The organism is Streptomyces nidicola (assembly GCF_050106155.1).
Classification (GTDB): domain Bacteria; phylum Actinomycetota; class Actinomycetes; order Streptomycetales; family Streptomycetaceae; genus Streptomyces.
The window spans coordinates 8,552,429-8,610,099 of the sequence record NZ_JBNBPI010000001.1 but is presented as its reverse complement, the minus strand read 5'-3'; the positions used below and the strand labels follow the sequence as shown (position 1 = coordinate 8,610,099).

The window sequence follows — 57,671 nt, the reverse complement described above, 5'->3', positions numbered from 1 at the left end:
GCGAGTTCGCGGGCCGTCGCCACGATGAGGCGCTCGCGGCTCGCGCGCTCGCGCTCCTTGCGTTCCTGTACCGACATGAGCCGATCCTAGCATCGCTAGACAACCGAGCGGCAGTAGCGCTAGCGTTGCCCCATCATCTAGCGCCGCTAGGTATCTCGGGAGGGGTCACCATGCTCGACGCACTTGAGGTCTTCACCACCGTGGTTCTCGGCGTGATGGTGGGGGTGGAGTTCTCCGTCGCCTTCGTCATGAACCGGATCTTCAGCGGTCTCCCCGACGACGCCAACCAGCAGGCCCGCTCCCACGGGGGCCGGATGCTCGGCGCCTTGATGCCGTTCTGGTACTTCGGATCGCTCGTCCTCATCGCGATCTGGGCCGCCGCCACGTGGGGCGACGGCGACACGGGCCTGCTCGTCACCGCCGGGGCACTGCTCGTCGTCAGCATCGTCATGTCGATCCTGCTGCTCGTCCCGATCAACAACCGCGGCAAGACGTGGACCGCCGAGACCCGGCCCGCGGACTGGAAGGAGCAGATGAGCCGCTGGGACCGCTACCACTACGTCCGCGTCGCCGTCATCGTCGCCGCGTTCGCCGTGCTGGTCACGGCGTTGGTCTGAGTCCGTGGGGCACCGAGAACCTTCCGTTCCGCGTCGCTACGCGGCGCGGAAGCGACCGGCCGCCACTTCCTCGACCCGTCCCTGCCCCAGCAGCCGGTCCAAGTGCCGCCGCGCCGTGCGCAGTTCTACGGGCCGGATGTGCGCCCCCTCGACATGCGGCCGGTACACCAGCCGGTGGTCGGCGATCTCGTCCGGTGTGTGCGGTTCGCTCAGGAAGGCGAGCAGTTCGGCGTCCCGCTTCTCCACCACGCCGGCGTAGGCGTCGAGCCGGCGGCGGAACTCGGCCGCTCCCTCGATCACACCCTTCTGGTGGGCGGTGCCGTACCAGCGGGCGTCGATCTCCGCGCACCGCCGCATCGACGCCTCGAAGTCGACGAGACTGCTCCCCACGTCGCCGTAGTACGGGCCGAAAGAGGTGAGGTCGATGTCCGCGACGAACAGGAAGCCGTCCGGTTCGACCAGGAATCCGCTGTGGCCCGGGGTGTGCCCGGGCAGGTGGACGACGGTCACCGTCCGCCCTCCCAGGTCGAACACGGTGCCGTCCTTGAACGCCTGCGCATCCGGGCGGCCCTGCACGTGGAACTCGTCCCGCATCGCCGCGTCGACGGCGTCGACCGTGTCCGGGGGCAGTCCGAGCGCGGAGACGAGGGCCGCACGCGAACGCAGCGCGTCGAGGTCACCGCAGTGCACATGCACCGGCACGTCGTAGCGTCCGAGGCCCGCGATGTGGTCCTCATGGGCGTGACTCACGAGGACCAGGTCCGCGGGCGGCGCGTCATCGACGAGCGACAGCGAGGGGTCGACGACCAGCGAGGCACTCGTACCGCGTACGAGCAGTGAATTGGCGCCCGGGTAGGCGCCGTTGCGGGCACCGACGAGCACGGTGACCGCGCCGTACGCCGCGGGGGTGTATCCGGTGGGGCGGGGTTCCATGGTCACCGTTTCTATCGAACCGCGGCCGGGACCGCCATAAGGCATCTCCCCGCCACTCCCCGGCCCGCTCGGTCTACCCCGCAAGATATGTGGTCAGCCACGCAGGAAATACAGCACGGTCGTGGTCACGGCCGTCGCCAGCAGGACACCCCGCAGCAGCCGGGCGGAGAGGCGGCGCGCCAGGTGGGCCCCTGCGAAACCGCCCGCGACCGCGCCGACCAGCATGGCCCCCAGGAGCAGCGGAGCGGACAGCGCGTCCGAGGCCAGCAGGAAGAGCACGGTGGCGCTGAGGTACATGGCCGCGAGCTGGGTCACCCGCATCGGATTGCCGGCCGCGGCGTCGAGACCGAAGCCGATGCCCCACAGCGCCAGCATCAGGATGCCTACGGCTCCGCCGAAGTAACCGCCGTACACACCGAGGACGAACTGTCCGATCAGGGCGGCGCGCCCGCTCATGCCGACCGGGCGCCCCAGCACCCGGGTCAGCGCAGTCGAAAGGTGCCGCCCGAAGGCCAGGACCAGGGTCGCGAACGCGAGCAGCCACGGCACCGCGGCGGCGAAGGAGGCGGCCGGAAGCACCAGCAGGAGCCCCGCGCCGACGGCGCCGCCCGCCACACTGGTCGCCGTCAGCGACTTGGTGGACGTGGGCCCTACGGGGGCGAGTTCGTGTCGGTAGACCCACGCGCTGGTGACCGCGCCGGGCACGAGGGCGACGCGCGACACCGCGTTCGCGGCCACCGGTGGCAGGCCGACGGCGACGAGCGCGGGCAGCGCCACGAAGGTTCCGCCGCCTCCGACGGCGTTCAGGGCTCCGGCGGCGACACCGGCCAACAGGACGAGAAGAGGCTCTATCACCCGCAGAGCATCGCCCGCCGACGATCGACGCCACAATGCGGAATCGACGTTCCCTGCCTAAGGCTGTGCCTAAGGCTGTTCTCTGGGGTGTGCCCTACGCTGGTCCGGTGCGCTACGACCTGGACGACCTGCGGCTCTTCCTCCACATCGTCACGGAGGGCTCGATCACGGCGGGCGCCCGGCGCATGCACCTGAGCCTGCCCTCGGCGAGCGCCCGGGTGCGCTCGCTGGAACACCACGCCGGGGTGGCGCTGCTGATCCGCGGCCGCCGGGGCGTACGGCCCACTCCCGCCGGAGCGACGCTGTCCCGCCACGCACGCGACGTACTCGACAGGACCGCCCGCCTCGACAGCGCCGTCGCCAGCTACACCCGGTCCCCGAACGCCCAACTCACCCTGCTGGGCGGCGGATCCGCGATGCACCGGCTCGTACCGGCCGCCCTGGTCCCGTTCCTGCGCGCCCACCCGGACACCGACGTCACCGTGTCCGAGAGCCGCACACCACGGACCGTACGCAGGCTCGCCGACGGCGACGCGGACCTCGGGGTCGTCATCGACGACGAGGCCGGCGCCGGCGGACTGCGCACGGAACCGCTCGGTGACGACTCCCTCGTCGTGATCGGCCAGGCGGGAGGGGTCCTCGGCGGGCGGACCTCACTGACGTACAGCGAGGTCGCCGAGCATCCGCTCGTCGGCCTAGACGCGGGCTCCTCGCTGCGCCGCTGGATCGAGAAGCGGCTCGGGCCGAACGCCCCGGTGGTGCGCCACCGCACCACCGTCGCCGACCTGAACGTCCTCGTCGCCCTCGCCGCCGCGGGCGCCGGGCTCGCCGTCGTGCCGCGGCGCGCGATCGACCCCCAACACCCGCTCGACGTATGCGAGTTGCAGGATCCATGGGCCCGTCGGCGCCACCTGCTGGCCTGGGGCGCGAAGGACGGCGCCGCGTCCCCGGCGGCCGAGGCGCTGGCCGAGCACCTGCGCCGAGCGGCGCTGGAGTCATAATCCGTAGTCAGCCATCGTCATCAGGCACGGCCGCCCGGGAGGCAGCGCAGTGAGCGAGCAGTATGTGGTGGGGCTTCAGGAGGTCGACGAGACGGACCTCGCGCTCGTCGGCGGCAAGGGCGCACACCTGGGCGGGCTCGCGCGGATCGAGGGTGTCCGGGTCCCTGCCGGATTCTGCGTGACGACGAGTGCCTTCCGGCGGGTGATGGCACACGCGCCCTCGCTCGACGGGCGGCTCGAGCAGTTGTCGCGCACGGATCCGGACGACCGGGAGGCGATCCGTACGCTCAGCGCGGAGCTCCGCCGGATCGTCGAGGGGATCGGGATTCCGGAGGACCTCGCGGCCGGGATCGGCCGCGCGCTCGCGGACCTGGGCGAGGGAGCCGCCTGCGCCGTCCGCTCCAGCGCGACGGCCGAGGACCTGCCGACGGCCTCCTTCGCAGGACAGCAGGACACGTACCTGAACATCGTCGGGCCTGAGGCGGTCCTGGAGCACATCGGCCGGTGCTGGGCCTCGCTGTTCTCCGAGCGGGCCGTGACCTACCGTCAGCGGGCCGGCATCGATCACCGCACGGTCGACATGGCCGTGGTCGTCCAGCGGATGGTCCGCCCGGAATCGTCCGGCGTCCTGTTCACGGCCGACCCGGTCACGGGCGACCGCAAGGTGGCCACCGTGGACGCCGGCTTCGGCCTCGGCGAGGCCCTGGTCTCCGGCCTGGTGAACCCCGACGTCTTCCGGGTGCGGGACGGCGAGGTCGTCGAGCGGACCATCGCCGCCAAGCAGCGTGCCGTGTACGCGCTCCCGGGCGGCGGCACGGAGGAGGTGACGGTCGACGCGCGGCGGCAGAAGCAGCCGGCGCTGACCGATGCGCAAGTCGTACGGCTCGTCGCGCTCGGGCGCCGCATCGAGGCGCACTTCGGAGGGCCGCAGGACATCGAATGGTGCCTGGTGCGTGACGACACCGGCACCGACGCCGAGTTCCGGATCGTGCAGAGCCGGCCGATCACCACGCTGTTCCCGGTCCCCGAGCGCGACGACCAGGAGAATCACGTCTATCTCTCCGTCGGCCATCAGCAGATGATGACCGACGCGATGCGGCCGCTGGGCATCTCCGTATGGCAGCACACGGCGATGGCTCCGATGCACGCGGCCGGCGGCCGGCTGTTCGTCGACGCCACCCGGCGCCTGGCCGCGCCCACGAGCCGCGCGAGCCTCCTCGACCTCGTGGGCAGAGGCGACCCGCTGATCAGGGACGCCCTCGAAACCGTCCTCGATCGCGGCAACTTCGTGCCGACGCTCCCCGACCCGGCCCCTGCCACGCCTCCGACCGGTGGCGCCCCGCCCGCCCCCATCGAGACCGACCCGGCCGTCGTCACCGGACTGATCGAGCGCAGCCGGGAGTCCATCGCCGCCCTGGAGCGCGACATCCGGTCGAAGAGCGGCCCTGCCCTGTTCGACTTCCTGCTCGACGCCTTCGAGGAGCACAAGCGGGCCCTCGGTGACCGGCGGAGCATGCAGGCCATCATGGCGGGCATGGAGGCCACGTGGTGGCTCAACGACAAGCTGTACGAGTGGCTGGGCGAGAAGAACGCCGCCGACACGCTCACGCTGTCCGCCCCCGGCAACATCACATCGGAGATGGGCCTCGCCCTGCTCGACGTCGCGGATGTCATCCGCCCGCTTCCGGAGGTGCTGGCCTTCCTCCAGGACGCCGGGCGGCTCTCGGACGACACCTTCCTCGACGAGCTGACGAAGCGCGCCGGTGGACCCGAGGCGCGCGACGCCATCGAGGCCTACCTGGACCGGTACGGCATGCGCTGCGTCGGCGAGATCGACATCACGCGGCCGCGCTGGCGCGAACGCCCCACCACGCTCGTGCCGGTCATCCTCGACAACGTACGGAACTTCGAACCGGGCGCCGCGGCGCGGAGGTTCGAGGAGGGTCTGGAGAAGGCGCGGCAGAAGGAAGCGGACGTGCTGTCACGCCTGCGCGCCCTGCCCGCGGACGGGGATGGGGACGGTGACGCGAAGGCCGACGAGGCCCGGCGGATGATCGAGCGCGTCCGCACCTTCATCGGATACCGCGAGTACCCCAAGTACGGCATCATCCGCCGCTACTTCGTCTACAAGCGGGCGCTGTTGGAGGAGGCGGGACGCCTGGTGCGGGCCGGTGTGCTCGATGACATCGAGGACATCTACTACCTGACGTTCCAGGAACTCCACGACGTCGTGCGCACGAACCGGGCGGACCGCCGGCTCGTCCAGCGGCGCAGGGACAACTTCCGTACGCACCAGTCGCTCACCCCGCCGCGCGTGCTCACCTCGGACGGCGAGGCCGTGCGCGGAACGTACCGGCGCGAGGACGTGCCGGACGGCGCGCTGATCGGTCTGCCGGTGTCCGCCGGGACGGTGGAGGGGCGGGCGCGCGTCGTCCTCGACATGGCGGAGGCCGATCTGGAGGCGGGTGACATCCTGGTCACGGCGTACACGGACCCGAGTTGGTCGCCGCTGTTCGTCGCCGTCGCGGGACTTGTCACGGAGGTGGGCGGGCTGATGACGCACGGCGCGGTGATCGCCCGGGAGTACGGTCTGCCGGCGGTCGTGGGCGTGGACGGGGCCACCCGGCTCATCCCGGACGGCCGGCGGATCCGTGTGCACGGGGCGGACGGGTACGTCGAGATCCTGGAGTGACGCGGGAGCGACCGGAACCCGCGGACCATCGACCGAGACCGACACGGCCGACACGACCGACACGAAGGCACACGTGACCGAACCGCCCGAGCCCGCCACCACGTTGCGCGCGTTCATCGCCCTCGCCCCGCCCGACGACGCGAAGGACGAACTGGCGCTCGCTCTGCGCCCGGTCCACGCCGCCCACCCCCGCCTGCGGCAGAACCGCATCGAGGACTGGCACATCACACTGGCGTTCCTCGGCGAGCAGTCGACGGCGACCGTCCAGCGGCTCCGGCAGCCGCTCGCCGACCTCGCAGCCACCTACCACTCCCCCGAGCTGGCGCTGCGGGGCGGCGGCCACTTCGACGCCCGCGTGTTGTGGAGCGGTCTGGAGGGTGACCTGGACGGGCTGCATCTGCTGTCCGAAGCGGTACGGAAGCAGGTCAGGGCCTGCGGGGTCGACTTCCCGGAGCGTCCGCTGCGCCCCCACCTGACGCTGGCACGCGCCCGCCGCCACGACACGACATCCGTCCCCGAAGCGGCCGCTGCCCTCGACGCCTTCACCGGCCGCCGCTGGCGCTCCCTCCGCCTCCACCTGGTCGGCAGCACCCCCGGCGACGCCCCTGCGCCGAGGCGCTATCAGGACATCGCGGCGTGGGAACTCGCCGGCGGTGCCGAGGAGCCCACCAAGTCTTGAGGACTACGCCTTCTCGATGGCGAACAGTTCGAGGTGCCCGCACTTAGGGCAGCGCAGCGCCTCGATCCGTCGGCGGGGCCGGCCGAGCCGCTTGGCGCCGCCGAAGAGGCCCTTCTCCAGCGCGCCTTCGATCCAGCGCGCGTAGCCACGCGAGTGCTCCCCCGCGTCCTCGATGAATCCGTCTTCCAGGCCGCCGGTGCCGCAGTGGGTACAGGTGTTGTCCGTCACCGGGCCAGTCTATGAGGCGGGACCAGGCGTGTACGCCGTGGGTGGGCGGGTGTGCGGGGCGTCATCACGGCCATCACGGTCATGGCGGGTCCTCGGGAGTCCGAAGGGATCGCGTAAAGAGTGGGACATCATCCGTTCACTCCCGGCTACTTACGGTCCACGTCGGACAACCGTGCGGCGGATACGGACAGTTGGCGCCGTCGGGCATGTGGCGGCGCACGGTGGGGCACGCTGCCGTTCTCAGCACACGCGGCCGTGCGTGGGGCCGGCCGAGGGGAAGACGTGGTGGGGGCGGAGCGCCGACGCGAAGGACGGTATGAACCGCGGCGGGTGGGGAATGTGGCCGGGCCGCGCACGGAGACGGTCGGCCGCCGGGCGGAAGTGGCGGAGATCGAGCGGATCTTCCTCGGCCCCACGCTCGACGAGCCGACGCGGTTGGTGACCCTGACGGGGGTCGGCGGTGTCGGGAAGACGAGGGTGGCGCTGGAGGCCGCCGCCACGCTCCAGCCGCGTTTCCGCGACGGGGCATGGCTGGTGGAGTTCTCGCCGCTGCGCGAGCAGGGCGCGCTGCTCGCACACCTCATCGCCGAGGTGCTGCCCCTGACCGACCAGAGCAACCGCCCGATCATCGACGTCCTGGCGGAGTACCTGGCGGACCGGGAACTGCTGCTGGCCCTCGACACCTGCGAGCATCTGACCGATCACTGCGCCCTCGTCGTCGAGGCCCTGCTGAGCGCCGCGCCCGGCCTGCGGATCCTGGCGACCAGCCGCCGGATCCTGAACGTCGCGGGGGAACGGGTCCTCACGGTCGAACCACTGCGCGTGCCCGGGACAGACGACGCCCGGGCGGGACCGGCGGGGACGGCGGACGCGATGGCTCTGCTGACGCTGCGCGCCGAGGAGGCCGTGCCCGGCTTCACGGTCACCGCTGCCAATCGCCCGGAGCTCGTGCGGCTGTGCCGCCGGCTCGACGGGTTGCCGCTGGCGATCGAGCTGGCCGCGGCCCGCCTGCGCGAACTGCCCGTGCGGGAACTGACGGCCCGGCTCGACGACCGCTTCGCCGTCCTCGGCGACACCGACGGAATCGACACCGACGCCGATCCTCCCTGGCATCAGGCCCTGCGCACCGCGATCGGCTGGAGCCACCAGCTGTGCACCCCCGCCGAACGGCTCCTGTGGGCGCGGCTCTCGGTGTTCGCCGGCAGCTTCGACGGCGAAACGGTGCGCCAGGTCTGCGCGGACGGCCACCTTCCGGCTCCGCTGGTACCGGCCGTGCTCGCCGCGCTGCGGGAGAAGTCGATCCTGACGTGGCAGCCCACCGGGGGCGGCGACCGGTACCGGATGCTGGACACCATCCGTGAGTTCGGGGCGCACTGGCTGAGCGGCCTCGGCGAGGAGGAGACGCTGCGCCGCCGTCACCGCGACCACTATCTGGCCCTGGCCCGCGCGGGCGACACGGCCTGGATCGGGCCCGACCAGTTCGCCTGGTACGACCGGATGACCGCCGAACACGACGACCTCCGCGCCGCGTTGGAGCACAGCCTGACCGATTCCGAGGGGCACTGCGCGCTGGAGCTGGCGGCCTCGCTGTGGTTCTTCTGGTACGGCTGCGGGTTCGTGAAGGAGGGCCGGCACTTCCTCGATCTGGCGCTCGCCGCCGACACCTCCCCCTCCCCGGTCCGGGTCAAGGCCCTGTACGTGTGCGGTCCCGTGCTGACGTACCTGGGCGACCTCCCCGCTCTTGAGGAGCGGGCGGCCGAGTGCACGGCGCTGGCCGCGCGCTTCGGTGACACGGAGCGGCGTCGTGCGGCCGCCACCGAGCTGCGGGTATGGGTGCTGCGCGGAGACACCGAGGAGGTGCTGTCCCGGGTCGAGGCCGTGCTCGCCACCGACTGGCGCGCGCAGCCGCTCACGTTGGATCCCCTGGCCGCCCTGGTCTTCGGCACGCACACGCTCGTCTCCGTGGGCCGCTTCGAGGAGGCCGTGGCCTGGCTCGACGAGCTGAGCGTCGCCTGTCATCTGAACGGCGAGCGCTCCATGCGCGCCTGGGGCGACTTCGTCCGCTCCCAGGCCGAGCTGGCCCTGGGCCACTACGAGAAGGCCGACGCACACGCCCGGGACGCGTTGCTGGTCAAACACCGCCTGCGGGACGGTGCCGGCACCGGCATGGCTCTGGAAACACTGGCCCGCGCCGCCACGGCCATGGGCCGGCACGAGGACGCCGCATGGCTGCTCGGCCTGGCCGCGCAGCTGTGGGCGACGCTCGGCCGGGCGCAGTCGGGTGTCCCCGCGGTGGTGGCCGCCCATCAGGTGTGCGCACGCCGGACCCGCGAAGCCCTCGGGACCGACGCCTACCGCCACGCCTTCGACGCCGGCCGGACCGTCGACCTGAACACCGGCATCACCCGGGCCCTCAACACGACCGCCGCGCCGCCTTTCTAGCCCGGCGCTCGAACGGGGCACGTTAAGGCGTCGCTCCTGGACGGGGCACGTTCAGGCGTCACTCTTGGCCGGCCACGCGACGAGGCCTTCGAGGACCGGTGGCCGGTACCCGGGTCCCTTGAGCACCTTGCCGTCGTCCCGGCGCAGGACCCGGCCGTCCGCGTCGAGCTTGCTCATGTTGGAGCGGTGGACCTCGGCGAAGACGGCCGGCAGGTCGATGCCCAGCGCGTCGGCGGCGCCGTACGTGACGTACAGGACGTCGGCCAGCTCCTTAGCCAGCGCCCTGTACGCGGTGCTCGGATCGTCGCCGGCCCGCAGGGCGTTCGCGAGGTCGGTCAGGGCCTCGGCTGCTTCGCGGGCCTCTTCGTCGAGCAACGTCCGCCGGTGTTCCGCCAGTTCGGGACGCTCGGCCGCGGCCGAACCGTCGAACGTCTCGCGGAACTCGGCGACGCTGCGCATGGGGTCGTGATCCATGCGTTGACCCTAAGCGTCCCCGTCAGGAATGCACCAATACGTGGCTGAGGCCCAGCCTGCCGGTGGCCTTCAGTTTGATGCGGACGTAGCGTGCCTTCTCGTCGGTGTCGAGGAGGGTGGGGCGCAGGGCCTTGCCCGTGATGTGGGCGGTCGTGGCGTCGGAGAAGTCGGCGGTGGTCGCGAGTTGTACGTCGAAGTCGGCTGTCGTCGTCGACGCGTCGTTCCAGATCTCCACCTGCCCGATGTGCCGGACGGCGCCGAGGTCGACCTGCCACCAGGCGCCCGGCTCGGACTGTGTGCGGGTGTCGGTGGAGGTGTCGCCGTCGGTCGCGCGCGCCGCGGTGGCGGTGCCCTCCGTGGAGGACTGGGTGGCGGTCCCGGTACGGGCCAGGTCACGGCGGAGCTGTTCGACACGGCCGTGGGGGTCCGCGCCTGCCGACCCGGCCACCTTCAGCGCCTCGGCGGGCAGCCGGTCGAGCTTGGTGTGGTTGGCGGTCAGGGTCGAACCGGTGCCTCCCAGCGCGGGGGCGTCGGTGTCGGTCCAGTTGCCGGTGGCGTGGTTGTCGATGCCGTAGTCCGCCCAGTTGGATACCCACTTGTAGCCGAGCCGGGTCAGGACGTTGCGGGTGACGGTGATGTGGCTGGACTGTTCGTCGAGGTAGATGCCGTTGCCGTCGCGCTCGGTGTTCCCGTACGCGCTGCGGTTGAGGTAGTTCCCGGAGATCACGGTGCCGGGCTGGGCGCCCTGCGTGTAGATGGCGCCGCCGTCGTGCTGGTCGTAGGAGACGCGCATGGCGTCGGTGATCCGGTTGTTCGTGATGCGGTTGTCGCGCAGGACGGACTTCCGGACCTCGGGCTGGTTCCAGCCCCAGCCGACGGAGATGCCGGAGTACGGCAGGTCGTCGAGGGTGTTGTGGTCGATGACGGTGCCCGCCTCGTAGCCCGCCCAGATGCCGACGGCGTCCGTGTACTCCACGCCGGTGTGCCGGACGGTGTTGTACGACACCGTGTTGCGGGCGCCGGTGAGTTCGGCGGTCGGCCGGGGTTCCGTGTCTCCGATGTAGGCGGCGCCGGAGGACAGGTCGGTGAAGCGGGAGCGGGTGAGGGTGGAGTCCTGGGTACCTTGCTCGAAGACGACTCCGGCGCCGCCGAGCCGGGTGAAGTCTGCGTCGTCGACGACTACGTCACGGCCGCCTCGGACGGTGAGCGCGGCGGCGGGTTTGGTGTAGTGACGGCCGGCGTGGTCGACGGGGCCGGTGGCTCCGGTGAGGGTCAGTCCGGCCTGGGTGCCCGCGTAGCCCTCGTCGGTGTCGGGCTGCCGGTAGGCGGCGTACGCGAAGCCGATGCCGGTGAGGCGGACGTCGTGGGCGCCGTCGACGTTCACGAGCCCTTCCGTGACGGGGGTGACCGCCTGGAAACGGCGCGGGTCCTCGCCTTCACGCGGCAGGTACGTGACGGTCCGCGCGGACGAGTCCCACACGAACTCGCCAGGCTTGTCGAGGAGTTCGCGGGCGTTCTCGAAGAAGGACACCTTCGCGTAGCGGCTGGAGTCGACGGTGGTGGTGTCCCAGGCGGGTCCCGTGCGGTCGGTTTCGGAGGAGGAATTCGTCCAGCAGGGCTGGGCGAACGTCATGAGGTCGCCGCTGACCGAGGCGATCCGGCAGTGGTAGTTGCGCCAGCGCACCCGGATGACGGCCTCGGCGTCGGTGGGCCGCTTCCACCGGTCGATGCCGGTGCGTTCGGCGCCGGTCATTCCCGTCTTGGTGGCGTCGCACACGGAGGCGGCGCAGGAGTCACCGCGCGCGCGGACGGCCCGGGCACCGTCGACGAAGAGCTGTCGCGGCGTGACACCTTCCGGCACCGGCGCCGTCCAGGTGCCGTCGGCATTGGCGGACCAGCCGGTGATCGCGCGCCCCCCTGAGAGAACGGGCCGGGCACCGGGCGCGGCGGACCAGGTGACACCGGTGTCCTTGGCGCCGAGGTCGAGCGGGTGACTCAACGCGTAGGTGCCGCCCGCGAGTTCGACGCGAACACTTCTGCCGGTCACGTCCCGCGCGGCGTCGCGGGCACCGTCGAGCGAACAGGGTCGGGTGCTCGTGCACACGGAACCGGCGCCGTGGGGCGCGGCGTGCAAAACCGCCGTGTCGGCGGCGGTCGCGCGGGGCGCCGGCAGGAGCGTGAGTCCCATCGCCGCGGCGGACAGCAACGCCGTCATGGTGGCGCGGATGGCCGATCTCATACGGTGCCTTCCTCTCGTTCAGGTGAAGTGAGTAGTGGGCCCCTCGTCATCGCTCTGGCAATTGCGCTCCGACGCCCCGGGGCTCCGCCCCGGACCCCGCTCCTCAATCGCCGGAGGGGCTTGAAATCAGGCCATCGGCGGGTTCTTCGCCCCGAACAACCACTCCCGCAGGAACGGATCGACGCCCCGCTCCCCCGTCACCTCCACCGCGTGCCGGATGAAGTCCTCGCTGGTGACGGTCCGGTCCCTGAACCGCCGCGGCCACAACCCCATCACCCGGTCGAACGTCCGCTGCCCCACGTGGAGTCGCAGCGCGTACAGCACGAGCGCGCCGCCGTCGTAGATGTTCGTTCCGCCGAGCGCCTTGGGCAGCCCCGGCGGCCCGTCACTCGCGCGGATCGCGTCCAGCTTCTCGTACGTGGCCTGCATCTTGTCGGCCATCCGCGACCACCCCCGCTCCTCGCTGTAGAGCGCCGCGTAGTACACCGCGGGCCCCTCGTTGAGCCAGGCCTGCTGCCAGTCGTGCGGGGTGACGCTGTCGCCGAACCACTGGTGGGTCAGCTCGTGGACCATGGTGTTCTCGTACGTCGGGTGACCGGCCGCGTCGTCCTTGAACCAGTTGGTGCCCATCAGGGTGAGCGTCGTGTTCTCGAGTGCGTCGGTGTACCCGTCGTAGATGTGGACGCCGTAGACGGAGAACGGGTACGGGCCGAACTTCGCCTCCAGCCATGCGAGATGGTCCGGCGTGCGGGCGACGATCGGCGCGTAGAAGTCCTCGTGCCCCTGCGGGACGATGTGCCGCAGCGGCAGCCCGGTGTGTGAACTGCCGTACAGGTACGTGCCCTTGACGACCGCGATGCCGAGCAGCTCCGTGGGCATCCGCTCGCGCAGCGCGAAGTGCCACACGGTCGAGCCGTCGCCGCGATGGTCCTTGCCGGTCAACTCGCCGTTGGCCGCGGCGACGTAGCCCTTGGGCGCGGTGATGTGGAAGGCCCAGGTGGCCTTGTCCGACGGGGTGTCGTTGCACGGCAAAAACGTGTCCGCGCGCGAGGACTGCACGGCGGAGGCGAATCCGCCGTCCGTCCCGAAGCGCCAGCCGGTGAGCCCGGCCCGTGGTGCCTTGCCGTTGCCGTGGTAGCGGACGGTGGTCGTGAACGGGGCACCCTTGTGGATCGGCACGGCAGGGGTGACGGTCAGCTCCTGGCCGGACTTGCCGAGGGTGAGGGCGGTGCGCGCCTGCCGTCCTTCGACCGTGACGGCGTCGATGGTGTGTCCGTCCGTGTCGAGGTTGAACGCCGACAGGTCGTGGGTGGCTCGGGCGCGCAGGGTCACCGAGGCCGTGAAGTCGTAGGTGGCCGGGGTGAAGTCGAAGGTCAGGTCGTAGTGGGTGACCTGGTAGCCGCCGTTGCCGAGGGTCGGGAACAGCGGGTCGCCGACGCCGTCGGAGCCGGGTCGGGGGTCGAAGCCCACGGCGTGCGCCGGGGCGCCGAACAGGGGGACGGCGACCGCCGCTCCGGTCGCGGCGGTGAGGAACGTGCGTCTGCTGGTGCTCACTTGGCCCCCTTCCCGCCCTGCTCGGCGGCCTGCTTGAACTCGGCGCGACACTTGTCGCCACCCGCGTTGCGCCACTTCTTGACCAGGGCGTCGTACGACGAGAGCGGCTTGCGCCCGGTGACGAGGTCCTTCACGCCGTCGAGGTGGATCGTGTACAGGCTGCCGAGACCCTTGGAGTCCCAGGTGGGAGAGGTGTAGCCCCGTGTGGGGTCCTCGGCGAGCATCGGGATGAGCTTCGTGTACGCCTCGTGGGCGTAGCGGGCCGCCTCGGGGTGCGTGGCGCTGAAGAAGGCGGGGGCGGCCGAGGCCAGCTTGGTCCAGGGCACGGTGACGTCCTGCGTGCCCTGCTTGGTGAGGACGGGCGTGCCGTTCTTGTCGCGCTTGTAGTCGGTGCCCTCGACGCCGTAGTTCATGAGGGTGTACTCGAGCGAGCCGAAGGGTGCGGCGGCGAAGTCGGCGAGCCGCAGGAGCTCCTCGACCCGGCTCCGGCCCGCCTTGGTGATGTGGCAGTTCTCCAGGGAGGGGTTGTCGCTCCAGGCGACGGCGTCCTTGCCGACCGGCACCATCGGGCGGACGTCGAAGGACTTGTCGATGGCGCTCATCGCGTCGACGTACCCGGTGCCGGTGGTGAGGTACGAGGGCATGCCGTCGTACACGTACGCGGCCTTGCCGTTCTTGAACAGGTCGGTGTACTGGGCCTTCTGGGCGCCCGACATCTGTACGGTGCCGGGGTAGAAGCAGCCCGCTTTGTACAGCTTGGCGGCCGTCTCGACGGCGTGCCGGTAGGCCTCGTCCTCCAACTGGTACGTCCACTTGCCGGACTTGGTGTCGTGCGTCCAGAAGTACTGGGCGCCGGCAGACTGGGCGAGCAGGTTCATGCTGCCGCCCGTGAAGAAGTACTGCTTCTTCTTGGTGTCGGTCAGCTCCTTGGCCAGTTCGACGAGCCGCTCCAGGCTGTCGATCTCGTCGAGGCTGTCCACGCCCGCCTGCTTGAACAGGTCCGCGCGGTAGAAGCCGGCGCCGCCGCTGCCGGACCTGGCGATCGGGATGCCGTAGAGCTTGCCGCCGAAGATGGCCTTCTGCCAGGCGTACTGGGGGATCGCCGCCAGGTTGGGGTACTTCTTGACCTTGTCGCCGGCGAGGTGCGGGGTGAGGTCCGCGCAGGTGGAGGCGAGGAAGGCCGCCTTGTTGTCGACGCCGCCGGTCTCCGGGTACATGAAGATGTCGGGCAACTGGTCACCGGCGACCATCGTGGAGAACTTCGCCGGGTAGTCGTCGGCCGGCACCGCCGTGAAGTCGACCTTGGTGCCGAGCAGCTTCTCTATCTCCCGCCAGGCGGCGTTCCTACCACGTTCCGGGGGCAGCGGGGCGAAGGTCTCGGTCACCGCGGTGATCTTCTTGGCGCCCTTGAGTGGGGTGCCCTTGGTGGCCCGGGCCATCTCGGTGGGGTACTTCAGGAACGCGGCGGGCACGCCCGCGGCGGTGCCGGGCAGGTCGGCCTCGATGCCGATGTTGCGGATGGCCGTGGCCGGCAGCAGCTTGCCGCTCTTGGCCTCCGCCTTGGCGGCCGTTCCGCCGTCGCCGCACGCGGCGAGCAGGGGCGCGGCGGCGACGCCGAGCCCGGCGCCGACACCCCAGCGGAGCATGGTGCGGCGGTTCATGGTCGTGGTGCCGGGCATGCGAGGTCTCCTCAACGTGAAGGGGCACACGGAAGTCGGGGGGGGTGGCGGCGGGTGTGCGGGCTCTTGGTGGTCAGCCCTTGACGGCGCCGGTCAGGACGCCCTTGGTGAAGTAGCGCTGGAGGAACGGGTAGACGAGCAGGATCGGCACGACCGCGATCACGAGCACGGCCATCTGCACGGCCTGCTGCGGGGCTATCGCCTCACCGGCCGCGGCCGTGTCGAGGTTCTGCCCCTGGAGGATGAACGTGCGCAGCACCATCGGCAGCGGCCACTTGTCGTTGTCGCCGAGGTAGAGCAGGGCGTTGAAGTACGCGTTCCAATAGGCGACCGCGTAGAAGAGGCCGACGACGGCGATGACCGCCTTCGACAGCGGCAGCACCACGCGTATCAGGGTGCGGAAGTCGCCCGCGCCGTCGACCTTCGCGGCGTCGTACAGCTCCTCCGGCAGGTTCATGAAGAACGCCCGCATCACCACGAGGTTGAAGGCGCTGACCATGGTCGGCAGGACCAGGGCGGCGAAGGTGTTGTAGAGGCCGAGCTCCTTGACCAGCAGGAAGTTGGGGATGACGCCGGCGTTGAACAGCATCGTGAACAGGGCGGTCATGAGCAGGAAGCGGCCGCCGACGATGCCGCGCCGCGACAGGCCGTACGCCATGCCGATGGTGGCGAGCAGACTGCAGGCGGTGCCCGCGAGGGTGACCGCGATGCTCACGAACAGGGCGCGGGTGACCCGGCCCCCGGTGAAGGCGGTGCGGTAGGCGTCGAGGTTGGGGTGGTCGGGCCACAGGACGAGCCCGTTGGCGTGGATGATGTCGGTCTGCGAGGCGAAGCTCGTCCCGATCACACCGAGCAGCGGGTACGCGACGAGGGCCACGACGACGACCAGGGCGAGGCCCTTGAGCGCGAGTCCCACCTTGGTGGGGCGCTCCATCCAGGGCGGTCGGGCCCCCGAAGGACGGAGTTCGCCGGGTCCTGTGTCCGGTGCGGCGGGCGTGGTCTTGCGGCGCGTCCCCACCGCGGTCGTCTCAGCGGTCAGCACCTCTGTACACCCCTTCATGTCCGAGCCGGTGGGCGAACTTGTTGGCGCCGATGACCAGGGCCGTGCCGATGACCGCCTTCACCAGACCGACGGCGGCCGCGGTGCCCCACTGGTTGTCCTTGATGCCGTGGAAGTAGACGTACGTATCGAGCACTTCGCCGGCGCCGGGCCCGACGGCGTCGCGCTGCAACAGGATCTGTTCGAAGCCGACCGTGAGAATGTTGCCGAGGTTGAGGATCAGCAGCAGTACGAGCACCGGGGCGAGGCCGGGCAGCGTCACGTGCCAGAACCGGCGCATGCGTGCCGCGCCGTCCATGGCGGCAGCCTCGTACAGGCCACGGTCGATGTTGAGGAGCGCGGCGAGGATGATGATGGTGCCCCAGCCGGCGTCCTTCCACATGACCTGCAGCGCGAGCAGCCACGGGAACGCGTTCGGGTCGGTCATCATGTCGTAGTGCGGCAGGCCGACCGCTTCCAGCAGGTCCGGGACCACCCCCGCGCCCCCGAGGATCTGCTGGAAGATCGAGACGATGATGACCCAGCCGATGAAGTGCGGCAGGTAGACGACGCTCTGCACGAAGCGCCGCAGCTTGTCGCTGACGATGCTGCTGAGCAGCAGCGCGAGCCCGATCGGCACGGGGAAGAACAGGACCAGCTGGACGAGGGCGATCTCCAGCGTGTTCGCGGTCGCCGACCAGAAGTCGGGGTCGGCGAAGGCGCTCGCGAAGTTGGCGAAGCCGGTCCAGGCGCTGTGCATATAGCCCAGGTAGGGCTGGTAGTCCTGGAAGGCCACCATGTAGCCGAGCAGCGGCACGTAGTGGAACACCACGAAGTACAGGAAGCCGGGCAGGCAGAGCAGCAGCATCACCTTGTCGCGCTTGACGCGCTGCCACAGGGTTCTGCGGAGGGTGCGGGGCACGGCTGAGGTTGGCGCGGAAGCAGTCATGGAGCGGTCCTGTTCGGCCGGGTGACGCAAGAACTGCGTTACTGCGGCGGCAAGTTAGTAAGCGTTTAACCCTGCCGTCAATAGATTCGGGCAAGCACTGCATGGCGTCACCCCTCCAATTCGAGCACTCTGCCTGGGATTTGAGCCGCTGACCTGCCAACTCACGGACTGGGTCCGACTTTTGGGTTGACGGTCGTACGGCAGGGTCCTTAGCGTGCGGTCACCTGATAGAACACGTTTACTGTCCGGAGGCAGGGTGCGTACCACTGACGAGGTGTCGACCGGGGCCGAGGCTTCGGTCATCGGCACCACACCGCCCCCGCGGCGGCCCCGTACGGTTCTGGCGATGCACTCCTCGGTCGTCGACGACGTCTTCCCACCCGCCGTACGGGTCCGGCTCGAGGACGCGGCCGACATCCGGCCGCCGCACGTCCTGCGCGAGTTCACCAGCCCGCAGGCCCGCGCCGCGCTCGCCGAGTGCGAGGTGCTGCTCACCGGCTGGGGCTGCCCGCCCATCGACACCACCGTGCTCGACGGCGCGCCCCGGCTGCGCGCGGTCATCCACGCGGCCGGCACCGTCAAGCCCTTCCTGGGGCGGGAGGCCTACGAGCGCGGTATCGCGGTGTCGTCGGCCGCCGCCGCCAATGCCGTGCCGGTCGCCGAGTTCACCCTCGCGGCGATCATCATGGGCGCCAAGCGGGCCTTCCCGCTCGCCCATCTCTTCCGCACACGGCGCACCCACCGCACCGACGCCGACCTGGACCGGCACCACTGGCTCGGCACCCGCGGACTCACCGTCGGGGTCGTCGGCGCCTCGCACGTCGGCCGCCGGGTGGTGCGGCTGCTGCGCTCGCTCGACGTCGAGGTCCTCCTGTACGACCCGTACATCGAGGACACCGAGGCCGTCCTGCTCGGCGTCACCCGCACCGACCTCGACACCCTGCTCACCGCGAGCGACGTGGTCACCCTGCACGCGCCCGACACCGACGAGACCCGGCAACTGCTCGACGCCCGCCGCCTGGACCTGCTGCGCCCCGGCACCCTGCTGGTCAACACCGCGCGCGGGCCCCTCGTGGACACGGAGGCCCTGGTCGAGCACCTGGTCAGCGGGCGGCTCGACGCCGTGCTCGATGTGACGGACCCGGAGCCGCTGCCCGCCGACCACCCGCTGTGGGACCTGCCCAACGTCCTCATCACGCCGCACATGGCGGGCGCCCAGGGCAACGAGGTGGGGCGGCTCGGCGCGCTCGCCGTCGACGAGCTCACCCGGTACGCCCACGGCGCTCCGCTCGACCACCCCGTCCGCCTCGACGACTTGGAGCACATCGCGTGACCGGGCCCACCCCGCACGGCATAAGCTCTGGGGCGGGCGGAGCAGGAACGGCACGGCAGGAACACCAGGGGGTGGGCCGGATGGCCCGGCAACGATCGACGGCTCCCGGCGGCTCCGGTCACCGGGAGCAGCGCCGCGCGACGGTGGTCGACGTCGCCAAGCACGCCGGTGTCTCCACGGCCACCGTCTCCCGCGTGATGAACCGCAACTACCCGGTCGCCGCCGCCACCCGCGAGCGCGTCGAAGCGGCGGCGCGCGAACTGGGGTACGTGGCCAACGCCCACGCGCGCGCCCTCGCGGGCAGTTCGGGGCGCACGGTCGGCATCATCGTGAGCGAGCTGATCGACCCGTTCTACGCGTACATCGCGCGCGGTGTCGAACGCGAGGCGACCGCGGGCGACCGGCTGTGCCTGGTGTGCTGCACGCAGGGCGATCCGCAGCGCGAGCTGGCCTTCATCGAGCTGATGCACGAGCGGCGGGCGGACGCGGTGGTGCTGGTCGGCGGGAGCGTCGACGATCCCGAGTACCGCGCGGAACTCTCGCGCAGGGCCCACGAGTTGGCCGCGGACGGGGCCAAGCTCGTGCTGTGCGGGCGCCCCTCGCTCGGCGCGGGCGTACCCACGGTGGACGTGGAGTACGACAACGAGGGCGGCGCGTTCGCCATCACCGACCATCTGATCACCCGGGGGCACCGGCGGATCCTCTACCTGGGCGGGCCGCCCGCCCTGTCGACGGCGCGCGACCGGCTCGCCGGGCACCGGCGCGCGCTCGAGCTGCGCGGCATCGACCGCGTCCCCGAGCTGGAGCAGCCGGGCGCCTTCGGCCGGTCCTTCGGCTACCGGCGCATGAGCGAACTGCTGCGGGACGGGCCGGAGTTCACGGCCGTCTTCGCGGCCAATGACATCGTCGCCGCGGGGGCCGCGCAGGCGCTGGAGGAGGCCGGACTCCGCGTGCCGGACGACGTGTCGCTGGTCGGTTACGACGACATTCCGGTCGCTCAGGAACTGCGGCCGCGCCTGACGACGGTCCGTATCCCGCTGGAGGAGATGGGCCGGCAGGCCGTGCGGGTCGCGCTGAACGGCGGGGACGAGGACGACTGGCGCGCCCCCACGACCGGCGCGCTGCGTCTGGGCACGCACATCGTGGTCCGTGACTCCGTGGCGGCCCCGGCGGCGGCGCCGCGTGGCCGCGGGAGCGGCGGGAGTGGCCGGAGTGGTGGAAACAGCGGGAGCCGTCGGCAGTTCTGAGCCGCGGCCTTCACAGCACCGCACAACCGCGCCCGGCTGCGCAATCCTGCTCGGTTCAGGGCTACTTGGCGTAGTAACGAGCAGAAAATCGCTCCAGCACCTTGCCACCCGACAGCAAACGCTTACATGCTGTCGCCCAGTTCGCACGCACCACGTCCCGCTCATCCTTCCGACGTCCTTCGTCTTCTGGGGAGTCCCTGCATGCGCCCTGCCGACACGTCCCACGACCACGCCGCCACCTGCCGCCCCGACGCGCGCCCCGGGCCCGGGCGGCGCACGGTGCTCACCGCACTGGCCGGTGCCGGAGCCGCCGGCGGGCTCGCGCTCACGCTCGGCGCGGGATCCGCGCAGGCCGCCATCTCCCCGACCGTGCGGCTCACCGCCCGCCCGTCGGCCGAGGCCGAACGGCTGCGGCTCGGGCAGGCCCTGCGCGCCTCCGAGTTCCAGCCGACGGGCCGCCACGTCGCCGCGGGCACCCCGCTGCGCCTGGACGTCCAGCCCCACGACGGCGTACTGCCCACCATGTGGATCGGCCGGTGGGACTACTACGCCACCCTCACCGCTCCGCGGCGCTACCCGCTCAAAGCAGGCGCCAACACGGTCACCGACCCGCACGGCGGCCCCGTCTACTTCTCCCTGGAGGGCAACGGGGAGAGAGCCACGGTCGCGTTCAAGAGCGGCAGCACCCCCATGCCGGTGTTCACGCTCGGGAGTACCGAAGAGACCGACTTTCAGCGGCAGTTGGACACCATGACCGATGTGCCGGTCGTGGAGCTGCACGGCCCGCGCTCGATCGTGACGCTGACCCGCGAGGGCGCCTTGCTGTACCGCGACGAGAGCCACGCGGAGCTGCTGCGCCTCCTTGAGCAGATCATCGACGCGGAGTCGGCGATCAGCGGTCTCGACGGCTCCAAGCCCGTGCACCGGCCCAAGGCGGGCGGCTACCACTTCACCGAGGTGTCGGTGGTGCCGTCCGGCGTCGGCGCGTACGCCACCCACGGCTACAACGGCTTCCCGCGCGCCTACCTCGATCGGGCCACGACGGTGCAGGGACTGCGCACCCGTGGCTGGGGGCTCTACCACGAACTCGGCCATCTGCATCAGCAGTTCGCGTACAAGCCCGCAGGGATGACCGAGGTCACCGTGAACATCTACTCCCTGGCCGTGCAGCGGGCCCTCGGGCAGCCCTCCAATCTGCTGACCGCCGACCCGGCGACAGGGCTCAACCCCTTCCAGTCGGCCCGCGCCAAGTTCGACACGGATGGGCTCACGTACGAGAAGTCCTTCGGGGCGTACGAGAAGCTCGTTCCGCTGCGGCAGTTGGAGCTGGCGTTCGGCGACTCCTTCTGGCCGCGGCTTCACCGGCTGGTGCGCGAGGAGAACCCGCAGTCGGACTCCTCGGACTCCGCCGGGCGCTACCGGGACCTCGCCCTGTACGCGAGCCGCGTCGCGGAGCGCGACCTCACCGACTTCTTCCTCACCACCTGGGCCTTCCCGATCGACGCGCAGGGGCGCGCGGAGCTCGCCGCGCTCGGGCTGCCGAAGCCGTCCGTCGACCCGGCCACGCTGACCGACTGAACCGAAGGGCGAACACCGACCATGCAGCTGACCAGACGCCGCACCCTCGCCCTCATGGGCACGGGCGCCGTGGCGACGACGCTTCCCTTCGGTCTCGGCGCCGGGGCGGCCGCCGCGGCCGAGGACCCCTACGAGCCGCTGCTCGCGCGGGCGGCCCAGCAACTCACCGGCGGCGAGGTCGACCCGGACGACCCGGATGTCGCCGCCGCGCTGGCCGCCCTGGACAAGCAGGCCGCCGACTGGTGGCAGAAGCTCGACCGCTCCGCGGGACGCACGGCCCTGTGGTCCGATCTGGCGCCGGCCTCCGATCCCGGCATGTTCGGCCAGAGCTACACACGGCTGCGCACACTCGCCACGGCCTGGGCGACCCCCGGCACCTCCCTCACCGACGACACCACCGTGCGCGACGCGCTCCTCGACGCGCTGCGTTTCCTGCGCACCGCCGGATACAACGACTCGCGCTCCGAATCGGGCAACTGGTGGTTCTGGGAGATCGGCGCACCACGTGCGCTGCTCGACACCTGCGTACTGCTGCGCGCCCACCTCCCCGCCGAGGATCTGTCCGCGTACCTCAAGACCGTCGCCAAGTTCGTCCCCGACGCGGACCGGCGCACCAACTCCCCCACGCTGGCGGAGACGGGCGCCAACCGGGCGGACAAGGCCGTCATCGTCGCCCTGCGCGGCCTGCTCGCCGGCGATCCGCAGGTCGTGGCGCTGGCCCGCGACGGTCTCTCGGACGTGCGCGACGACGGCAAGAACAGCCTGTTCCAGTACGTCACTTCGGGCGACGGCTTCTACGAGGACGGCTCGTTCGTCCAGCACTCCTCGGTCGCCTACACCGGCACCTACGGCGGCGTCCTGCTCGGCAGCGCGGGCCAGCTGATCGCGCTGCTCGCCGACTCGCAGTGGTCCGTCACCGACCCGGCGGTGAAGGTGCTGTACGAGGCCGTCGAGCGCTCCTTCGTGCCCGTGCTCCTCGACGGCGTGATGATGGACGCGCTGCGCGGCCGCGCCATCTCCCGCGAACGCGCCCGCGACCACACGGACGGGGCGGCCACCGCCTCGTACATCCTCCAGCTGGCCGACGGCGCCCCGCAGTCGTACGCGGACCGCTGGCGCTCGGCGGTCAAGGGCTGGATCCTGCGCAACCGGGACACCCCGTACCTGCGGCTCGTCGGCGTCCCCGCCCTGGCCCGCGCGAAGGCCCTGCTGGCGGACACGGCCGCGCACCCCGCGGAGCGGGTCACCGGCCATCACGTGTTCGCCGACATGGACCGGGTGGTGCACCGGCGGCCCGGCTGGTCGTGCGCCCTGTCCCTGTCCTCCAAGCGCATCGCGGCGTACGAGGCGGGCAACGGCGAGAACCTGCACGGCTGGTACACCGGCGACGGCATGACGTACCTGTACGACGGCGACGACCTCGACGCCTTCGGTGACGACTTCTGGCCGACGGTGAACCCCTACCGGCTGCCGGGGACCACCGTGGACACCCGCACTCGGGCCGATCTCGGCACAGGCGCGGGCACCGGCACCTTCCGCCCGAAGAACGCGGTCGCGGGCGGCGCCGTGCTCGATGGCCAGTACGGGGCGGCGGCGATGGAGCTGATCGCCGACGGGTCGACGCTGCGCGCCAAGAAGGCGTGGTTCTTCCTCGACAACGCGGTCGTCGCGCTGGGCGCCGGCATCACCGCGAGCGACGGCCGCACCATCGAGACCGTCGTGGAGAACCGGAATCTGCACGCCGACGGCGCTCCTCTGCTCACCGTCGACGACCGCCCGCAGCCCGGTGAGCAGGGCTGGTCGGCGCGGCTCACCGACGCACGCTGGGCACACCTGGAGGGCACCGGAGGCTACGTCTTCCCGGCCGGCGGCCCGCTGCGCGCACTGCGCGAGGAACGCACCGGCACCTGGCGCTCCCTCAACACCGGTGCGGACACCGGCGGTTCCACCACCCCGGTCACCCGGCGCTACGCCACCCTCTGGTTCGATCACGGCCCCTCCCCCGAATCCGCTTCCTACGCCTACGTCCTGCTCCCCGGCGCGACGGCCGCCGCGACCGCCGCGTGGTCCCGCTCCACCCCGGTGCGCGTCCGCACGAACAACGCGACCGTCCAGGCCGTCGAATCACCCCGGCTCGGGCTGCTCGCCGCACATTTCTGGGCGGCGGGATCCGTCGACGGGCTGCGCGCGGACGGCCCGGGCACGGTCCTCGTCCGACGTCGGGACGACGGCATCACCGTCGCCGTGTCCGACCCCGGCCGCACCGGTACCACCCTGTCCGTGGAACTCCCCTTCGCCGTGCGCCGCGTGGTCCGCGCCGACGACACGGTCTCCGTCACGCCGGGCCGTCGCCCGGTGGTCACGGTGCGCGTCGCGGGCTCGCGCGGCCACACGCACACCGCCGACCTCGCGTAGAGGAGCCCGTACACCAGCCCGTACAGCAAGTCGTACAGCAGTCCTCCGCCCCGCCCGTCCCGACCGAGGAGCCGTCGAGCCACCATGCCCGCCCCGTACCTCTCCCTGCCGCCGACCGACCGCGTCCGCTCCCCGCTGACGGGGTGGACCCGGGCACACTGGGAGGCCCTCGCCGACCGGCAGTTGGCGGCGCTGACCCCCTACGCGACACCGGGGTTCGCGCAGTACCGGCTTCCCGGGCGGGGCAGCTGGTCCGGGGTGGTGCTGGACGGGCTCGAAGGGTTCGCTCGGACATTTCTGCTCGCCTCGTTCCGGATCGCGGGCGCGGGCAACGACACGACGGGGTCGGCAGACGGGACCGAAGCCCCAGCCGTTTCCCACCTGATCGAAAGGTATACGCAGGGTCTGACAACGGGCACGGACCGTGACCATGCGGAGGCCTGGCCCGAACTCACGGACTGCTCCCAGCAGATGGTGGAGGCCGCCTCGATCGCGATCGGCCTGCACGAGACCCGCCCCTGGGTCTGGGACCGGCTCGACGGCCGGGTCCAGGAACGCGTGGTCGACTGGCTCTCGGGCTTCGTGGGCGCCCGCACGTGGGACAACAACTGGCGCCTGTTCCAGGTGGTGGCGGAGCAGTTCCTGGCCTCGGTCGGCGCCCCGTACAGCCAGAGCGACATCGACGGCGGACTCGACCGGATCGAGGACTGGTACGTCGGCGACGGCTGGTACAGCGACGGCGACGGCCGCAACTTCGACTACTACGTCGGCTGGGCCCTGCATCTGTACCCGCTGCTGTGGGCGCGGATCGCGGGCCCGGACGGCGACGGTGGCCGCGCGAAGACCTACCGCGAACGACTCTCCCTGTTCCTGGAGACGTACCCGCAGCTCTTCGGCGCGGACGGCGCACCGGTGCACCAGGGGCGTTCCCTGACGTACCGCATGGCGGCGACGGCGCCCGTCTGGCTGGGCGCGCTCGCCGACTGCACGCCTCTCGCGCCGGGCCTGACACGCCGACTGGCCTCGGGCACGGCACGCCACTTCGCCGAGCGCGGTGTGCCGGACGAGCGGGGGCTCCAGCCCCTGGGCTGGTACGGCACACACCTGCCGACCACCCAGCCGTACTCGGGGCCGGCCTCACCGTACTGGTCGAGCAAGGGCTTCCTGGGGCTCCTCCTGCCCGCAGAACACCCGGTGTGGACCGACCGCGAACTGCCCCTGCCCGTGGAGCGGGACACGCAGTACACCGCCCTGCCCGCACCGGGCTGGCTGCTGCACGGCACCCCGCACGACGGCATCGTCCGCCTGGTCAACCACGGCAGTGACCACAACCCGCTCGAAGGACCGGCCGACGACGATCCGCACTACGCCAAGCTCGCCTACTCCACCGCGACCGCCCCCGAGTCCGCGCCGCACGCCTGGTCCCGCTCCGTCGACAGCCACATCGCGCTGCTCACCCCGGACGGCACACCTTCACGCCGCCGCCGCATCCACCCCCTCACCTGCGAGGGACGCCGTGCGTCCTCCCGTCACCATGCTCAACTCCCGGACAGTGACGCACAGTTCCCGATCGAGTCGACGAGTGTGCTGCACGGCCCGTGGGAGCTGCGGGTGCACCGGGTGCAGGCCCCGGCGGGCGTCACCGTCCGCGAGGGCGGGCACGCGGTCGCCGACTCCGTGCGACCGCACACCGACCAGGGTCCTGGCTGGGCGCTGACCCGCACGGAATCGGGGCTGACGAGCGCGGTCGTCGCCCTGCACGGCTGGGACACGGAGACCGGGATCGCCCGCGAGGTGGCGGCGAACGCCTTCGGCCCCCACTCGGCGACCCCGTATCTGCGCTCCCTCCCCCACCCGGGCGGCACCACCGTCCACGTCACCCTGGTGGCCCTCACGCGCGACGCGGTACACCCGCGGGCGCTGCGGGAGGCGATCGAGTGCACGGTGGACGCGGCGGGCGAGGTCACGGTCACGTTCCCGGACGGTGAGGTGGTGAGGGTGACACCTCACTCGATCCAGCGGGCGGCCGCCTCGTAGGTGTCGTCCGGGGCGCTGTTGAACGCGATGGCCGCGGCGGGCGCGTATCGCCGGACCAAGTTGACGACCAGCTCGAGGAGTTCTGCCTGTTCGTCCGAGTGCCGCAGGCCGCCGCCGACGGTGACGCACTCCCATGGATGGGCCCGCAGCGCACTCCCGACGACGGCCTCCACGTCGTCACTTCCGTCGAGGCCGATCAGACAGGTCTCCACGCCCACACCGTGTTCGGCGAACTTGGCCAGTCCCCTCTCGATGCCCGCCACCACCGGCTCGGGGTCCCACGGCCCCGGCACACGACGCGGGTCGAGCCCGATGACCAGGACGCGGGGTTCGGCGGTGAGGTCCATGTCCCGACGATACGCGTCGGGCCGCGCCCGCCCGGGTCTCAGCCCGCGGCGGCGCCCGGCCGCAGCGCGAACGCGTTCACCGCCAGCGACAGACACGCCGTCAACCGCTGCCCGTACGGCACGTGCAACGACTCGTTCGGGCCGTGGGCGTTCGCGCCCGGTCCGAGGACGCCGCAGGCCAGGAACTGAGCCTCGGGGAACTGTCGGCTCAGTCGGCCCATGAGCGGGATCGTGCCGCCCTGGCCGATGCGGGCCGCGTCCGCCCCGTCGAAGCAGGCGCGGCTCGCGGCGGACAGCGCCTCGCGGAGCCAAGAGCGCTCCGGTGGGGCGTGCCAGCCGTCGGCCAGGACCCGGTCAGGTGTGAAGCGGACGGACGCGCCGTGCGGGGGCGCCTCCTCCAGGATGCGTGCCACCTCCGCGAGCGCCTTCGCGCTGTCCACCAACGGGGGCAGTCGGAACGAGAGTTTGACGCTGGTGTGTGGGCGCAGCACATTGCCGGCCGAGGCGACCGGTGGCAGCCCGTCCGCGCCGGTGACCGCCAGGCTAGGGCGCCAGGCACGGGCGAGCAGCAGTTCCTCGGGGTCGTGCGTGACGGGTCCCGTGCGGTGGCCGGTCTCGTCCTCGTGCCAGTCGAAGCGCTGCCAGACCTGGTCGCCGAGGAGGGCCGCCGCCTCGGCGACCTGGGCGCGACGCTCGTCGGGCACCTCGCAGCGCAGCGCTTCCACCCGCAGCTCGCCCGTCCCGCTGTCCTCCACACGGTCCAGCAGGTGGCGCAGGACACGGAACGTCGACGGCACGACACCGCCCGCGTCCCCGGAGTGCGCGCCGTCGTCGAGCACGCGCACGTCGAGCGTGCCACCGCAGTGGCCGCGCAACGACGTCACCAGCCACAGCCGTTCGTAATCGCCCGCGCCGGAGTCCAGGCACACCACCAGGCCGACCTCCCCGATGCGCGGGGCCAGTTCGGCGAACCAGTGGTCGAGGTCGGGGCTGCCCGACTCCTCGCCCGCCTCGAAGACGCCGACGCAGCGCGGGCGGGCCGCGCCCTGTGCGGCGAGGGCCCGCACGGCGGTCAGGGCGGCGGGCAGTGCGTAGCCGTCGTCGGCGCCGCCGCGGCCGAACAGCCGGGTGCCGTCGAAGACCGGTTCCCACGCCGACAGGCCCTCGGTCCAGCCCGCGCCCTCGGGCTGCTTGTCGAGGTGCCCATAGAAGAGGACGGTCTCCTCGGCGGTCGAGCGGTGGCCGGGGATCTCGAAGAAGACGAGCGGCGTACGTCCCGGAGCGCGCAATACCTCGACCCGCAGGCCCGGCAGGTCGTCCACGGAGCGCAGCCACGTCGCCGCCGTCTCCACGGCCCGGTCCAGGAATCCGTGGGACTCCCACTGCGGGTCGTACGCCGGGCTGACCGCCGGGACGCGGATGTGTTCCCGGACCAGCGGGAGCACCTCCTCGTCCCAGCGCGTCGCGCAGAAGTCCCGTACGAGGGCGGCATCCGCGGCGCCCATCTGCTCAGGCATCGGCGAGCACCTTCGCCGCCGGGGCGAACGGGAAGCCGAGCAGGTCCTCGATCGGCGCGTACAGCTCGGGCGTGTGCATCGTGGAGGAGAGCAGCAGGTTCGCCGCCGGCGCCACCAGGACGGAGACCTCCTTGCCGACCTCGACGTCGGCGGAGGCGAGCGGCTGCCCGGCCGCGTCGAACGTCGTGATCAGGTCGGGGAAGGCGGCCTTGCGCTCGCCGCCCGCCTCGAAGGTCATGTACTCGTTGACGAAGTGCAGCTCCGTGCCTGCCTCGTCGTCCAGGATCGCGACGCCTATGTCCAGGCCCTCGCGCTGCTCGCAGCGGTACTCGCGGACCGTGCCGGTCACCGCGATCTCACCGCCGAGGTGCGCGGCCGCGCCGGCCGGTCCTTCCGCCAGGAAGCGTCGGCCGAGCTCGATCGCGAAGCCGATGGCCCCCGGGGCGCCGGCCTGCGTCGCGTAGCCGACCTCGACCGGGTTGCGGGCGACGCCCACCCAGCCGCCCGCTTCGACGGAGGCGCGGCGCACCACGTTCGAGGTGGCGTCGAGGGTGCCGGTGACGGAGCCCTCGACGTACGTGTGCGGCTTGCCGCCCGCGTAGCCCTGGTACGAGCGGTAGCCGTCCCGGGCGTGCAGGCCCATCGCGCCCATCTGGCTGGAGGGGTGGGCGCGGCCGTTGCAGGCCAGGTCGATGACGGGCAGGCCGGTCATCGCGGAGTGGAACCAGCCGTTGATGGTGGTCTCGGCGCCGTTCTCGTTGGTGTGGATGGCGACGAGCGGGCTCGGCAGGTCGCGGCGCAGCAGTTCGAGGGCGCGCAGCAGGTGCGTGGGCAGCACCTGCGGGTCGGGCGCGGCGGGGGCGCCGACCAGGGCGACGGTCGCGGTCAGGGCGTCGTCGGCGAACTCGTCGGCGCTCCACAGCTCGGGCGTGCCCACCTGCAGGGCCAGTTCGGCGGTGCGCAGGCCGCGCTCGACGAATCCGCCGCCCCCGCCGCCGAGCACGGCGCCTCCGTAGACGGCTGCCTTGAGGTCGTCGTGCGTCAACTGTCGCTTCACAGGGGTCTCCTGAGTGGTTCTCGGTGTACGGGTGGTACGAGTGGTGTGTGGGAGAGGGGGCGGCGCGGAGGGCTACTTCGTCGCCGTCCACACGCCGTTGCCGAACGAATAGAGCGCGTCGCCCGCTATCGCTCCGCCGGCGAAGACCTCGAGGTTCTCCTTGGCCTTGGGGCCGAGGAAGCGCGGCGCGAGGACGCGGACGACGAGGCCCGCGGCGACCATCCAGCCGGCCATGGGCGTCGTGATCAGCAGACCGGTGGCGAGCATGATGCCCAGCTGGCGCTTCGGTCCGCCGATGAGCTGGATGATCGCGCCGGGGATCGCCCACAGGGCCAGCTGCTCGGCCGTCTCCACGGACGGTCCGGCCTTGATGGCGGCGACGTACGCGGCGTCGATCGGGGCGGTCTGCCCCTTGTCGAAGAACATCTGGTACGAGACGGCCACGACGACGATCGCGATGCCGAAGCCGACCATCGCGGCGATCAACTGCTGGCGGCGGCCCTCCATTTCGAAGGCCGGGTCGGCGCCCTCGCCACGCAGCATGAAGCCGGCCTTGAGGTCGTAGCCCATGTCGGCGAAGGCCGGTCCGGTGGCCGCGGTGAAGCCGGAGAGGACGACGAGGGCCTCGGGCGGGAAGCCGACGAGGATGCCGAGCAGCAGCGTGATCAGGGCGATCGCGAAGGCGGGGAACCAGCCGGAGTGCATGGAGGCGATACCGACGAGCAGTTCGTGCAGGAACGCGGCCACGGTGGCGTAGAGGACGAAGGCGATCAGCATGCCCACGCTCATGTGCGTGAAAATGCCGGTGCCGAGCGAGAGCAGGATCGAGATGGCGAGGTAGGCGCCGAACCCGAGGCGCAGCGACTTGCCGAGGCGCCGGGCGCCGTCGTCGGGGGCGGCAGCGGGCCCGGTAGTGGTGGCCGGAGCGGTCGTCTTGCGCGCCTTGAGGACCGTGCGGCCGACCTGGAACAGGGCGACCAGACCGGCGCCGATCATCATGCCGTGCGGCAGGTACATGGCGTTCAGGTCGAGGCCGAACAGCGGCTCGGCGTAGCTGATGATCAGCAGGCCCGCGCCGAACGCGGCCATCGAGGCGAGCCCGCCGATCAGGGCGACACCGAACGCGGACATCGGCAGCGCGAACGCGGCGCCCGCGAGTCCCGTGACCAGGCCGAGCCCGAGCACCCTCGCCCGCCGGCCGCCCTCGTCGCCCGCCTTGATCGCCTCGGCCGCGGCGAGTCCCGGGGCCCAGGGGTTGCTCGCGGGGAAGGCCGGGGTGTCGTACATCCGGTACAGCAGCCAGGCGTCGACCAGCATCGCGACGGAGACGCCGATCAGCATCGGCACGATCATGTTGTCCAGGCCGAACAGGAACGGGATGCCGATCGGCAGGAACAGGCTGTTGGCCGCGCCGAAGGTGGCCGAGGAGATGCTCGTCTGCGCCAGGTTCTGTGCGTGCACCGAACGGAAGCCGCGGAAGGCGACGAGCGGGACGCGGGCCAGCGTCATCGCGGCCAGCGCGCCGATCAGCGACGTACTCGGGGTGACGCCGAGAGTGGCGAGCAGCTGTACGCCGACGATCGCGCCGAACACGCTGAGCACCACGGTCAGGACCAGGTTGCCGGGAGCGAGGGCGCGGGGATGGCGACGCTGGGCGTCACCCGCGTCGTGCGGGTCCCCGGTGTCGGCCGTGGGCGGCCGCGCGGTGTCGGCGTTGGTGCTCATGGGTGCTCCTGACGGTCGGCGCCGGTCGGCGACCAGATGGAGTTCTATAATTTGGAACCAGATGCGAATATCTGGACCTGGATCATTCATAGATCTCGGGCGTGCCGTCAAGCCCCCTTGAGGAGTTCTCACCATGTGGGCCGCTACTGGGGCGGTGCGGGCGGCACCGCGCGAGCGCATACGATCGGACCCGGAAACCGATCGGGGGAGGCACAGGAACCGGTGAGCACACTCGCCAACGCACGTGACGTGCTGCGCCTGATGGCGCACCTGCAGCGCGATGTCACCGTGACCGATGTCGCGGCCGAGCTCGGGCTGCCCAAGAGCTCGGTGTCACGGACGCTGAGCATGATGGCCGAGTACGGCTTCCTCGACCGCGACCCGCTGACCCGCGCCTACCGCCCCGGCGGCTTGATCATGGAGGCCTCGTACCACTTCCGGGCCTCGCGCGGCACCGTCTCCCTGTTGGAGGAGGAGGCCGCCCGCCTCGTCGCCGACACCGGATACACGGGGTACGTGGACGTGCTCGACGGGGCCGAGTCGCTGGTGCTGCACATGCGCATCGGCACGGCCGGCGCCCTCCAGGCGTACACGCCGGCGGGCACCCGGGCTCCCGCGTACGCCAGCTCGATGGGCCGGGCACTGCTGGCCCGACTGGACGACGCGCAGGTCATGCGGCTCGTCGACGCACGCCTCGAACAGGCGACAGGTACGGCCCCGCGGACGCGCAAGGAACTGGTCGCCACGCTGGCCCGGATCCGGGTGGACGGCTGGGACATCTCGCAGGGCGAGTGGGTGCCGAACGTGGGGGGCATCTCGGCGGCCGTGCTCGACAACGACACGGGCCAGGTCTTCGGCATCGGCATCGCGCTGCCGGCCCCGGAACTGCGCGACGAGACGACCGAACGCTTCGGCAGGGCGGTAAGGGATGCGGCCGCCCGCGTCGGCAAGCGCATCGGCGACCCGTACTGGCTGCGCTTCGTCGCCGACGAGGGCTGACCGAGGGACCTGCGGCGGCCTACGCGAGGAGCGGGCCGGTCATGGCTCCGGTGATCCCGCTCGACGTGAGGACCGGCACGCGGACGCCGCCCGCACGCAGCGCCTCGCGGTGCCGGTCCGCGTATCCCATGCAGTCCAGGACGAGGGCCCCGACGCCCCGGTCCACCAACTCCCGCGCCGTGTCCAGCAGTTCGGCCTCGTCCGCGGCGTAGGGCGAGGCCGTGGCGAACTCCGGCACCGGCGTGACACCCCGCCACTTCTCACGCGCCGCGGCCACCTGCTCCGCCAGTGGCACGATCACACCCACGGGCACGCCGCCCAACACACCGCGGACGTACGCCGCCAGCAGGGCGTCCGGCTCGACGAGCAGCGCGCGCCGGGCGCGCAGGGCCGGGAACTCGCCGGTGCACAGCAGCACCACGGTGTCGACACCCTCCTCCTCGAGCGCGTCGACCCGGTCCTGCAGGGCCTCGCCCACGGCGGACTCATCAAGGGTGACCGTGACTCCGGTCCCGAGTCGGGTGATCAGGGTGGGTCGACCGGAGGTGGCGGCAAGGCGCTCCGCCGCCCGCGCGGGGTCGGGCCCGTCGAGCACACCGGCGTGGCGCACGCGCGCGGTGGCGGGGAGTGCCGCCTCGATCCCGGCACTGAGGTCCGGGCGCGGCGACTGCCCGATGGTCAGAAAGCCGACGTTTCGCATGAGTTCTGGATTCCTTCGAGTTCAAGATTATGAGACTGGATTCCAGAAAGATAGACCTGCGGCGGGCCGTACTGTCACCGAGGAGTGAGCAGCCCCTCGATCCCCTTGTCGATCCGGGAGGGACACACTTCGTTGCCGAACGGCACCAGCGCGTGGCTGCGCGCCAGGTAGAGCAGCAGGGCTTGATGGCTGACGCGGACGTGGAGCGTGCGTCCCCCGTCGCGGGCTCGTAGCAGTACTCCGGGCGGGCCGGCCGGGTCGACGACGGGACACACCGTCACGTCGCCGATGCCCGCCGCGCCGGACAGGCCGTCCGACAGCAAGTCCCGGGAAATTACCCATCGTTCGGACCGGGTCCCGGCCTGCGACACGGTCACCGAGACGACCAGCGGGTCGTCCGCGCCGTAGCGAAGCATGACGTCGCACGGCTCAAGCACCGCGCCGTCCGCCTCGACGACGAACCCCCGCACAGCCGCTTCGAGTCGCCGTTCATTCCCCTTGCCGGAACCCACTCCGACCATCCCCTTCCCCGTGGGAGCGCCGCGCCCGGTCGACAGACGTAATGGCACGACATGTCCTGGAACGGCGCTCGAACAAACCTAGATCGGGGGCCGGAAGTGCCGTTGGCATAGTCACGGATGGACATCATCCCCACGCAACCTGTTCGACTGTTCGCACACCAGCGCGACGGGCCTCGTAGGATGCCGGGGTGCCCAAGCCGAAGCCGATGAACCGCCGTACGTTGATCGCCGCGTGGGCGGTGCTGTGTGTCGGCGGACTCGCCGCCACCTCCGCGCTGAACGGGTCCTCCGCATCGGATACGAGGACCGAGAAGCCCGCGCGCACCGATTGCGACCAGCGGATCGCGGACATCGAGAAGTGGACGGCCGAGCGCGAGCGGGAGGAAGAGAAGAGCGGCGTGATATCGCTCTCGAGCATCCAGGTCGGCACCGAGGACGCTTGCCACGATGCGATCCTCGACCACTTCGACGACGCCCGCTGAGCCGCACCGCCCAGCAATCGAACGCGGATCTTACGCCGCGCCCCACCGATTCGTATGGAGCTTTGCACATCCCGCCGCACTCCCCGGGCCCGCGCGGGACAATCCGCTGCATGACGTTCGGCATTGTGCGGCGCCGTCCCGGCGAACTCCCCCGTGAACTCACCGGTTTCATCGGTCGGGCCCCTGAATTGACCCAGTTGGCCGCTGCGTTGGACACACAGCGATGTGTGACCGTGGTGGGTCCTGGCGGTGTCGGCAAGACCCGGCTCGCGCTCCGCGCCCTCGCGGGCCGCACGACCGGGGCCGATGCGCCCGTGTGCCTGGTGGAACTGTCCGCGCTGCGCGACCCCGGGCTGCTTCCGCACACCCTCGCCGCCTGCCTCGACCTGCCCGAGCAGTCGGTGCGGCCTCAACTGGACGTCGTCCTCGACCACTTGCGGGAGACGCCCGCGCTCATCGTCCTGGACACCTGCGAGCACCTGGTGGACGCCTGCGCCGAGCTGGTGGACGTCCTGCTGCGCGAGACCGACGGCGTGCGCGTCCTCGCGACCAGCAGGCAGCCGCTGGACGTGCCGGGTGAACACACCTTCCCGCTGTCGCCGCTCGGGGTGTCGGACGCCGGTGGCGAGGCGGTCTCCCTCTTCGAGCAGCGGGCCGCGGCCGTCGTCCCCGGGTTTGAAGTCAACGACGCCAGCCGCGAAGCCGTGGTGCGGTTGTGCCGCCGCCTGGACGGGATGCCGCTCGCCATCGAACTGGCCACCGTACGGCTGCGCGCCGTGCCGCTGAACCAGCTCATCGACCGCCTGGAGGACCGTTTCCGCCTTCTGACCGGCGGCCGCCGCACCTCGCTGCCGCGCCATCAGACCCTGCGTACGACCATCGACTGGAGCTACGACCTGTGCGACGCCCGCGAGCAGCGGCTGTGGGCGCGGCTCTCCGTCTTCGGTGACGTCTTCGACCTCTCGGCCGCCGAAGAGGTATGCGGATTCGGCGAGTTGGGCTCTGACGAGGTGCTGGAGGTACTCATCGACCTCGTCGACAAGTCGGTGGTGCAGCGGGTCGACGAGTTCGGGCCCGGCAACGGCGTCGACGGTGCCACCCGCTACCGGATGCTCGACACCCTGCGCGAGTACGGTGCCGAGAAGCTGGCCGCCTCCGGCGAGGAGATCGCGGCGCGCGACCGGCATCTCGCCCGGTACGTCAAGGCGGCGGACGAGTTCGACCGGCACTTCATCGACGACGATCAGTTGCCGCGCTGCCAGGCGCTGCGCCGCGAACACCCGGACATCCGGCTGGCGTTGGAGTACGCGCTCGGGCGCGGTGACCGGGAGCAGAAGGGGGCCGGGCTCGCCGGGGCGCTGTGGGGGTACTGGCAGATCACGGGGCTCCTCACGGAGGGGCGGTACTGGCAGCAGAAGGCCGCGGCGGCCTTCCCCGGGGCGACAGCGGAGCGGGCCTGGGCCTTGATCATCGGCGGGTACATCAAGACGTTCCAGGGTGACCCGGCCGGCGCCGTGCCGGAGATCAAGGAGGGCATCGAGATCGCCGACCGGCTCGGTGAGTCCCTGATCCGGGCCCGCGGCTGGCTGTATCTGCACTGCGCGCACACGTTCGCCTGCGACTTCGATCGCGCCGAGCGGGCCGCGGTGGCCGCCCATGAACGGCTCGCGGCCCTCGGCGACCTCGTCGGCCTGGTCTGCCTGGACGTTCAGGCCGGATACCAGTACCACCTGTCCGGGCAGGACGATCTCGCGCTGGAGCGCAGCGGCCAGGGGCTCGCCCGGCTCGGCGCCGGCTCCAAGGAGTGCTGGCTGCGCGGCTTCGTGCACACCATCGTGGGGCTCAGCCACTACTCGAAGGGGGACCCTGGGGCGAGCGAGGTGGCCCTCAAGGAGGCGCTGCCGCTCAAGGCCGCGCTCGGCGATGTGATCGGCTGCGGCTACGCGGTGGAGATCATGGCGTGGGCCGCGGCCCGCGACGGCCGTCACCGGCGGGCCGCCTGGCTGTTCGGCGGTTCGGACGCGCTGTGGCAGTCGACCGGCGGCGAGCTGCTGAGCGGGGCGCCGGTCTCCGTGGAGAACCACCGGATGGCGGCGGAGGCGACGCGTTCGGAGCTGGGCGGGGACGTCTACGAGCAGTTGTGGCAGCTGGGCGCCACGGCACCGCGTGAGGCCCTGTTCGCGGCGGCGCTCACCGGGGCGGACGAACTCGTCCTGGAACCGGCCGAGTTGCCGGGCCAGCGCAGAGCGGGTTCCGGGGAGTCGCTGACGCGCCGCGAACACGAAGTGGCGCGCCTGGCGGCCGAAGGCCTGTCGAACCGGGAGATCGCCGAGCGCCTCTTCATCTCCCGCCGCACGGTCGATGCCCACATGGAACGCATCCTCTCCAAACTCGGCATCAGCTCCCGCAACCGCATCGCGGTGAAACTCGCCACGGCGGGGACCGGTGAATGAGGGCCGCGCGGCGGCCGTCGCCTACAGGGAGGTCTTCCGTTCCTCGGCCTTGAGGCCGCGGAGCGTCCAGAGCCCGTACAGCGCGAGCAGCGGCTTGCCGAACAGCCACTCGCCCGGCCGGTAGTCGTCGGCCCGCACCAGCCTTTCGGCGAGGTCGGGGCGCTGTCGGCGCAGGTAGGCGCGGGCCTTCAGGGCGTGCGCCGGCTGGGAGGCGATCTTGATGCGGTCGGCGTCCTCGACCATGGGGATCACGTTCGCGATGTTCTCCCACGTCGTAGTCGACCGTTCTTCGAGGAGTACCGTGCCGTCGAACGCCAGCACCGACTTCGCGTAGTCGGCCATCGATCGGGCTTCCGTGGCGCGGCTCCCGGCCGCCGCGCCACCGCTGAAGATCACGCACGTGTCGCGGGCGTTCTCGGCGGATACGGAGCGCAGGCCCGCGCGTACCCGCCAACGGTTGACGACGTTGGCGGTCGGCCGCAGGTTACGGAAGCCCAGCACGATCACGGCTTCGGATCCGGTCCCGCCTCCGGCGCTCCCGACCAGGGTTCGGGACCAGCGCCGGTTCAGCCACTCGCCCCAGATCAGGGCGGCCGCCCCCGCTGTCGCCAGGCCCGTCCACCGTCGCATGCGGCGACTGTAGTGGGTGCCGGACCGTCGCGAGCAGGCCGTGGGCCGGCTCGAACGCAAGCGCCGCCGGGGCCCAGGAGGGGGCGGAAGGTCCCCGGCGGCGACCACCTTGCAGAAGGAACGTTTCCACACTGCGCGGCCGGAGTGGCGCAAACGCGCCGGTGGGGCTCAGGAGTGTGGCTCATCCCCCACGGCTTCGGCCGTTGACCTGGTTATGTGTTCGGATCGGGCCGATATCCTGGGGGGATGGCGGAGAGAACCGGCGGTGAGCCGCAGATCGATGGACGCTCCACCCGCTGGGACGGGCACAAGGCACAGCGTCAGGTCGAGTTGGTGGACGCGGCTGTCGCGCTCATCGAGGAGGAGGGCGCGCACTTCCGGATGCAGCGCCTGGCGGAGCGCGTGGGCCTGCCGCGGTCCGTGCTCTACCGGCACTTCAAGGACCGCGCCTCGTTCGACGAGTTGATCCGCCGGCGGGTCGTGGAGTCGTTCGTGAAGCGGATGGAGCCCACGCTCAGCTTCGAGGGCACCGTCGAGGAGTCCGTGCACCGTGTGGTGGGCGCGCATCTGGACTGGGTGGCCCAACATCCGCGCCTGTATGCCTACATGGGCGTCGCCGAGCACGCGATGGGTGACGGCTCGCTGGTCGCGGACACCAAGACGGCCATCGCGCTGATGCTGAGCGAGCGGTTCGGTGACGTACTGGCGGCTCTTGGGCTGAAGGGGGCACCGATCCGCTCGGTCGCGGTCGGCATCGTGGGGTTCGTGGACACCGCGGTCAACCAGTGGATGCGCGATCCCGAACGCGAGCTGTCCGAGGACGAGTTGCGCGCCATGCTGTGCCGCTCGGTCTGGGCCGTGCTGGAGGCGGCACTGCGGGACTTCGGCGTGGAGCTGTCGCCGCAGCAGCGGGTGGCGGATCTGGAAGGGGCCTGACGGCGCTGTGGGCCGGTCGCTACCGGCCGACAGCGTTGTTCGTCAGCCGGTCGCGCCCCTTCGGCAGGCCAGTTCGTCAGCCGGCCTCGCCCCGTGGCCAGGCCAGTTCGTCAGCTGGTTTCGACCGGTCGGCAGCGCGGCTCGTTCAGCCCGTCGCGACCGGGGTGGCCTGTGCGGCCCGCCGCAGGGCCTCGGTGTCCGTGAGCTTGACGCGGGGGCGGCCCTGGGCCTCGCCCGCCGCCCGTTCCGCGCGGTCGATCGCCTGCCAGGCCTTCAGGCCGAGCGCGGCGGGCGCGGCCGTGGCGCCGGGCTCCGGCTGCCGGAGGCGGCCCGCGGCGAAGTCGTCGAGGAGGGACTCGACCGTTTCGTGGGCGCAGGTCTTGTTCGTGCCGATGAACCCGGTCGGGCCGCGCTTGATCCAGCCCGCGACGTAGACACCGGGCTCGACCCGGCCGGCCTCGTGCGGGACGGTCGCGCTGGCCTCGTCGAACGGCAGGCCGGGGACCGGCCGGGCGCGGTAGCCGACGGAGCGCAGCACGAGGCCGGTCTCCAGGGTCTCGGTGGCGCCGGTGGGCCGGGCCCTTACGGTGCCGTCCTCGTCGGTGTGCAGGGTGGTCGGGTTGAGCTCCAGGGCCTGTACGCGGTCCTCGCCGACGAGGCGTGCCGGTCCCGCGAGGAAGCGCAGCACGATGCGGCGGCGGCCCTCGACCGGGGTGCGGGCGGCCAGTTCCGCCAGCAGCCGGGTCTTCTCGTTGGTGTCGGGGGCCAGTCCCTCGGGCCAGCCCTCGATGCTCACGTCCACGTCCTTGAGGGCGGAGAGCGCGAGGAGTTCGGGCACGGTGAACGCGGCCTGAGCGGGTCCGCGGCGGCCGAGGAGGACGACCTCGCGGACCTTGCTGGCGCGCAGCGCGTCGAGCGCGCGGTCGGAGATGTCGGTGCGGGCCAGGGCGTCGGGGTCGGCGGTGAGGATGCGGGCGACGTCGAGGGCGACGTTGCCGTTGCCGATGACGACGGCGCGTTCGGTGTCGAGGCGGTGGTCGTCGTGGGCGCGGTCGGGGTGGCCGTTGTACCAGGCCACGAAGTCCGTGGCGGAGACGCTGCCGGGCAGGTCCTCGCCCTCGATGCCGAGCCGTTTGTCGGTCGCGGCGCCGACGGCGTAGATCACCGCGTGGTGCTCGCGCAGCAGGTCGGCGTGGGTGAGGTCGGTGCCGACCTCGACGCCGAGGCGGTAGCTGAAGCCGGGCTGCGACTCGATGGTCCGGAACAGCTCGGTGACCTGCTTGGTGTCCTGGTGGTCGGGTGCCACGCCGGCCCGCGCGAGCCCGTACGGGGTGGGGAGCCGGTCGTGGACGGTCACGCGCACCCCCGGGTGGCGCAGCAGTTCGTCGGCGGCGAAGAGCCCGGCGGGCCCCGCGCCGACGACGGCGACGGACAACTCGCCTTCCGGGAGGGCGCGTTGCTTGGGCACGACGTACATGGGGGCGCGGTCGTCGTGCGGATTCTGCTTGTAGTAGGAGGCGTTCAGCTCCAGGAACGGCAACTCCGCCTCGCTGAGGGCGGTGTGCGGCTTGAGCGCGTCGACCGGACAGGCCGTCGTACACGCGCCGCAGTCCACGCAGGTGCGCGGATCGACGTACAGCATCTCGGCGGTGGCGAAGCCGGGTTCGCCCGGAGCGGGGTGGATGCAGTTGACCGGACAGGCCAGCACGCAGGAGGCGTCGGCGCAGCAGGATCGGGTGACGGCGTACGGCACGGCGGGCTGGTCTCCGTTCGGACGTTCAGGGAAGAGCGGTGCGGGAGGGGCTGACGGGCGGTCAGTCGGTGAGCCGGGCGGCTCCCCCGCGTAAACGCGTGATCAGTGGGCAAGCGGGACGGGCCCGCCGCGCAAGCGTGCGATCGGACGGTGAGCAGGGCGGGCTCGCCGCGGAAGCGCGTTACCAGTCGGCGAGCCGGGCGGGCTCCCCGCGGTAGCGCGTTGCCAGTCGGCGAGCCGGGCGGGCTCGCCGCTGTGGCGAGCGGTCAGTCGGTGAGCGGAGCGGGTTCGCCGCGGAAGCGTGCGGGGCGGCCGTCGATGCGCAGGGCCCTCCACAGCGGGCGGGACACCTTGTTCATCAGGCCGATGTCCTGGGCGAGCATCCGCACGTCGGAGAAGAGCTCCTGGAGCATCTTCTGGCCGGCCTCGGACTTCCAGAAGACTTCCTTGATCACCCAGTCCGGGATGCCGACGAGGTCGGCGGACTTCTTGTCGGGGATCATGATGACGTCGCACAGGATCCGCATGATCAGCGGGAAGAGCACGGACAGGGCGCCGCGGCGGGCCTTGCCGTAGCGCGGGACGCGCAGCCGCAGGAACTCGTGCGCGAAGGAGATGTGCCGGGCCTCCTCCGCGATGTGGATCTGCATGATCCGCTGCGGCAGCGGGTGCACCGGCTCCCCGCTGCGCAGGGCCCCCTTCTGCAGATGGTCGATGGGCTCCTCACCGGCGAGGATGCCGGTGAAGAAGGCCTCGGGGTACAGGGAGCCGAACAGCGGCAGGACCCGGCTGAGCTGGCGGAACCAGCGCTTGCCTCCCGGGGTGTCCACGCCGGTGCGGTTCACCAGCTCCTGGAACATCTGGGTGTGGTGGGTCTCTTCGGTGATCTCGTGCGTGAGGTACCTGAACTCCAGGTTCTGGTTGCCCAGTTGGTAGATGTAGTCCAGCGCCCCGCGCATCAGGAGGTTCTCGAACTGCATCCCCACCTTGGCGATCACCGCCCAGCGCCAGATCCCGATCCGGATCTGCGTCTCCAGCGGCTGCTCCTGGTACCAGGGGTGGGCGCCCAGGGCGTCCGCGGAGGTGAGCACCCAGCGGGTGTCGGTCGTGTCGACGGCGAACTCGGGGTCGTCCCACTTGATGTCGACGAAGGCGTTGAAGTTGACGTTGACGGAGCCCTCGGACAAGGTCCGCAGGCGCTCGTCGTAGACCTTCCTGGACAGGTTCGGGGTCATCATCGTCCTCGATTGTCGGTGGTAGGAGCTGGTCGAACGGGCGGTCAGGCCGCGCGGGTCGGTTCCTTGGTCCCGGCCGGCCTGCCCGCCTTCTCGAAGCGCAGGGGGCTGTCGTCGATGGGGGCGTTCTGGAGCATGGCGCGGTCGCGGTAGTAGTTGTTCCACAGCCGCCACGGGTCGCGGGTGCCCTGGCGCGGCATGACCTTGTCGGCGCGGGCGATGTAGCCGGAGGTCAGCGCCTCGCCCATGACGGAGAACTCGGAACGGTCACCGTCGGACGCCACCGGGGTGGCGATGTCGTGCCCGTTGCGGCGCATGTGCGCCAGCAGGCGGGCGGTGTAGTCGGCCGCCAGGTCCGCCTTCAGGGTCCAGGAGGCGTTGGTGTAGCCGATGACGAGCGACATGTTGGGCACGCCCTCGAGCAGCACGGCCTTGTAGAGCACGCGGTTCGTGACGTCCACCGGGATGCCGTCGACGGTCACGTCCATGCCGCCCATGAGGCGGACGCTCAGCCCGGTCGCGGTGACGACGATGTCGGCCTTGAGCTCCTCGCCGGACTTCAGGCGGATGCCGTCGGCGGTGAACGTGTCGATGTGGTCGGTGGCGATGGCCGCCTTGCCGCGCTTGAGCACCTTGAACAGGTCACCGCCGGGGACGACGCACAGACGCTGGTCCCAGGGCTTGTACTTGGGGCTGAAGTGGCGCATGTCGACGCCCTTGCCCGCCTGGGCCCTTACCAGCCCGAGCAGTACCTTGCGGGCGAGGCGGGGGTACTTGCGGCAGAAGGCGTAACTCCCGCGCTGAAGTGCGATGTTGCGGGTCCTGACCACCTTGTGGGTCAGCCGGGCTGGGGCGCGCAGCTTCTTCATGACGGAGGTGAGCGGGTCGACCTCCGGCAGCGCCAGGACATACGTGGGTGAGCGCTGCAACATGGTGACGCTCGCGGCCTTGTCGGCCATCGCGGGCAGCAGCGTGATGGCGGTGGCGCCGGAGCCGATGACGACCACGCGCTTGCCCTCGTAGTCCAGGTCCTCCGGCCACTGCTGGGGGTGCACGAGCGTGCCCTGGTAGTCGGCCTCGCCCGGGAACTCGGGGCGGTAGGGCTTGTCGTAGTCGTAATAGCCGGTCGCGCCGACGAGATAGCCGGCACTGTACGACTCGTGCTCGCCGGTGCCCTCGTGCTCGACCTCGACGGTCCAGCGCCCGGTCTCGTGCGAGAAGTCGGCGCTGACGGCGCGGCGGCCGAAGCGGGTGCGTTCCAGGATGCCGCCGTCGGACGCGGCGTCCTCCACGTACTGGCGGATCCGCGCGCCGTCGGCGAGGATGCGCGCGTCGCTCCAGGGCCGGAATCCGAAGCCGAAGGTGGGCATGTCGGAATCGGACCGGATGCCGGGGTACCGGAAGAGGTCCCAGGTGCCGCCCACCCGGGCGCGGCGCTCGAGTACGACGAGCGAGGCCCCGGGGTTGTCGCGCAGGACATGGCGCGCGGCGCTGATGCCGGATATTCCGGCACCGATGACCAGGACGTCGACGTGGCTCTGCTCCATCGCGGAGGGTCCTCGCTCTCGCTCGTGAGCCCCTGAGAGAGACAGGGACGGAGGGGTCAACACCCCTCGGGGTGCCGACAGTTACTCAGACACGTGGTTCTCATCTGCGCGGTACCCGCAATTTACCTGCGACACTCTGTTTCAGATACCGCTGGTAACGTGACGTGAGTCACACGCTGGTGCCGCCGTCCGCCCCTCCGGCGATTGAGCAGCCGGTTCCGGCGGGAGAGCCTCGTGCCCGCAAGGGCAGGAGGTGCGATTGAATACGACCTCATGAACGAGAGTGGACGCGCCGCCAGCAGGACGGCGGTGCTGGTGTGCCAGGGACGGGCCGCCGCGGACGGGACCGCGGCCGTGGGCCGGTTCGCGGATCCGGTGGCGGTGCGGCTGCTGCGCGACGCGGAGCGGGTGCCCGTGGACGAGGTACGGGCGGGTACGCCACCGAAGGACTGGCGGGCGCGGATGACGTACGAGAGCGTACGGGCCTGCGTCGAGGTGGCCGTGCCGCGCACGCTCGCCATCGACGACGCACTGCGCTCCGGCACGACGGGCCAGCTCGTGATCCTCGGCGCCGGCCTCGACACCCGGGCCTGGCGCCTGCCCGACCTCGCGGGGACGGATGTGTGGGAGGTGGACCACCCGGCCTCCCAGCAGGACAAGCGCGACCGCCTCGCCGAGGCGGCGGCGATCGCCGAACTGCCGTCCGCGGCCCGCTCCGTACGCTTCACTCCGGTCGACTTCGCCGTCGACGACCTCGGCGCCGCGCTGGACGCCGCCGGACACGCCCCGTCCGAGCCGACGACGTGGCTGTGGGAGGGCGTCATCCCCTACCTCACCCGCGCCGAGGTGCGGGCCACGCTGGCCACGCTCGCGGGACGTACGGCGCCCGGCAGCACCCTCGTCGTCAACTACCAGACACCGTCGGCGAAGGCGTCCGTGGGACGGTTGCTGACGCGGCTGCTCGGCAGTTCCGTCACGTCGGGCGAGCCGTGGCGCTCGCTGTGGAAGCCGGGGCAGCTGGCCGCGCTGTTCGCGGAACACGGCTGGTCGGTGGTGTCGGACGACAGCCTTCTCTCCCTCGCCGACTCCCTCGGCAGCCCGGCACGGGGGCGCGCCTCCTTGCGGTCGGGCCGGGTGGCGGTGGCGAAAGCGGCGCCCCGCACATGACGCCCGGCGCCCCGTTCACGGGCGGGCCCAACGGCCGCTCCGCACGCATCCATTGACGAACCCCTCCCCCGCGACGAAGATCGACGGCGACCGTACCGACAACGTTGTCTAACTGGAGGATCGCGATGAGAGCGTCGCCATCACCGGGCTCACGGCACGCGCAGGGCCCCCTGAGACCGCTGAGGTCCCGCACGGCGCGGATGTCGCAGCGCCCGCTGAGGTCCCTGATCCGCACCGTCACCGCCGCATTCGTCGTCACCACGGTGGCCGCCGCCACCCTCACCCCCGGCGTCGCGAGCGCCGAGGAAGCCGGGCCCGGCTTCGCCGCCGACCCGACCAGCCTGGTCGACACGTCGATCGGCAACAACGGCGACGGAACCACCTTCCCGGGCGCCACCACCCCCTTCGGCATGGTCCAGCTGAGCCCCGACACGCAGCTGAACAAGTACGCCTCGTACGACTACGCGCAGGACACCATCCTCGGCTTCAGCCACACGCACCTCTCCGGTGTGGGCTGTCAGACGATGGGCAACATCCGCTTCATGCCGACCACGGGCGCGGTGACCTCGTCCGATCCGGCGCAGTACGGCGCGAAGTTCAGCCATGACAACGAGACGCGCTCGCCGGGCTATTACGGCGTGAAGTTCGACAACGGCATCAAGGCCGAGCTGTCGGCGACCCAGCGGACCGGCCAGCACCGCTATACGTTCCCCAGCGGTTCGGGCGCCGAGAACGTCCTCATCGAGGCCGGGGAGAGCAACGGCAGCACGTACGCCGGTGACGTCAAGGTCGTCGGCGACAACACCGTCGAAGGCTGGGTGCAGGGCGGCAACTTCTGCGGGGAGACCGGCAAGGAGCGCTACCGGGTCTACTTCAGCGCCAAGTTCGACCGGACGTTCTCGAAGTTCGGCACCTGGAGCGACGGCACGCTGACCCCGAACCAGCGCACGGCCTCGCGGGGCGACAAGCGCGCGGGCGCCTGGCTGTCCTTCGACCCGTCCAAGGGCGACAAGGTCGGCGCGTCGGTGGGCCTGTCCTACACCTCGGTCGACGGCGCGCGCCTCAACCGCGGTGCCGAGCAGCCGAGTTCGTTCGACCGGGCCCGCTCCGGCGCGCACGACGCGTGGCGCGACGAGCTGAACCGGATGCGCGTCGCGGGCGGCTCGAAGGCCGACCAGCGCACGTACTACAGCGCCCTGTACCGCTCACTCCTGCACCCGTCGATCGGCTCCGACGTCGACAACCGCTACCGCGGATTCGACGACAAGGTGCATCGCGCGGATTCCACGTACTACCAGATGTTCTCGCTCTGGGACACGTACCGCTCGCAGAACCAGCTGGTCGCGCTGCTGCACCCGGACAAGGCCGCCGACATGGCCAAGTCCCTGCTGCACGTGTACAAGGACGGTGGCTGGCTGCCGCGCTGGGGTCTCGGCAACAGTGAGACGAACGTGATGAGCGGCGACCCCGTCACCCCGTTCATCGTCGACCTCTACAACCGGGGTCTGCTCGACCACCGCACCTCGCGCGAGCTCTTCGACGCGCTGTGGAAGAACGTCAACGAGGTGCCGGCCGACCAGTCGACCTTCCGCGGCCGCGACGGCAACCCGACGTACGTGAAGAACGGCTTCGTCGGCTACCAGGACCTGCCCGGCTACAAGTTCGGCGACAGCCGTCAGGCCGGTTCGGCCACGCTCGAGTACGCGCTCGGCGACTGCGCCCTCGCCACGATGGCCGAAGGACTCGGGCACCGGGACAAGGCCGCGACACTCGCCTCGCGCTGCGACAACTTCACCAAGTTGTGGGATTCCAAGGTCACTTCGCAGGGCTTCACCGGGTTCCCCGTGACGAGGAACGCGGACGGCAGCGCCGCCGGCGACACCGACCCGACCCAGTCCGGCGCCTTCCACGAGGGCACGGCCTGGCAGTATCAGTGGCTGGCGCAGCAGAACCCGAAGGCCCTCTACGGCCTGATGGGCGGCAAGGCATCCGCCGAGCAGCGGCTCGACAAGTTCTTCGACATGCCGACCGTGCTCAGCGACCCGGCGAAGGCCGCCAAGGACTCCTGGGTGACGGGCGCGTACGACTACCACAACAACTTCGCGTTCAACCCGAACAACGAGCCCGACTTCCACGCTCCGTGGATGTACGCGTGGACCGACACCCCGTGGAAGACCTCCGCCGTGCTGCGGGCCATGCGGACGCTGTACACCGACGACCCGTACGGCATGCCCGGCAACGACGACCTCGGCGCCACGTCGTCGCTGCTCGTCTTCGCCATGGCCGGTGTCTTCGAGGTGCAGCCCGGCTCGGCGAAGTACGTCCTGTCGGCCCCGATGTTCGACAAGGTCGAGATCCGCCCGGCACACGGCCGCGGGATCAGCATCGAGGCACCCGGCGCCGACGCGTCGAAGCCGCAGTACGTCTCGTCCGTGACCACGGGCAAGGGCACGCCGCTGCGCCAGAGCTGGCTCTCCCACAAGGCCCTGCTCGGCTCCGGCAAGATCGCCTTCAAGCTCTCGGCCAAGCCGACCAACTGGGGCGCGAACGCGGCGCCGCCCGCGGTGGCCGGGGAGTGAGGTGGTGGGGCGCGGTTCCTCCTTTACGGGGGGGGCCGCGCCCCACTCTCGCAATGGCGCACGTCCTGGCGGGACGCGCCTTTCAGGTTCGCCACACATGCGAAATTCGCTTGTGCACGCCGTCGCCCGGATGATGCGCTGGCCGGGTGATCAATCACCATGAATCAGCCGATGCGTCGCCCACCGTCCGCCCGTTGACGCTCGCGTGGGTGGGGCGGTCTCTGGAGGCCGGGGAGCGGATCGTCCGCGTCGAGGCGCTGCACGGTGGTGTCACCGCCGAGATGCGGAGGCTGACCGTCGCCGCGCCGGGCGGGGGCACCCGTCGGCTGGTGTTGCGGAGTTTCGTGGACCCGTTCTTCGTGGATCGCGCCGAGGACGCGCTGGACCGGGAGGCCGGCGCGTTGGCCCTGTTGGAGGGGGCGGACGGTGTACCGGCTCCCGGGCTGGTCACGGTTGATGCGACCGCGGCGCATTGCGAGTACCCCTCGCTCCTCATGACGCATCTGCCGGGGCGTGCGCTCCTCGGCGGTGAAGGGCTGGAGACGCGGGTCCGGCTGCTCGCGCGGCAGCTCGTGGCGATTCATGCGGTGCGACCGAGCGAACAGCCCCCGAAGTACGAGGCGTTGACCACGGCCGACACCGTCGTGGTTCCCGAGGGCGCCGACGCCGCCGCGTGGGCCGCGGCCATCGATGTCATCCGTGCGCCCGCGCCGTCCTACGAAGGGCGTTTCCTGCACCGGGACTTCCACCTCGCCAACGTGCTGTTCGACGCGTCGCCGACCCGCATCACCGGCGTCGTCGACTGGGCCGGGGCCTCTTGGGGCCCTGCGGATCTCGACGTCGCACACACCTGCACCAACCTCGCGTTGCTGCACGGTCCGGAGTGGGGGCAGCGGTTCGCCGACGCGTACGAGGAGGCCGGTGGGGTGCTCGCCGCGGACGACAGCGAGCGGCTGTACTGGCGGGTGCGGGATGCGCTGGCGTCCTCGGAAGAGGTGGCCGTGGTGGCACAGCCGTGGCGCGAGGCCGGGAGGACGGAGCTGACGACGCGGGTCGTGGAGGGGCGGCTGGATGCCTATGTGGTGGGTCTTATGGCACGGACCTGATGTCACGGGTCTGATGGCACGGGTCTGATGGCACGGACCTGATGGCACGTGCCTGATGGCGCGGACCTGACGGGCAGAGGACTGATAGCGCAGGTCTGTGCCCCATCAGTCACCTCGCGAAGCGCCTCAGCGCCTCAGCGCCTCGCGGCCCCCTTCCGCCAGGGCCCCGCCCCCGGTCACGCAGGTCGCGAGGCCGAAGTCGAGGCAGCGGGCGTCAGTAGCGATGCCCCGGCCAGTGCGGATGCGTCCAGCGGTCCTCTCCGGTGAGTGCGAGCAGTGCGATGCGGCGCAGCAGCTCCGGCGAGGCGCCTGAAGCGCGGAGGCGCGTCGCGGCGTGGGCGTGGAGCCAGGTCGCCAGGTCGGCGCTCATCCGGTCCTCGTCGTTCTCGTACCAGTTGACGTACCACGGGAGTTGGTCGCCCAGCAGCTCGTACTCCCACGCCTCCGCGGCCTCCGCCAGCCGTTGGTCGCTGAGGGGGCCGGTCTGCTGCTCCCAGTCGGCCAGCCAGGGGGCGACCGTGCCGGAGGCCTCGGCGCACATCGCCATGACCTGGTGTGCCGGGACGGCGGCGTCCGGATCCGTGAGGCTCTGCGCCCACCAGGCGTGCAGAAACTCGCGTACCGCAGCGGCCTGCTCGTCGGGCCACCGCTGCCAGCGGCCACGGGCGAAGGAGTGCCCTGCCTCCTCGAGGCCGAACAGCGGATCGACGCGACCCGCCACCAGGGCGGCGGCGAACTGCGGCAGGATGCGGCGCAGCACGGCTCCGTGATCCGTCCAGTCAATGGCCTGCCAAGTGCGGCGCAGGAGGTCCGGGTCGAGTTCCGTGTCGGGCGTCTTGAGGAGGGCCAGCTCCTCCGCGCTCCCCCAATGACACTCGCAGTTGGCCTCGTCCGGGCGCGCGGTCATTCCGTGGAAGACGGTGGCGAGATCGGCCAGTGCCGCGTCGAGTCTGCTCCGGGCGGGGTGATCGGTTGGATGCATGACGGTGACCCGTACCTTCAAGGACTCCAGAGCGACCTCGGCCGCCTGAAGATCCCGACCTTACTGGAGCGGGAAGAGCCGCACGACCTGTTATCGCTCGACCTTCTCTTCGGCGGAGGTGCGGAGCTGCGTTCCCGGGGCGACGACGGGAAGCGACGACAGACCGCGGACCAGGCGGGTGCGTCGCCACATCAACTCGTTTGCCGGTACGGCCAGATGGAGCTCCGGGAAGCGTGCAAGGACGGCTCGCAGCACGAGTTCCATCTCCGCCTTGGCCAGCGGTGCGCCGACACAGCGGTGGATGCCGTGGCCGAACGCGAGGTGGGCGGCGGCGTCCCGGTCCAGATCCAGCTCGTCCGGTCCGGGGAACCGCGCCGGGTCGCGGTTGGCTGCACCCAGGGCGACCAACACCGGTACGCCTGAAGGGATTTCGGTGCCGCCGAGCGTGACGGCCTCCGTGGTGAACCGGAAGGTGGACGTGCTCACAGCGGAGTCGAAGCGGAGGAGTTCGTCCACGGCGCCGGGGATGTCGTCCGGGTTCCGCCGCAGGCGATCCAGCTGGGCCGGGTGCTGCAGCAGCGCCAGGACGGCGTTGCCGAGGGCGTTGGTGGTGGTCTCGTGTCCGGCCACGAGCAACAGGACGGCCAGGGAGACGAGTTCGTGCTCGCTGAGGCGGTCTTCTCCGTCGCGAGCTGCGATGAGCCCGTCCAGGAGGGAGTCGCCGGTATCGCGGCGTTTGGCGGAGATCAGGGCCGTCATGTACTGCGCCATCGCGTGCGATGCCGCGTCGATGGCGTCGGGCTCCCCCGCCGCGAACAGCTCCGCGGACCAGCGCTGCACGTCGGGCCGGTCGGGCGCCGGGACCCCGAGCAGTTCGCAGATCACGGCGACCGGGAGTGGCACCGCAAGACCGGCCACGAAGTCGAACGGTTCACCGACGGGCCACCGGTCCAGCAGCTCCTCGGTGACGCGCGCGATGAACGGACGCAGCCGCGCGACAGCCCCTGTCGTGAACGCCTTCGTCACCAGCTTACGAAGCCGGGTGTGCTGGGGCGGGTCGCCGGCGAGCATGGTGTGCGCGACCGCGGGGTGCAGGCGTCGCCGCGATTCCTTGCCCGCGAAGAACGCGGCCGTGTCCTTCGAGAGCCGGGCGTCGTTGAGGGCTTCCCTGGCCTCTTTGTAGCCGGTGACCACGTAGTTGGTGCGGCCGGCCGAGCCGGCCGGTACGGGCCGCACCGGACACGTGGCCCGCATGGCCGCGTAGGCCGGGTAGGGGTTCCGAAGGAAGCGGGGATCCTGGGTCGGGTCGGTCATCACCTCAGGATCCAATGACGTACAGCAGCCCGCGTGGCATTCGCGCCATTCCCGTCATCCGCGTCTTCCACGTCATGCGCGTCATCCGCGTCATCCGTGTTGCCTAGGATCAGCGATTATGGACATCGCTGCAATACTCATCCTCCTGGTCGGAGCGCTCATCGCGGTCGGCACCATCGAGCGCAAGGTCGACCGTGCCGACCGCAGGGCCGCCCGCGTCGAGCGGAAGCTCGATCTGGTCATCGGGCACCTGGGAATCGAGACCGGCACGCTCGTCCCGGGACTCGACGGCGTACGCGCGCTTGTGCGGGACGGCAAGAAGATCGAGGCCATCAAGGCCTACCGCGAGGCGACCGGCGTGGGCCTCAAGGAGGCCAAGGACGAGGTCGAACGCATCGAGTCCGGCCAGAGCTGACCCGGAGTCGGGCCGACCAGAGCCGAGGGCAGCGCGGCACCCGTCGAGGTCAGCGGGCCACGTCGATCCGGGTGACATGGTCCTCGCCCTTGGGCCCGGCGCCCGACTTGTCCAGGACGTACGCCGTGCCGGCGCCACTCATGTGCACATGGTTGGGGAGCGCGTTGGTGTCGATCGTCTCCTTCACCGCTCCCGAACGTGTGTCGACGACGGAGACGCTGTCGGCGAGCCGGTTGACGACCAACACGCGCGCCGAACGGCCCACGGTGGCCAGGGACTTGGCACCCTCCCCGGTGGCGATCGACCTGACGACCGCCCCCTTGCGCAGGTCCACGACGGACACACCACCCGCACCCTGGTCGGCGGTGTAGGCAGTCCGGCCGTTCGCCGACAGGGCTATGGAGAGGGGGCCGTCGCCCGTGGGGAGGAGGCGCGGCTCGGAGGAGTCGGGGGTGATCTGGATGACGCGGTCGTGCGTGAAGTCGGTGGCGTGGACCGCTCCGGTGCGTTCGTTCACCGCGAGGCCCGTGGGGCCCGCCCCCTCGACGGTGACACGCCGGATCTCGTCGTACGTACGGGTATTGAAGGCGACGACCGAACCGGTACCGAAGGCCGTGACCCAGACGGTGTCGCGCTGCTCGTCGACGACGATCTCGCGCGCGTGCGCGACGCCCGGCACGGTCGCGAGGTGGCGGCCCGTCCTCTGGCTGTACACGGCGATGCTGTCGTTGCGTGTGTTCGTGACCCACACCGTGTTGTGCTCGTCGTCCACATCGATGCCGTAGGCCGCTTCGATGGTGCCGTCACCGGCGTCGAGGGGTGTCGGGTAGGTCGCCTCGACCTCCAGTGTGTCGGGGTCGAGACGCACCAACCGCGAGTCCGTGACCGGCGCCGGCGGCTGCCCCACCGAGCTGGTCGCCCAGAGCACGTCGTTCCTCTCGGAGTACGCGGACTGGTAGAGGCCCGGGGCGAGCGGCGCGGACATGAGCGTCGAACCGGCCGTAGCGGCGGCTTCCGTCAGCGTGAACGCGGTGCAGGACACCAGGGCGACGGCGCCCGCCGCGGTGCGGTGGACGCGTCTGTTGAGCGAGGACATGGGGCGCGGTCTCCCTGTCGATCCGATGAGCCAGCCGATGAGTAAAGATTAGGTAAGGCTAACCTAATGCAATCGCAAGGGTGACCCGGAATTAACACGTCAACCCCTTGTGCAACCCCCGCCCGCTCCCTACAGTCCCGCCGTCTCTCAAAGAAAGACGGTGTCATGAATACTGTGACAAGCTCCGCGACGCCGGGGTCGCCACGACCCGCCACACCTCCCCTGGCCACGGTCCTGAAGGCCCTGGCACTGCTCGACTCCCTGGCCGACGCGACGGAACCCGTACGGGTCTCGTCCCTCGCCCGGGCCATGGGCACATCGCGGGCCGAGACACACCGCCAGCTGGTCACCCTGGAAGCGGCGGGCTGGATGGAGCAACTCCCGGACGGTGCCTACCGGTTGACGCTGCGCCCGGCCCACCTGGGACACGCCGCCCTGCGCCAGGCCGGCATCGGTGAGCGCACGGCTCCGCTGCTGGAGCGCGCCGCGCGGCAGGCCGGCGAGGTCGTCAGCATCGCCGTGCTCGACACGGACACCGCGCGGGTCGTCCAGCGCGCCGATCCGGGCCGGTCCCTGCACGCCACGCTGCTCCTCGGCGACCGACTCAGCCTGACCTCCAGCGCCTCCGGACGCCTGCTCGCGGCGCTGTGCCCGAAGGACATCACGGGACCCCTACGGGAACGGGGCGTCGCCCTGCCCGACACCGACGAGCTCAGCATCCTCAACGGCACCCGGTGGGCGACGTCCACCGACGACGAGCAGGACGGCATCGCCGCGCTCGCCGTCCCGCTGTGCCGCCCCGGCAACCAGGTCGTCGCGGCTCTCAGCGTGCACGGACCACGCGAGCGCATCACGACGGCCGACGCGCTCGCCGTGCTGCGACCCACGGCCCACGAGATCGAGCAGCTGCTCCGGCTCGACACCGGCGGCGCCCTTCGCCTTCACGGCTGACACCCGCACCTCCACCCCACTCCCGGCGGGCCCGCTCCCCCGGGCCCGCCGTCGTACCACCCACACACCATCAGGACTGCGTATGAACGTGCCCCTTTCCGTCGTCGAACCCGCCGGACACACCGAACCCGCGGCACACACCGATCCCACCGAGCGCACCCCGGACCGGCTCCTGCGGCCCGAGCGCCTCGCCCAGATCCCGCCCACCCGGCTCAGCGCGAGCCGGGCCCTGGTCAACCGCATGACGGCACAGGGCTGGCGGATCGAGCGGCTCGAGTTCGCCATCGACGAGGAGGCCCGCGGCCGCGCCCGCTACCGCGTCCGGACGCCGGGCGGGCCCCTCGACTTCGTCGCCTTCTCCTTTCAGCCGCGCCTGGAAGGACGTACCAGCCGCATCGTCGGCACCGACTGGGACATGACGGGCGCGCTCTTCGACGGCACCGCGAACGACAGCGAACTCGCGCACACCGAACGGGAGATGCCGAAGCTGTACGGGGGCCGGGCCACCGCGCACACCTTGGTGTGGTGCCGCTCCAACCGCAGCCTGCGACTGTTCGAGCACGTCGTCTCCAGCCTCGCCGAGGGACGGCAGCCGGATGCTCAACGTCTGTGGGACGTCGGCTACTTGATGCGCAACACGGGCCTGGACGGCAACGGCACGTTCGGCACCCGCTCCTTCACGGCGCTGCCCGACAACCATCCGCTGGCCGCGCCGCTGCACGCGCAGATGCTCGCCGCCTATCTGATGCGCGAGTTCGCCGCCGACCTCGCCGAGCATCTGGCCCGGCAGCGCAACCCCGAGGCCCCCGCGCTCGACCCGGAACTGCGGCGCCGCCTGGGGCTCGGCAACGCCTCGGCGCTCGGCCTCGTCTTCTTCGCCAACAACCACCCCCTCCTCGTCGACCGCTGGCTCGATCTGCGCGAACAGGCCCTCGCGCAGGCCCTGGACGCGCGGCGCGGCGCCGCGCACCTGTCCGTCGTACGAGAGTTGATCGAGCGCACCGCGCGTTTCCACGCCCAAGACCCCACCGTCTACGACCAGTTCGAACCGCCCGCCGAACTCGCCCGCTCCCTGCACCGGGCGCTCGCCCTCCTGGACGCCCTGGAGCGGCCGGGCGGCGACGATGCGCTTCCGCGCCTGTGGGCCCGGTGGAACGCCGAGTTGGACGAGCGGGCCGTCGAGACCCTCGCCGGTGTGCTCATCGACAGCGTGCCGGACCTCACGGATCCGCTCGTCGAACGGCAGCGGGTGGACGAGACACTGACCGCCACGCCTCAGCAGACGACCGGGGCCCTCCTGGAGCACCTCGACACCGCCTACCGCTGGGCACTCGACCTGGATCTGACCGCGCCCGGCGCGCTGCGCCACATCTGGTACAAGTCCCGTGCCGCCGAGGAGCCGCGGCGCGGGCCGCGCGAGGAGGTCGCCGAAGGCCTCGACTGGCAGCTCAACGTGCCTCGTTCGGTGCAGGCCCTGTACGCGGATCTGAAGGCGGCCGATCCGCGCGAGACCACGGGAGCGTTCTGCGTCCGTCATCCCGGGCACCGGGACACGGTGGCGCGCGTGCAGGCCCTCGCCGAACTGACCCTGCACAGCCCGCACATGAACATCGCCGACGACGCGTTCGTGCCCGCGTACCTCGTACGGTTCCTCAACTCGGCGGTCCACGGCCTGGACAAGACCGCCGACTCCGCCGGGCGCAACGTCCTCGGCCTGCTCTTCCACGGCGCGCCCACGCGCCACGCCATCCACCGACACGACCGCGACGACTGGACGCTGCCCGCACGACCGGCCGCCGCCGCTCCCACCCGCACCGAGGAGAACGCGTGACCCCCACCCCTGTCCACCACGCCCCCGCCGACCTGCGCGTATCGGTCCGCGAGCTGCGCCTGATGACCGGCCGGGTGCTGCTGACCACCGCGATCCCGTTCGGCTCCGTGGCGGCGATCCGGGACATCGTCGTCGGCGCCGAGACACACGGACTCGACGGCCTGGCCGGTCTGCTGGACGCGCTGCCCGCGCTGCGCGCCCGGCACCTGCGGCCCCAACTGGACGGCACCACACCGCAGTTCCCCGCCCCGGACGCGCAACCCGCACTCGCCACGGCCGCCGACCTCCTCGACCTCGCCGTGGCCGCCGCCCACACCGACGGCTCCGCCACCTTCGCCGTCCCCGGCGACGACTGGGCCGTCCGCGCCCTGCCACCCCTCGCCCGCCGCCACGGCGTGGACCTGGCCCTCACCGGGTCCACGGTCACCGCGACGCCCGCCCCCGCCGGCCCGGGTCCCGGGCCGGACGCCGCCGAGCTGCGCGCCCTGACCTACGGGATGCCGGTCACGGGCGCGCTGTGGCAGCGCTTCGTCGCCGAGGCGGAGGCGGCGTTGACTCCGGACAGCGCGCTGTCGCGCACCCACGCCGGGGACTCGCTCTTCGGCCCGGGCGGCGAGATCCTCGCGGAGGTCGGCGAGGACGAGCCGGTGGAGGTCGCCTCGTGACCGCCACAGCCACCACCCCTGCCCCCACCCGGGACACCCCCCTCGTCATCGACGGCCTTCAATGCGGCCCCTACGACCGCGACGTCTTCCTCCAACTGCGCGCGGGCGGCGTGACCTGCGCGACGGCCACGGTCGCGTTCTGGGAGGACGCCGTCGAGACCATGGACGCGCTGGCCGCCTGGAACGACCTCCTCGCCGCCAACGCCGACCTGGTCGTTCCGGCACGCACCGCGGCCGACATCGAACGGGCGAAGGAGCAGGGCCGCACCGCCATCCTCCTGGGTGCGCAGAACGCCAGCCCGCTCCAGGGCCGGCTCGGATTCGTCCGCCTCTTCCACGACATGGGGCTGCGCGTGATGCAGCTGACGTACAACAACAACACCGAGTTCGGGGGCTCCTGTTACGAGGAGTCCGACCCGGGGCTGACCCGCTTCGGCCGTGAAGTGGTGCGCGAGATGAACGCGGTCGGGATGCTGGTCGACCTCTCGCACTCCGGCGAGCGCACCCGGCGGGACGCCATCGAGCACTCCGCGCTCCCGGTGGCCCTCACCCACGCCAATCCCCGTTCCCTGTACGACCATCCGCGCAACGCGGACGACGCCACGCTCAAGGCGCTCGCCGCGCGGGACGGGGTCGTGGGCCTCGCCACGTACCGCTCCATCTGCGGTCACTACGCACGCACCTTGGACGACTGGTGCGCGATGGTGGCCCGCACGGTCGACCTGGTCGGAGTGCGGCACGTCGCCATCGGCACGGACCTGAGCCCGAAGGCGGGGGCGGCGGAGTTCACGTGGATGCGCAAGGGGCGCTGGACACGCGGCGAACAGCGCGGCGCGGACCTCGGCACATCATCCGCCTCCGACACCGACACCACGGAGTGGCTCACCGACGCCTCCGGCCTCGCCCAAGTCGCCGGCAGGCTCGTCGACTTCGGCTTCGCACCCGACGAGGCGCACGCGGTGGTCGGAGGCAACTGGCTGCGCCTCTACTCCGCCGTTCTCGAAAGCGAAAGGCCGACGGGCCATGACATCTGAGCAGACAGCGAACATGCCACGCAAACCGGCGCAGGATCCGGCGCCGGCCACGGTGACACCGCCCCCGGACGATCCGGACGCACGCGCCGCCCGGCTGACGGCCCGCATCGACCGCCTCCCCATGACATGGGTGCAGGGCCGCATCCTCACCCAGGGCGGACTCAGCACCACCCTGGACGGCCTGGACCTGGGCATCATGTCCTTCCTGCTCCCGCTGATCACCACGGCGTTCGCGCTCACCGGCAGCGAGCAGGGCCTGATCGCGAGCGCGACGCTGGCCGGCGCGCTCGTGGGCGACCTGTCGCTCGCACTCCTTGGCAACCGGGTGGGCCGCAAGCCGCTGCTCCTGTGGTCCCTGGTCCTGTACAGCGGCTGCACACTGCTGTCGGCCGCCGCCCCCGACTACGGGTTCCTGCTGGCCCTGCGCTTCCTCGCGGGCGTGGGCGTGGGGATCAACGTCAACATCGTGATCCCTTACCTGGCCGAGTTCGCGCCGCGCGCGAAGCGAGCCACCTACGTCGGTTCCCTCGCCGGGTTCTTCGGCCTGGGGTACGTACTGGCCGCACTGGTGGGCACGTTCGTCGTGGCCCGCGTCGACCACGGGTGGCGCTGGGGCCTGGTCCTCGTGGGCCTGCCCGTGATCCTCGCCCTGTGGTGGCGGCGCAATCTGCCGGAGTCGCCGCGCTACTTGCTGCTCAAGGGCCGCGACGACGAGGCCGAGGCAGTCGTGACCAGACTGGAGGAATCGGTCCGCACCCGCACCGGCACACCCCTCCCCGCTCCCGAGCCGCCCGGAACGGCCGCACGCGACGAAGACCTGGGCGCGGCCGCACAGTTCACCGGCCTGTGGCGCGGCCCGTACCTGCGCCAGACGATCGTCGTATGGAGCATGTTCTTCGTCGCGAGCTTCGCCTACTACGGGTTCCTGACGTTCCTGCCCAGCATGCTGCTCGACCGGGGCATGAGCATCACCGACAGCTTCAGTTACGCGCTGCTGGTCGAGGTCGCCCAGGTGCTCGGCTACTACCCCGCGGCCTGGCTCGCCGACCGTACCGACCGCAAGTGGTCGATCGTGACCTGCCTCGCCGCGTCCACGCTCTGTGCCTTCCTCGTCTCGCAGGCCGATACCGACCTCTCGGTCCTCGTCCTCAGCCTGCTCCTCGGCTTCTTCCTGAACGGCCTCTACGCGCCGCTGTACACGTACCTCCCGGAGGTCTACCCGACGCAGCTGCGCTCGATGGCGGCAGCCACGTCGGACGCCTTCAGCCGGATCGGCGGCATCGTCGCCCCCATGCTCATCGGCACGATGTACGCCTCCCTCCGCTTCACCGGCGTCTTCACCCTCATCTGCGCGGTCCTCGCCGCGGGCTGCGTCCTCACGCTGACGCTGTCCACGGCCACGAAGGGCCGCTCGCTGGAGACGTTGTCGGGGGCGGGGTCATAGAGCGTCCGCGCCGATCAGCTCCTCCGCGAAGTGACAGGCCGCCAGCCTCCCGGCCACCTGTTCCAGCTCCGGCTCGGTGTGTCGGCACACGTCCCGCGCCACCGGACACCGTGTGTGGAACCGGCACCCCGAAGGCGGGTTCACCGGCGACGGCGGGTCACCGGCGAGGACGATGCGGCGGCGGCGCGGGGCGTCGGGCTTGCGGATCCGGTCGAGGGACGGTTCGGCCGACAGCAGTGCCCGGGTGTAGGGGTGGGCGGGCTGTTCGTAGAGGTGGGAGGCGTCGGCGTACTCGGCCACCTTGCCCAGGTACATGACCGCGATCCGGTCGGAGATGTGGCGTACGACGCCGAGGTCGTGGGAGACGAAGACCAGGCTGAGGCCCAACTCCCGTTGCAGGCGCAGCAGTAGATTGACCACTTGGGCCTGTACGGACAGGTCGAGTGCCGAGACGGGTTCGTCGCACAGGAGGACGTCGGGTCCGAGGGCGATGCCCCGGGCGATGCCGATGCGCTGGCGCTGTCCGCCGGAGAACTGGTGCGGGAACCGGTCGGCGTGCGCGGGCTCCAGGCCGACCAGTTCGAGCAGTTCCTCGACCCGGTGGCGGCGCCCCTGTTTCGGGACGGCGTCGGGGTGGACGTCGTACCCCTCTCCGATGATGTCCCGTACGCGCATCCGCGGGTTGAGCGAGGCGTACGGGTCCTGGAACACCACCTGGACGCGGCGTCGCCAGCGGCGCAGTGCGGCGCCGCGCAGCCGGCCGACGTCCTGGCCGTCGAAGGTGAGGCTGCCGGCGGTGGGTCGCTCCAGCGCGCACAGCAGGCGCAGCAGGGTCGACTTGCCGCAGCCGGACTCGCCGACGATGCCGAGGGATTCGCCCTTGCGCAGTTCGAGGTCGACGCCGTCGACGGCACGTACCAGGGACTTGGCGCGCCCGGGCCGCAGCCGGGGCGCGGTGGCGTAGTGCTTGGCCAGGCCGGTCGCCTGGAGGAGTATGTCGCTCATGAGGCGCCTCCGGCCAGTGAGGGGGTCTGCGTGGTGTCGAGGGTGTCCGCGAGGTGGCAGGCGGCCTTGCGGGGGCCACCGCTCGACAGGGCTTGCAGCTCGGGGCGCTCGGTGGCGCACAGGTCGATCGCCTTGGAGCAGCGCGGCCTGAAGGGGCAGCCGCTCGGCAGGCGCAGCATGTTGGGCGGG

At 71.3% G+C, this 57,671-nt stretch carries 48 protein-coding genes (2 of these 48 running past the window's edge); 23 read left to right on the top strand and 25 right to left on the bottom strand.

The window, feature by feature from the left end:
* Positions 1-77, bottom strand: the 5' end (the start) of a protein-coding gene (locus ACOKM3_RS38890; RefSeq protein WP_426905994.1) for a TetR/AcrR family transcriptional regulator. The gene continues 502 nt to the left of window position 1, outside the view; only the first 77 of its 579 coding nucleotides appear in the window; it begins with the start codon at positions 75-77; its stop codon lies off the left edge, out of view.
* A 93-nt stretch (positions 78-170) separates the two neighbouring features.
* Here ACOKM3_RS38890 and ACOKM3_RS38885 point away from each other — a divergent pair, with 93 nt between their 5' ends.
* Positions 171-617 carry an anthrone oxygenase family protein gene (locus ACOKM3_RS38885; RefSeq protein ID WP_426905993.1) on the top strand — a complete coding sequence of 149 codons (447 nt, stop codon included), beginning with the start codon at positions 171-173 and terminating at the stop codon, positions 615-617.
* Between the two features lie 36 nt (positions 618-653).
* Here ACOKM3_RS38885 and ACOKM3_RS38880 read toward each other — a convergent pair whose 3' ends face one another.
* On the bottom strand, positions 654-1,550 hold the full coding sequence (locus ACOKM3_RS38880) for an MBL fold metallo-hydrolase (RefSeq protein ID WP_426907005.1): 897 nt from the start codon (positions 1,548-1,550) through the stop codon (positions 654-656).
* A 93-nt stretch (positions 1,551-1,643) separates the two neighbouring features.
* Positions 1,644-2,405, bottom strand: coding sequence for a sulfite exporter TauE/SafE family protein (locus tag ACOKM3_RS38875; protein ID WP_426905992.1), 762 nt, complete (start codon positions 2,403-2,405; stop codon positions 1,644-1,646).
* A gap of 107 nt (positions 2,406-2,512) precedes the next feature.
* Here ACOKM3_RS38875 and ACOKM3_RS38870 point away from each other — a divergent pair, with 107 nt between their 5' ends.
* From ACOKM3_RS38870 to thpR, 3 genes are all read left to right on the top strand, one after another.
* A complete protein-coding gene (locus tag ACOKM3_RS38870) occupies positions 2,513-3,406 on the top strand; it encodes a LysR family transcriptional regulator (RefSeq protein ID WP_426905991.1) in 894 nt (297 codons plus the stop codon).
* Positions 3,407-3,455: 49 nt separating this feature from the next.
* On the top strand, positions 3,456-6,098 hold the full coding sequence (gene rph / locus ACOKM3_RS38865; RefSeq protein ID WP_426905990.1) for a rifamycin-inactivating phosphotransferase: 2,643 nt from the start codon (positions 3,456-3,458) through the stop codon (positions 6,096-6,098).
* 73 nt (positions 6,099-6,171) lie between these two features.
* A complete protein-coding gene (thpR, locus tag ACOKM3_RS38860; protein ID WP_426905989.1) occupies positions 6,172-6,777 on the top strand; it encodes an RNA 2',3'-cyclic phosphodiesterase in 606 nt (201 codons plus the stop codon).
* 3 nt (positions 6,778-6,780) lie between these two features.
* Here thpR and ACOKM3_RS38855 read toward each other — a convergent pair whose 3' ends face one another.
* Positions 6,781-7,005 carry a hypothetical protein gene (locus ACOKM3_RS38855; RefSeq protein ID WP_426905988.1) on the bottom strand — a complete coding sequence of 75 codons (225 nt, stop codon included), beginning with the start codon at positions 7,003-7,005 and terminating at the stop codon, positions 6,781-6,783.
* 339 nt (positions 7,006-7,344) lie between these two features.
* On the opposite strand from ACOKM3_RS38855, the gene ACOKM3_RS38850 reads away from it, so the two are divergent.
* The gene (locus tag ACOKM3_RS38850; RefSeq protein WP_426905987.1) at positions 7,345-9,447 is read left to right on the top strand and encodes an ATP-binding protein; all 2,103 of its coding nucleotides are present in this window, start codon (positions 7,345-7,347) and stop codon (positions 9,445-9,447) included.
* Between the two features lie 51 nt (positions 9,448-9,498).
* Here the strand turns inward: ACOKM3_RS38850 and ACOKM3_RS38845 are convergent, their stop codons facing one another.
* The 6 genes from ACOKM3_RS38845 to ACOKM3_RS38820 all read right to left on the bottom strand — a co-directional run bounded on the left by ACOKM3_RS38845 (position 9,499) and on the right by ACOKM3_RS38820 (position 17,381).
* The gene (locus ACOKM3_RS38845; RefSeq protein ID WP_426905986.1) at positions 9,499-9,921 is read right to left on the bottom strand and encodes a pyrophosphohydrolase domain-containing protein; all 423 of its coding nucleotides are present in this window, start codon (positions 9,919-9,921) and stop codon (positions 9,499-9,501) included.
* Positions 9,922-9,943: 22 nt separating this feature from the next.
* Positions 9,944-12,160 carry a galactose-binding domain-containing protein gene (locus ACOKM3_RS38840; RefSeq protein WP_426905985.1) on the bottom strand — a complete coding sequence of 739 codons (2,217 nt, stop codon included), beginning with the start codon at positions 12,158-12,160 and terminating at the stop codon, positions 9,944-9,946.
* Positions 12,161-12,286: 126 nt separating this feature from the next.
* Complete coding sequence (locus ACOKM3_RS38835) at positions 12,287-13,714, bottom strand: M1 family metallopeptidase (RefSeq protein ID WP_426905984.1); 1,428 nt, start codon at positions 13,712-13,714, stop codon at positions 12,287-12,289.
* Entirely contained in the window at positions 13,711-15,393 is a 1,683-nt protein-coding gene (locus ACOKM3_RS38830) for a type 2 periplasmic-binding domain-containing protein (protein WP_426905983.1), read from the bottom strand. Before ACOKM3_RS38830 ends, ACOKM3_RS38835 begins: the two co-directional genes overlap by 4 nt.
* 73 nt (positions 15,394-15,466) lie before the next feature.
* Positions 15,467-16,327, bottom strand: a complete 861-nt coding sequence (locus ACOKM3_RS38825; RefSeq protein WP_426907004.1) for a carbohydrate ABC transporter permease — start codon at positions 16,325-16,327, stop codon at positions 15,467-15,469.
* Positions 16,328-16,421: 94 nt separating this feature from the next.
* A complete protein-coding gene (locus ACOKM3_RS38820) occupies positions 16,422-17,381 on the bottom strand; it encodes an ABC transporter permease (protein WP_426905982.1) in 960 nt (319 codons plus the stop codon).
* Positions 17,382-17,727: 346 nt separating this feature from the next.
* Between ACOKM3_RS38820 and ACOKM3_RS38815 the strand changes: the two genes are divergently transcribed.
* From ACOKM3_RS38815 to ACOKM3_RS38795, 5 genes are all read left to right on the top strand, one after another.
* Complete coding sequence (locus tag ACOKM3_RS38815) at positions 17,728-18,714, top strand: hydroxyacid dehydrogenase (protein WP_426907003.1); 987 nt, start codon at positions 17,728-17,730, stop codon at positions 18,712-18,714.
* An 80-nt stretch (positions 18,715-18,794) separates the two neighbouring features.
* The gene (locus ACOKM3_RS38810) at positions 18,795-19,961 is read left to right on the top strand and encodes a LacI family DNA-binding transcriptional regulator (RefSeq protein WP_426905981.1); all 1,167 of its coding nucleotides are present in this window, start codon (positions 18,795-18,797) and stop codon (positions 19,959-19,961) included.
* A gap of 201 nt (positions 19,962-20,162) precedes the next feature.
* A complete protein-coding gene (locus ACOKM3_RS38805) occupies positions 20,163-21,539 on the top strand; it encodes a M60 family metallopeptidase (RefSeq protein WP_426905980.1) in 1,377 nt (458 codons plus the stop codon).
* A gap of 21 nt (positions 21,540-21,560) precedes the next feature.
* The gene (locus ACOKM3_RS38800; RefSeq protein ID WP_426905979.1) at positions 21,561-23,954 is read left to right on the top strand and encodes a polysaccharide lyase 8 family protein; all 2,394 of its coding nucleotides are present in this window, start codon (positions 21,561-21,563) and stop codon (positions 23,952-23,954) included.
* 84 nt (positions 23,955-24,038) lie between these two features.
* Positions 24,039-25,991, top strand: coding sequence for a DUF2264 domain-containing protein (locus ACOKM3_RS38795; RefSeq protein ID WP_426905978.1), 1,953 nt, complete (start codon positions 24,039-24,041; stop codon positions 25,989-25,991).
* Here ACOKM3_RS38795 and ACOKM3_RS38790 read toward each other — a convergent pair.
* The 4 genes from ACOKM3_RS38790 to ACOKM3_RS38775 all read right to left on the bottom strand — a co-directional run bounded on the left by ACOKM3_RS38790 (position 25,961) and on the right by ACOKM3_RS38775 (position 30,637).
* Positions 25,961-26,338 carry a hypothetical protein gene (locus tag ACOKM3_RS38790; protein ID WP_426905977.1) on the bottom strand — a complete coding sequence of 126 codons (378 nt, stop codon included), beginning with the start codon at positions 26,336-26,338 and terminating at the stop codon, positions 25,961-25,963. The two genes, ACOKM3_RS38795 and ACOKM3_RS38790, sit on opposite strands and share 31 nt — an antisense overlap.
* A 38-nt stretch (positions 26,339-26,376) precedes the next feature.
* On the bottom strand, positions 26,377-27,855 hold the full coding sequence (locus ACOKM3_RS38785; protein WP_426905976.1) for a M20/M25/M40 family metallo-hydrolase: 1,479 nt from the start codon (positions 27,853-27,855) through the stop codon (positions 26,377-26,379).
* Positions 27,848-28,912: an S-methyl thiohydantoin desulfurase domain-containing protein gene (locus ACOKM3_RS38780; protein WP_426905975.1), complete on the bottom strand. Its 1,065-nt coding sequence runs from the start codon at positions 28,910-28,912 to the stop codon at positions 27,848-27,850. The genes ACOKM3_RS38785 and ACOKM3_RS38780 overlap by 8 nt, the downstream gene beginning before the upstream one ends.
* A gap of 72 nt (positions 28,913-28,984) precedes the next feature.
* Positions 28,985-30,637, bottom strand: coding sequence for an OPT/YSL family transporter (locus ACOKM3_RS38775; protein WP_426905974.1), 1,653 nt, complete (start codon positions 30,635-30,637; stop codon positions 28,985-28,987).
* Between the two features lie 222 nt (positions 30,638-30,859).
* Between ACOKM3_RS38775 and ACOKM3_RS38770 the strand changes: the two genes are divergently transcribed.
* Positions 30,860-31,636 (top strand): IclR family transcriptional regulator, encoded by a 777-nt coding sequence (locus ACOKM3_RS38770; RefSeq protein ID WP_426905973.1) that lies wholly within the window; start codon positions 30,860-30,862, stop codon positions 31,634-31,636.
* A gap of 19 nt (positions 31,637-31,655) precedes the next feature.
* Here ACOKM3_RS38770 and ACOKM3_RS38765 read toward each other — a convergent pair whose 3' ends face one another.
* Complete coding sequence (locus ACOKM3_RS38765) at positions 31,656-32,336, bottom strand: AroM family protein (protein ID WP_426905972.1); 681 nt, start codon at positions 32,334-32,336, stop codon at positions 31,656-31,658.
* Positions 32,337-32,410: 74 nt separating this feature from the next.
* Positions 32,411-32,857, bottom strand: coding sequence for an SsgA family sporulation/cell division regulator (locus tag ACOKM3_RS38760; protein ID WP_426905971.1), 447 nt, complete (start codon positions 32,855-32,857; stop codon positions 32,411-32,413).
* Positions 32,858-33,045: 188 nt separating this feature from the next.
* Here ACOKM3_RS38760 and ACOKM3_RS38755 point away from each other — a divergent pair, with 188 nt between their 5' ends.
* Positions 33,046-33,339 carry a hypothetical protein gene (locus tag ACOKM3_RS38755; RefSeq protein WP_426905970.1) on the top strand — a complete coding sequence of 98 codons (294 nt, stop codon included), beginning with the start codon at positions 33,046-33,048 and terminating at the stop codon, positions 33,337-33,339.
* A gap of 110 nt (positions 33,340-33,449) precedes the next feature.
* A complete protein-coding gene (locus tag ACOKM3_RS38750) occupies positions 33,450-35,792 on the top strand; it encodes an ATP-binding protein (RefSeq protein ID WP_426905969.1) in 2,343 nt (780 codons plus the stop codon).
* A 21-nt stretch (positions 35,793-35,813) separates the two neighbouring features.
* Here ACOKM3_RS38750 and ACOKM3_RS38745 read toward each other — a convergent pair whose 3' ends face one another.
* A complete protein-coding gene (locus ACOKM3_RS38745; RefSeq protein WP_426905968.1) occupies positions 35,814-36,422 on the bottom strand; it encodes a YdcF family protein in 609 nt (202 codons plus the stop codon).
* Between the two features lie 246 nt (positions 36,423-36,668).
* On the opposite strand from ACOKM3_RS38745, the gene ACOKM3_RS38740 reads away from it, so the two are divergent.
* Positions 36,669-37,358, top strand: coding sequence for a TetR/AcrR family transcriptional regulator (locus tag ACOKM3_RS38740; protein ID WP_426905967.1), 690 nt, complete (start codon positions 36,669-36,671; stop codon positions 37,356-37,358).
* A gap of 145 nt (positions 37,359-37,503) precedes the next feature.
* Here the strand turns inward: ACOKM3_RS38740 and ACOKM3_RS38735 are convergent, their stop codons facing one another.
* The 3 genes from ACOKM3_RS38735 to ACOKM3_RS38725 all read right to left on the bottom strand — a co-directional run bounded on the left by ACOKM3_RS38735 (position 37,504) and on the right by ACOKM3_RS38725 (position 41,893).
* The gene (locus ACOKM3_RS38735; protein WP_426905966.1) at positions 37,504-39,111 is read right to left on the bottom strand and encodes an FAD-dependent oxidoreductase; all 1,608 of its coding nucleotides are present in this window, start codon (positions 39,109-39,111) and stop codon (positions 37,504-37,506) included.
* Between the two features lie 266 nt (positions 39,112-39,377).
* A complete protein-coding gene (locus ACOKM3_RS38730; protein ID WP_426905965.1) occupies positions 39,378-40,349 on the bottom strand; it encodes an AurF N-oxygenase family protein in 972 nt (323 codons plus the stop codon).
* Between the two features lie 41 nt (positions 40,350-40,390).
* A complete protein-coding gene (locus tag ACOKM3_RS38725) occupies positions 40,391-41,893 on the bottom strand; it encodes a flavin-containing monooxygenase (protein WP_426905964.1) in 1,503 nt (500 codons plus the stop codon).
* Between the two features lie 273 nt (positions 41,894-42,166).
* Here ACOKM3_RS38725 and ACOKM3_RS38720 point away from each other — a divergent pair, with 273 nt between their 5' ends.
* From ACOKM3_RS38720 to ACOKM3_RS38710, 3 genes are all read left to right on the top strand, one after another.
* On the top strand, positions 42,167-43,060 hold the full coding sequence (locus ACOKM3_RS38720; RefSeq protein ID WP_426905963.1) for a class I SAM-dependent methyltransferase: 894 nt from the start codon (positions 42,167-42,169) through the stop codon (positions 43,058-43,060).
* Positions 43,061-43,260: 200 nt separating this feature from the next.
* On the top strand, positions 43,261-45,639 hold the full coding sequence (locus tag ACOKM3_RS38715; RefSeq protein ID WP_426905962.1) for a GH92 family glycosyl hydrolase: 2,379 nt from the start codon (positions 43,261-43,263) through the stop codon (positions 45,637-45,639).
* 209 nt (positions 45,640-45,848) lie between these two features.
* Complete coding sequence (locus ACOKM3_RS38710; RefSeq protein ID WP_426905961.1) at positions 45,849-46,745, top strand: phosphotransferase family protein; 897 nt, start codon at positions 45,849-45,851, stop codon at positions 46,743-46,745.
* A 214-nt stretch (positions 46,746-46,959) separates the two neighbouring features.
* Here the strand turns inward: ACOKM3_RS38710 and ACOKM3_RS38705 are convergent, their stop codons facing one another.
* Both ACOKM3_RS38705 and ACOKM3_RS38700 read right to left on the bottom strand, forming a co-directional pair.
* Entirely contained in the window at positions 46,960-47,727 is a 768-nt protein-coding gene (locus tag ACOKM3_RS38705) for a hypothetical protein (RefSeq protein ID WP_426905960.1), read from the bottom strand.
* Positions 47,728-47,817: 90 nt separating this feature from the next.
* Complete coding sequence (locus tag ACOKM3_RS38700; RefSeq protein WP_426905959.1) at positions 47,818-49,041, bottom strand: cytochrome P450 family protein; 1,224 nt, start codon at positions 49,039-49,041, stop codon at positions 47,818-47,820.
* Positions 49,042-49,159: 118 nt separating this feature from the next.
* Here ACOKM3_RS38700 and ACOKM3_RS38695 point away from each other — a divergent pair, with 118 nt between their 5' ends.
* Positions 49,160-49,456: a ribosomal protein L7/L12 gene (locus tag ACOKM3_RS38695; RefSeq protein ID WP_426905958.1), complete on the top strand. Its 297-nt coding sequence runs from the start codon at positions 49,160-49,162 to the stop codon at positions 49,454-49,456.
* A 49-nt stretch (positions 49,457-49,505) separates the two neighbouring features.
* Here ACOKM3_RS38695 and ACOKM3_RS38690 read toward each other — a convergent pair whose 3' ends face one another.
* Positions 49,506-50,552 carry a YncE family protein gene (locus tag ACOKM3_RS38690; protein WP_426905957.1) on the bottom strand — a complete coding sequence of 349 codons (1,047 nt, stop codon included), beginning with the start codon at positions 50,550-50,552 and terminating at the stop codon, positions 49,506-49,508.
* A 165-nt stretch (positions 50,553-50,717) separates the two neighbouring features.
* Between ACOKM3_RS38690 and ACOKM3_RS38685 the strand changes: the two genes are divergently transcribed.
* From ACOKM3_RS38685 to ACOKM3_RS38665, 5 genes are all read left to right on the top strand, one after another.
* Positions 50,718-51,503, top strand: coding sequence for an IclR family transcriptional regulator (locus tag ACOKM3_RS38685; protein WP_426905956.1), 786 nt, complete (start codon positions 50,718-50,720; stop codon positions 51,501-51,503).
* An 82-nt stretch (positions 51,504-51,585) separates the two neighbouring features.
* Positions 51,586-53,334, top strand: a complete 1,749-nt coding sequence (locus ACOKM3_RS38680) for a hypothetical protein (protein WP_426905955.1) — start codon at positions 51,586-51,588, stop codon at positions 53,332-53,334.
* A complete protein-coding gene (locus ACOKM3_RS38675) occupies positions 53,331-53,999 on the top strand; it encodes a hypothetical protein (RefSeq protein WP_426905954.1) in 669 nt (222 codons plus the stop codon). The genes ACOKM3_RS38680 and ACOKM3_RS38675 overlap by 4 nt, the downstream gene beginning before the upstream one ends.
* Positions 53,996-55,033, top strand: coding sequence for a dipeptidase (locus ACOKM3_RS38670; protein WP_426905953.1), 1,038 nt, complete (start codon positions 53,996-53,998; stop codon positions 55,031-55,033). Before ACOKM3_RS38675 ends, ACOKM3_RS38670 begins: the two co-directional genes overlap by 4 nt.
* Positions 55,034-55,046: 13 nt before the next feature.
* Positions 55,047-56,477, top strand: a complete 1,431-nt coding sequence (locus ACOKM3_RS38665) for an MFS transporter (protein ID WP_426905952.1) — start codon at positions 55,047-55,049, stop codon at positions 56,475-56,477.
* Here ACOKM3_RS38665 and ACOKM3_RS38660 read toward each other — a convergent pair.
* Both ACOKM3_RS38660 and ACOKM3_RS38655 read right to left on the bottom strand, forming a co-directional pair.
* Positions 56,472-57,482 carry an ABC transporter ATP-binding protein gene (locus tag ACOKM3_RS38660; RefSeq protein ID WP_426905951.1) on the bottom strand — a complete coding sequence of 337 codons (1,011 nt, stop codon included), beginning with the start codon at positions 57,480-57,482 and terminating at the stop codon, positions 56,472-56,474. The genes ACOKM3_RS38665 and ACOKM3_RS38660 overlap by 6 nt on opposite strands.
* On the bottom strand, positions 57,479-57,671 hold the 3' end of the coding sequence (locus ACOKM3_RS38655; RefSeq protein ID WP_426905950.1) for an ABC transporter ATP-binding protein. It continues 851 nt past the right edge of the window; only the last 193 of its 1,044 coding nucleotides appear in the window; its start codon lies off the right edge, out of view — the gene reads right to left on this strand; the stop codon is at positions 57,479-57,481. The genes ACOKM3_RS38660 and ACOKM3_RS38655 overlap by 4 nt, the downstream gene beginning before the upstream one ends.

Coding starts and splice junctions, on each gene's coding strand:
- ACOKM3_RS38885 (WP_426905993.1), top strand. CDS start 171: ATGCTCGACGCACTTGAGGTCTTCACCACCGTGGTTCTCGGCGTGATG.
- ACOKM3_RS38880 (WP_426907005.1), bottom strand. CDS start 1,550: ATGGAACCCCGCCCCACCGGATACACCCCCGCGGCGTACGGCGCGGTC.
- ACOKM3_RS38845 (WP_426905986.1), bottom strand. CDS start 9,921: ATGGATCACGACCCCATGCGCAGCGTCGCCGAGTTCCGCGAGACGTTC.
- ACOKM3_RS38840 (WP_426905985.1), bottom strand. CDS start 12,160: ATGAGATCGGCCATCCGCGCCACCATGACGGCGTTGCTGTCCGCCGCG.
- ACOKM3_RS38830 (WP_426905983.1), bottom strand. CDS start 15,393: ATGCCCGGCACCACGACCATGAACCGCCGCACCATGCTCCGCTGGGGT.
- ACOKM3_RS38825 (WP_426907004.1), bottom strand. CDS start 16,327: ATGGAGCGCCCCACCAAGGTGGGACTCGCGCTCAAGGGCCTCGCCCTG.
- ACOKM3_RS38820 (WP_426905982.1), bottom strand. CDS start 17,381: ATGACTGCTTCCGCGCCAACCTCAGCCGTGCCCCGCACCCTCCGCAGA.
- ACOKM3_RS38815 (WP_426907003.1), top strand. CDS start 17,728: ATGCACTCCTCGGTCGTCGACGACGTCTTCCCACCCGCCGTACGGGTC.
- ACOKM3_RS38810 (WP_426905981.1), top strand. CDS start 18,795: ATGGCCCGGCAACGATCGACGGCTCCCGGCGGCTCCGGTCACCGGGAG.
- ACOKM3_RS38805 (WP_426905980.1), top strand. CDS start 20,163: ATGCGCCCTGCCGACACGTCCCACGACCACGCCGCCACCTGCCGCCCC.
- ACOKM3_RS38800 (WP_426905979.1), top strand. CDS start 21,561: ATGCAGCTGACCAGACGCCGCACCCTCGCCCTCATGGGCACGGGCGCC.
- ACOKM3_RS38795 (WP_426905978.1), top strand. CDS start 24,039: ATGCCCGCCCCGTACCTCTCCCTGCCGCCGACCGACCGCGTCCGCTCC.
- ACOKM3_RS38790 (WP_426905977.1), bottom strand. CDS start 26,338: ATGGACCTCACCGCCGAACCCCGCGTCCTGGTCATCGGGCTCGACCCG.
- ACOKM3_RS38785 (WP_426905976.1), bottom strand. CDS start 27,855: ATGCCTGAGCAGATGGGCGCCGCGGATGCCGCCCTCGTACGGGACTTC.
- ACOKM3_RS38775 (WP_426905974.1), bottom strand. CDS start 30,637: ATGAGCACCAACGCCGACACCGCGCGGCCGCCCACGGCCGACACCGGG.
- ACOKM3_RS38765 (WP_426905972.1), bottom strand. CDS start 32,336: ATGCGAAACGTCGGCTTTCTGACCATCGGGCAGTCGCCGCGCCCGGAC.
- ACOKM3_RS38760 (WP_426905971.1), bottom strand. CDS start 32,857: ATGGTCGGAGTGGGTTCCGGCAAGGGGAATGAACGGCGACTCGAAGCG.
- ACOKM3_RS38750 (WP_426905969.1), top strand. CDS start 33,450: ATGACGTTCGGCATTGTGCGGCGCCGTCCCGGCGAACTCCCCCGTGAA.
- ACOKM3_RS38745 (WP_426905968.1), bottom strand. CDS start 36,422: ATGCGACGGTGGACGGGCCTGGCGACAGCGGGGGCGGCCGCCCTGATC.
- ACOKM3_RS38740 (WP_426905967.1), top strand. CDS start 36,669: ATGGCGGAGAGAACCGGCGGTGAGCCGCAGATCGATGGACGCTCCACC.
- ACOKM3_RS38730 (WP_426905965.1), bottom strand. CDS start 40,349: ATGATGACCCCGAACCTGTCCAGGAAGGTCTACGACGAGCGCCTGCGG.
- ACOKM3_RS38725 (WP_426905964.1), bottom strand. CDS start 41,893: ATGGAGCAGAGCCACGTCGACGTCCTGGTCATCGGTGCCGGAATATCC.
- ACOKM3_RS38720 (WP_426905963.1), top strand. CDS start 42,167: ATGAACGAGAGTGGACGCGCCGCCAGCAGGACGGCGGTGCTGGTGTGC.
- ACOKM3_RS38715 (WP_426905962.1), top strand. CDS start 43,261: ATGTCGCAGCGCCCGCTGAGGTCCCTGATCCGCACCGTCACCGCCGCA.
- ACOKM3_RS38705 (WP_426905960.1), bottom strand. CDS start 47,727: ATGCATCCAACCGATCACCCCGCCCGGAGCAGACTCGACGCGGCACTG.
- ACOKM3_RS38700 (WP_426905959.1), bottom strand. CDS start 49,041: ATGACCGACCCGACCCAGGATCCCCGCTTCCTTCGGAACCCCTACCCG.
- ACOKM3_RS38695 (WP_426905958.1), top strand. CDS start 49,160: ATGGACATCGCTGCAATACTCATCCTCCTGGTCGGAGCGCTCATCGCG.
- ACOKM3_RS38690 (WP_426905957.1), bottom strand. CDS start 50,552: ATGTCCTCGCTCAACAGACGCGTCCACCGCACCGCGGCGGGCGCCGTC.
- ACOKM3_RS38685 (WP_426905956.1), top strand. CDS start 50,718: ATGAATACTGTGACAAGCTCCGCGACGCCGGGGTCGCCACGACCCGCC.
- ACOKM3_RS38680 (WP_426905955.1), top strand. CDS start 51,586: ATGAACGTGCCCCTTTCCGTCGTCGAACCCGCCGGACACACCGAACCC.
- ACOKM3_RS38665 (WP_426905952.1), top strand. CDS start 55,047: ATGCCACGCAAACCGGCGCAGGATCCGGCGCCGGCCACGGTGACACCG.
- ACOKM3_RS38660 (WP_426905951.1), bottom strand. CDS start 57,482: ATGAGCGACATACTCCTCCAGGCGACCGGCCTGGCCAAGCACTACGCC.